The organism is Cupriavidus sp. OTU4054, from assembly GCF_038440175.1.
GTDB lineage: Bacteria > Pseudomonadota > Gammaproteobacteria > Burkholderiales > Burkholderiaceae > Cupriavidus > Cupriavidus pauculus_D.
Map to the genome: position 1 here is coordinate 1 of NZ_JASATF010000011.1, position 56,634 is coordinate 56,634.

Sequence of the window (56,634 nt, forward strand, 5' to 3'; positions counted from 1 at the left end):
CATCGGCCGGCCGGGCGCAGGTCTGCTGCCGGTGCGCGGCCACTCGAACGTGCAGGGCAACCGCACGGTCGGCATCGAGGAGCAGCCGACGGAGGCGTTCCTCGACCGCCTGGAGAAGGCGTTCAATTTCCAGCCGCCGCGCAAGCATGGCTATGACGTGGTGAACACGATCTCGGCGATGCTCGAGGGCAAGGTGAAGGTCTTTGTCGGCCTTGGCGGCAATTTTGCGGCCGCCACGCCGGACACGCCACGCACGCAGCAGGCGCTGCGCCAGTGCGACCTGACCGTGCATATCGCGACCAAGCTCAACCGCAGCCACCTGATCCACGGCCGTGACGCGCTGATCCTGCCGACGCTTGGCCGCACCGAGATCGATATGCAGAACGGCGTGCCGCAGGGCGTCACCGTGGAAGACTCGGTCTGCATGGTGCACGTGTCGTACGGCATGAACAAGCCCGCGTCCCCGGACCTGATGTCGGAGACCGCGATCATCGCCAACATGGCTGCCGCCACGCTCGGCAATCGCAAGATCGACTGGCTGTGGTACGCGCAGGATTACGCGCGCATCCGCAATGCGATCGAGAAGGTGCTGCCGGGGTTCGAGGACTACAACGCGCGCATCGCCGTGCCGGGCGGCTTCCACCTGACGCCGCCGGCGCGGGACCGCATCTGGGATACGCCGTCGGGCAAGGCGGAGTTCATCGTGCATCCGATCGTCAAGGACACGCCGATCCGCCAGGCGCGCGCCGCGCATGGGGACAAGCTGCTCGTGATGATGACCACGCGCTCCCATGACCAGTACAACACGACGATCTATGGCCTGAACGACCGTTATCGCGGTGTCTTCGGCCTGCGCCGCGTGGTGTTCATCAACCCGTCCGACATGGAACGCCTGGGCTTCAAGGCCGGGCAGCACGTCGATATCACGAGCGTGTGGGCAGATGGCGTGACGCGGCACGTCGAGGACTTCCGCCTCGTGCCCTACGACATTCCGGCCGGTTGCATCGGTACGTACTATCCGGAGACCAACCCGCTGGTGCCGCTCGAGAGCACGGGCGACGGTTGCGGCACGCCGACGTCGAAGTCCGTGCCCGTGTTGCTGACGGCCGCCGCGGCCTGAACTCCTTTAACCCAATGGGAGGCAGCATCGAGCTTCACGCGCTAATAGCGGGCTTTCGTGGGAGCCGCGTCACTGCCCCCAGTATGCCGAGCTTCACTGCCATCCCAAGTCCACGTTCCTAAAGGGCGCGTGCCGCGCCGAAGAACACGTGGAGCGTGCGGCCCACCTGGATATAGTGCGATCGCCATCAAGAAGGAATGCTCTCTCGCGCGCATTGTCCGCGGGGGCTAAGCACTACGGACTTAGGCTCTTCTTCGCGGTATGCCCAATTGCCTCGTGCTGTTTGTGCCCGAGTACACGGCCCCCTGCTGAATTCACAGACGCGCTGGCGGCGTGGAACCCCCGCACATTCTTGCCGGCCGACGTTGATGTGAGCGGCTAGCATTCCTCGCTTGAGCAGCTCCAACGGCCCTCGCGTGCGGCTAGGCTTGTCGCTGATCCGCGGCATGCGCGAAGAGTCCGCGCGGCGCATCGAGACATGCCGTGCCGTCCGCCACTTCGACAGCGTGTCGGATCTCGCGCGTCGGGCATCGCTGGACCGGCACGACATGCAAGTCCTCGCCGCCGGCGACGCCCTTCGGACGCTGGCGGGAAATCGCCGGCAGGCCCTGTGGCAGGCGTCCGCCGCGGTGCCGGACAAGGATTTGCTCAAAGTCGCCGATCTACCTGAGGAAGAGTCAGCGCTGGCCCGGCCTAGCGAAGGCGAAACGATCCTCGGAGACTATCGCTCAATGGGGCTGACGTTGCATCGGCATCCCCTCGCCCTCCTGCGTCGGCAGCTGGCCAGCAAGCGGTTCGAGACCGCTGCCACGCTGGCAGGCTATGCGAACCGGCAGCTCGCCCGCGGCGCGGGAATTGTCACTGTGCGCCAACGACCGGGGACCGCCAAAGGCGTCTTGTTCCTGACGATCGAGGATGAGACCGGCAACGTGAACGTCATCGTATGGCCCTCGGTGCTCGAGAAATTCCGCAAGGAGATCCTCAACGCTTCGCTGCTCGGCATCTATGGCCAGTGGCAGGCCGACGGCAATGTGAAGCACCTCGTTGCGCAGCATGCCGTGGACCTCAGTCTGTTGCTCGGGCGTCTCGACACCACGAGTCGCAACTTCTGCTAGCGAGCCTCACAGGGTCCGTGAGTGGTGAATTGTCGAAAAAATCCCGACATTGCCACCGAAGGAAAACCCTCATTTTTCGATGGTTTTTCAACCATAGCCAATGTTTCACCCACGATTTTGGCGATATCGGCACAAGCAGGTAAAGTGCGCCTATTCCAACCACCAACGCGAAAACATGGATCCGCTTATTCTGAACCTTGAAAGCCTTTTTTCCACCGAGCCATTCCGTGGATTGCTCGACGGGCGATACGCCGCTGTGCATATTCACCGCCGCGAGAGCGGCAATCGAGTTGACGCGCGACCCATGAACACGAGATTCCTAGAGCCGCTCCCGGAGTTCGACGCCGACTCGTACGCGGCGCTCGTGAGGAACGTTACTGGGCCTGACGGCCAGATCGACGTATCTGTGAATGACATCAAATTCATGATCACGGAGACCAATCCTGACGCCGGTACCCAGTATGTCATCACCAGGCATGACAGGATGCCCAAAGCCGACTTCACTTGCCGGGCGTGGCTTACTGTCCCGGTATGATCTAGTCATACGACTCGAGGAGCCGCGGCATGTGCAACAACTACATCCCCGTTCAGGCGCAGCTACTGCGCGACGTCTACGGCGTAGAACCGCCGGCGGCGGCATATCGCCCCGAGACCTGGCCCGATTACATGGCTCCGATCGTGCGACACATGGCCGACGGCCAGCGGCAGGCGGTACTAGGCAATTTCGGCATGATGCCCAAGTCTCGCATTCCACAAGGTGTCCGCCCCTATGACACGACGAATGCGCGTTCCGAGACTGTCGGCGAAAAGAGGACGTTCTCGGGTGCATGGAAAAGCGGCCAGACCGCGTTGGTGCCCGCGACGGCGCTGTTCGAACCCAACTACGAGTCAGGACCGAAATCCGTTCGGTACCGGATCTGGGTGCGTGATCAGGAGACCTTCGCTATCGCCGGGCTATGGCGCGATTGGCCGGACGGTTCGACATCCTGGACGATGCTAACGGTGAACGCTGACAGGCACCCCGTTATGGGCAGGATGCATGCTCCAAACAAGGAGAAGCGTTCCGTCGTGATTCTCCACCGAGACCAGTGGGACGATTGGTTGCATTGCCGCGACCCTGAGATCGCCCGCACTTTTCTCAATCTCTATCCGGCGGACCAGATGGACGCGGAGCCCGCGCCGCGGGCCACGCGAAAACTTGCTTCTGACAGCATGCCGAGCGACCTGTTCGACCAGGGATCCTGAAATGGCATACGAGATTCGCGCGTGGAGCGAAATACAGGCTGACTTCACCGACACTTTACTCCTTGGGAACGGCGCGAGCATCGCTGTTCACGGCGGCTTTAAATATCAGAACCTCTACGACGAGGCCGTTAAAGAGAATGTGCTCGGCGACGCCGCCGCCGTTTTCAAAGCATTCGGAAAAGAGGAGTCCGATTTCGAACTAGTCCTGCGAAGGCTGTGGTACACCCGACAGGTGAACGAAGCGCTGATGGCACCAGCGGAGTCCGTCCAGATGGCAGTCGAAGCCTATACGAAGGTTCGCAGCGCCTTGATCAGAATCGTACAAAAGACGCATGTCACTTACGACGCTGCCACTCCGCATTTTGATCCTATCGCCCGATTCGTCCGACGCTTTCGTACTGTACTGTCTCTCAACTATGACTTGGTTTTGTACTGGGCATTGATGTATGGACAGAGGGAAGATCTCATCAAGTTTGCAGATTGCTTTCATTATGATCGTGCTCACAATCTTTCCTTGAATCCGTCCTTCTCCGAATACCGAGCCAACGAATCCACCCTGTGCTTCTATCCACACGGCAATCTCGCCTTGGCTCGTTCGACCGATGACGCCGAGATCAAGCTCGCGGCTGGAGCAGGCGATAAATTGCTAGAGAAGATTGTCAAGGCATGGGAAAGCGGAACGAGATCTCCCCTGTTCGTCTGCGAAGGTACACGTGAGCACAAGCAGCGTGCGATCTTCGCGTCAACGTACCTAGGGCAGATCTACGCCCGTGCTTTCAGCGAGATCCGCTCAACCGTGGTCATCTATGGCTGGAGCATGGGCGAAAACGACCAGCACATTGTTGATCAAGTGCTTCTACAGAAGCCAGCGGCAATCGCTATTTCTGTCCGAGCGAAGAGTGTTGCTACGATCAAGCGTGCTGTCGATCTGTTCGAGGGCAAGGTTCAACGACTCGAGTTCTTCGACGCGGAGAGCCCCGGCGCCTGGAACAACTCTGATGGGAGCAAGGAGAGGGAGGAAGAACAGGAGATGAAGCGCCTGCAAGAGGTGCTCGCGAAGCTCAAGGAACGGCGCCGATCAAGTTAGAGCGCTGTGGGTGATACTTCAGGCACCACCCGCAATGCGAACATATGCCTCGAATTGGCATTGTGGTTAGAGGATGCTATGCGCCCTGAGCCAAAAATACTGAAGCCCCGTCCCCACAGTACCCATGATTGTCAAGGCAGCCCCCGCGTGAATTAGGTACCGCGCCGTCCGGAACTTGGCAATAGATAGCCAAACATCTCGGCAGCACTCGTAAGCACAGTACGCTTCAAACCCGCCCATTCCGCCTACCTGCTTCGTATCAACTCTACTGTCGCCCAGCATCGCCTCATGTGCGTCTACGCGGTGTTTGAGAAGCGGAAGCAAGTTTGAGAAGAGCGGTAGATCGAAGAAATCCTCGAGTACCGTCGGTAACATCGGCTGAACGGTGCAGGTACCTACGTTGAGAGGCAAACATGGATTGCTCAGCGTGAACCTCAAGGTGGTTTCCTTTCCGGCTGGCCGCAAGTCACACCGTGGCAGGAATGGCCAGCGAATCCATGGCGAATCATTCTTCAGAACCGAGCGATGCAGGATGTCCAAATTCGTCCGAATTCTCTCAAGCAGATCGCGCTCCCATACACCGCCGAGTGAGGCAACGGCAGATCCGAAAGTCGCAAGGATGGCGCCTGTGGACAACAGCGCAATGACGCCGGACGAAGCACCGTTTGCATGGAGCAGCCAGAAGGTAAGTGCCCCGCTGCTGGTGTAAAGAGCGACGCAGGCGATGTAATGCACCCGCAACGGCATCGAGACGTCGACAGGTGATTGTTTCTCTGCGGGTCGGTCTTCTGCTGTCATTGAGCGTTTTCTCAACCTATCCGCGCGACGCCGGCCTGACACGTCGGTTGACTTTCTGCTCTGCCACGCGCTCAAGCAACTCGGGTGGCACGTCGAATTCATCCAGATCATCGACATCCGGACACCACATCTTGTCGGCGTGCTCCAGGCAATCGAGCAGCGCATTCTCGGGTGTGAGTGCGGGCAGCCCATAGATCGGCTCGCCCCACGGAGAGAACTTCCGATACCACCGCATTGGCCGTTTGAACAGCTCTACGCCTTCCATGGAAGGGTGGCTACCATCATTCAGGACAGCGATCGCCAAGGCCTGAGGGATCTGCGTGATCCACCCGTGGCGGTGCAGCACGTTCGGACCAATCACCACCGCCGACGGATAGGCCATCTTGACGGCGAGCGCTCGATTTTCTTCCCAATTCGGATGGCTCACCAGGTTGTAGTACAGCCCAAGGCGCTGCCCCGCGGCTTTCACCATACCCTGATCCTTCCATCGTGCGACTGTCGCCTTCACTGCATCGTGATCCCGGTCGAGCAACCTGGAGATGTCGCGAAGCGAGAAGACCGCCGGCATGGTCCCCAGTGTTTTGAATGAGTTCACGGTTTCTCCCGAATCGCGCCGGGTTTGTCGCCCTCGGCAGGAGCGTTTCCGATCAGGATCTCAACAGCGTGCGAACAGTGTCGCTTGGTGACGTCCACCATCTCCTGAACCGTTTGCGGCCACATCGCACTCCACATCGCCGGAGCGATCCAAGGCTTCAACCCCAGCTCCATTTCGGCCATCATCTCTTCATTGGACGTGCTCACCAGGTGCTGCAAACCCGCAATTGCGTCGAAGGCCGTCTGATCATAAAGTGCTGCGGTGTTCTCCATTGCCAAGAGGAACTCAGGCACGTCACCAAATTCTTTGTCTGCATTGATCTGCTCAACCGCTTCGGCAGAGGGATCCCGCAATTGCGTCGTCAGATACCAGACGTCGAACACATCCCTCGGCTTCAGCCGGCCACGGTGCGCGATTGCATTCAGCTTGTCGTAGAAGATCTGTCTGGGCGTGGCAACGTTAAAGATCGGGCGAACCGTCGTGTAGAGCGTTGGACCACCTTTCGGCGCGAGCGCGCGTTGCACTCCCTCGTAGTTAGCCGCCTTATCGGGCGGGACCTGCCAGAATTCCGTCTTCACCTTCACTTTTCCCACCGTGTTCGGCAGGGCGATCCCGATCTGGAACATGGCGAGCTGTTTCCCCTTGCCGCTCTTATCGAGAAGGTCAACCGTCGCACCAGGGTAGAACGGGGTGATCGCGTGCTGCACCTGGCGAGCGACAAGCTGCATTGCCTCGGACAGTTGCTCAGGCCCGACGTCGCCGGCGATAAAGTCGAGGTCCTCGGAGAATCGAGGGGATGCCCACGCAAGAGCCAAGGACGTTCCCCCCTGAAATGTGAGCGCTCGCCGGTCAAAGTCGATGCTTTGCGACAGTGCATTCAAGGTCAGAAAATGCGCCAGGCTGGCGAGGTCGCGCTCCGTGTGGGCATCAAGGGCTTTGCGAGTAGGAGTCATTGAAACGTATCTTTATGAGCACATTCCGCATGTTGTTTGGGAAGGCGTCGCAACCATCACTCTACATTATATAACAAATAAGATACGGAATACCGTATCTTATTTGACGGTTCTACGTAGTACCACCTTCCGAAGCCACCCTTTGTGCATTCAAAAGTACTGTAGTGGTGACTTTTGGAAGGTGTGCAATCTTCGTTACGCTTCCGCCGCGGCTGGGGTGTGGACGGTCTCCTCAGCCAACACACGCTCAACTACCTTCATTGCCACAGTTGCAACGATGCCATCATCGTCAGCCTGCTCGTCCGCACGCATGTTTCTGCGCGCTGTATCGATGGCACGACGGGCGGTTCCCGAAGGGTACGCCTTGGTCAGCTCACCGAGTGCGCGCCAGGAATCACCGCCCAAGGCTTCAACGACAGCGCGCCGTACACCGACGTCGAGCGCCGAAGAATTGAATGCCCATCGCTCAAGGCTGGAAGCGCTGTTGTAGAGGAGCTGCGAAACGTCGCCGCGCTCGGCCGTCTTGAACAGGCCAAAAATCGGCGCCCCTTTGTCAGTCGGGCCCAGACATTCGTTGGTGACGATCCGACGCTCGGACTCGCTTAGGCCAAAGACCGCGGCCAGTTCATGCGAGGCCTCTTCCGATCCCACGCCCAGAATGAAGAAATTGGTGGCGTTCTCGCGAAGCTGTTTGGGGAAGTCCGGAAGAAGCTGGGACGACAGCAGCGGAACTACGTTGTACTTGCGGCCGACTCGGAAATCCGAAACAACGAGCTCCATCACAGCTTCTCTTCCCGAGGCCATGTGGAACTCGTCGTACTCAAGAAACTTCAACGTCTCCCACAATCGTTTGACCCTTCGCGCCTGATGGGCCTTGTAGCGATCCGGCATCAACGGCTCCACCTCTTCCCATTTGAGGAAGTAGTTCTTGGCGCCGAGCTGGCGTGCAAACAGAATCATCATCTCCGCTCGGCGCTTTGCTTCCTCGGAAACTGTAGAAGCGACCACTTCTTCGAGATCGATGGCCACAATCCGCGCATCACCTAAATCGAAGCGGGTCGTGGTCGAGAGCAAGGCGTACTCTCGAGTTGCTGTGGATATCGACCGTGTGAATACGTCGGTAATCAACTCCCCGGACTTAGCCGGCGTGTTGGCGTACAGATCCTGAACCGATTTCATCCGGGCTGCTTGGACGAGCGAATCGAGCGTCGGGACAGCAAACCGCTGAGCAATGGTGGCTGCGTGAACATCGCCCATGTCAAAGAGCTTGTCGACAACCTCCCAAACTCGCGGCCGACGACTGTCGTCGATAGATAGACCAGAAGCGGCGACACGCTCCGAAATGTCGGTATCGAGCGCATGCTGCCAACGCTTCGCGTTGACGCTGGTGCGGTCGCCGTCGGCGTAGGCCGCATCAATAACCGCGCCCACGTACCGGCTGCCCTCTTCGCCGAGCCCCGGGCAGATGGCCAAAACCATCGCAATCTGGAAATCGCGCTCGCGCTCCGTGGGGCGGTCCGCACCAAGCTGCGTGTCGAACATGTTGATCGCGAAATCCGGCGTATTCCGCAAACGGATGGATACCGCCTGATGTCGTTTACTAGGAGGCAGCATCGCGCGCAGCGTATCCACTAGGGTAGATGACGACATGCCGTTATCGATGATCGTCATGTAAGGCAGTTCGGACAGACCAGGTGAGAAGGCGAGACCAGCATTGAGGACATTCATCAGGAACGACTTCCCTCTGCCTGGAGGCGCGAAGATCAGCGTTCCCCAGAACGCCTGGATAGGCGTACCAAACCCAACTGGATACGGTTTGCCCTCACGGGTGCGCAGCAGGAGTTGCCCTTCAGTCCACGGCGAGGCCGGGCGGAACACCGGCAGCATTCGCGAAAAGGTTCCAATGGGGCCGGGAAGAAACGGCGCTGGATTTCCGCGGCCGAGACCAGGCGCAGCGGCCACGTGAAGCGATGCAGGATCCCCCGACTCGTTGCTCGCAGTGGAGCCGCCCCAGGCCTGAATATCCATCTTGACCTTGGCCAGCTGATCACAGGTGGCCTCCTTGCTACGCGACCACGTCGAGCAGACCACACGAATCGCAGCGATGTACGCGCCGCGATCGCGCATCGCTTTCAGCGAGTTCCACGAGTCGCGAAGTGCTCGATTGTGGGTTCCAAACCCGCCAAAGAATCCCGCAAATTGCTGGTCTAGCTTCCTGACCTCCAACCCGTTGGGACTGACTTCGAAGGAGATGGCGACCGGGAAATCCTTTCCGATACGCTCCATCAGCGTAGCGAAGCTTGGGGCGGGGTCATCGTGAGGGCACACGTCCATCTTGATCGCGCCGTACCAGTAGCCTGCACGGCGGCAGAGCTCGAAGTCGTCAAAGACCTCCGTTGTTGCCTCCGTGAAGAGCTGGCGCGCCAACGGCAACGGCATGGCATGTGCAATGTCGCCCTTCCGCTGGAGCGCGGACGCAGTGGGCGCCCGAAAGCCGAAGAGGTCCGGCTTCCAACTGCCGGGCAGATCGCTCCCGTTGACGTAGCGCCCGAGCGCCGCTCCCGCTTCTGCGCAGTCAAGCTTGTCAATCATGAGCCCGAGGCCCGCTTCTTGATTCTCGAAATTGTGCTGCAAACTTTTAAGCATGGCTTCATGGCGGGCCTCGAGCAGCCCCGCGACCGGCACGATGGTCTGTGAGAACTCGCCATTGCCACCATCCACTGCCTTGACCTTTGCCGCGATACCGACCTGATCAGTCGCCGCGGCCGTCGCACGCTCAGCTTCCTTCGGCGCGAGGCCGCCACGCAGGGTCAATGCCGCCATGAGGACGGTTTCGTCGCTTGCAACGGTGCTGAGCAGCTGAATTCGTTGTTGAAACCATTCCTGGGCACGCGCGCCAGCCCCAAGGCGTGCAGCCGTGTTGATCGACGAGTTCAGAGCCTCAGTGATCACTCTCTTCGTGCCCTGAGGCGCGGAGAGGTAGCCAACTGAAACGCTGTGCTGACGGCCCGTTCCATCGCCAAGAATAGTGCGCAGTTGGTGGCCAAGGCGCTCCGCCAGCTTGTCAAAATCATCTGGGCCGATATGGCGCTTGGCACCACGGATGCTGAAGTAGGTAACCAGGTCGCCCGTCGAGGTGATGAAGGTATGAGGTCCAACAGGGCTGATCAGCGACACCCTGGATTGGATGTCCCCCCCAAGGAAAAATCCTGAAAGGTAGTAGAGCGAGCGCTCCAGCGCACCCTTGTTGACGAACGCTAGTGCCATGACAGACAGGATGATCAGCGCGATGACAACGTATGTAGAGATCATGACTAAGTCGGTAGAGAATATGTTTCAAGCGCCCGATTCGCGCACTCGCGCGGTCGCTGGCGGCGAGGAATCGATGGTCTTCGTAATGAGTGGTCCGGCCTGCCCCGCCGCAACATCGGCTTGAAGCAGTCTCCCGAACAAGTCCATCAGGTTGCGGGTCACCTGGTGCCGCAGTTCCCCCACCGCATACTGTTGGTACAGCATAGTGGCCCGCACCGCGGCTTCCCTTGCTCCGCCCACTGCAAGCTCATCGAGCTCCATGACCAGGGGCAGACCGCCCGAACCAAGCAATTGAAGGAATGCCGCATCCGGACCCTGAAACGGGTCGAAGAACTCACGGAGGCGATCCGACTTATCGAGTTGAGGGTGCATATCAGCCTTCAAGTCAAAGATCCCCCGCACCACCGTCCACGGGCTCGCTATCGGCAATATCGGCTACGCCAATCCCGGCCGCCATGGACTCCACCGCGGGATACATAAAGCCTTCCACCTGCTTAAACTTGTCGAGTTCGTTGAGTTGGTCGCTACTCACGCGCAAGCGGATTTCCCCATCCCCATAGCTCTGAACACGAAAGCCGGCGGCGTGCGCCCGACACGCGACGCTGAACATCATTGCGCGGTCATACGCGCGTAGCCAAGCGCCGGCCGCCGAGGCGAGACGCCCGCTCCTACTCTGGTAGCACTCGATCGAAAAAACAGCGTCAAGGTGTGCCTTGCCGACTAACCCGGCCGCGTACGACATTGTCAGCGGAGACCTGACAGCAAGCGGAACTGGCATCTGTAATGCCGTTGCCAGCGAGGCGTACCCATTCACGTTGACCAACGTCGTGTGGGCGCGGAGCTGGCAAAGCCCGGCCAGCCACTCGAGTTCAGCACCACACGCCCACAATCGAAGGGGCTGCCGGCGATTGCCGGTGCGGCCGAACGCGGCAAGCGCTGCGAGATCTGAGTTGGCTTCGCTCCAATCGATGGCAATGCCTGCGATCACCGGTAGGCCATCGATAAACTGACCCGGCTCGGCTTCGGTCCAGTCAGTCCCTGCAGGCACCCTTTGGGCCAGAAGCTGTCTTGCATACGCGAGACGATTGAAACGCAGAACGACGGAGATCACAGCGTCATGCCGCTCAAACGTCCAGTTCGGAACCGACCGGTCCTGGGATGCGTGCCCAAACCGGCTTGCCATCGGATCCTTCGATCCCTTCTCCGATCCCTCGTGCTGCATCGTCGCGGAGATCTCTTCAGCGAGCGTCTCGCCAGAGAAATCCAGCGCTCCGCCAGCGAGGTCCCAGCCGTACGATTTCGCGGCTACGGTCATAGCCCGCGACATGATCGTCGCGATAGCTACTGCATCTTGCGCAGCCAACGAGTAGCCGCGCGCATAGGCCAGGCCGAGGTCATATGCAATGTCGGACAGGCGCGCCCCAAAGTAGTCTGTAGCCCGTAATCCAGGATGAAGCCGGGATATCTCCCGGTCGAGGACGTTCGCCACCCAAAGCATGTCTGTGCGCAGGTCATTCACCGAGCGAAACCTCTGCGGCAGAGTGTCGGAGAGATAAGCGGTACCGGCGCCACGTTCCTGTGGATCATCGAAAACCACCAGACCGCAGCCAATCGTCGGCTGGGCTGAAATTCGACGTGTCAGCGGCAAAGCAGTCTCGAGAGCGCTCATTGATCGGACTCCCCGCCTGTGGAGATGTGCGCCTCAAGCTTGACCAGCGTCCGCGACGAAAGCTCAGTCCAGTTTGCCACTGGGAGCCCACTCTGTTCGCTTTGGAGCTTGCTCCCGATCGCGGTAAGCAGATGTTCGTGAAAGGCGAGGCGCAAGTCGCCAACCGCTTCGCCACGGTGGGCGTACTCGGCATCGGAAAGCGCGAGCATCGCCGCGTGAAAATCCTTTGGAGACGCAGTCCCCCAGCTCGCCTTTGCAAAGACCGTAGCCTCATTGACCAACTGCAGAATCTTCACCGCGTCTTCTCGCTCTGCAGGTTCATTGAGCGCACACGCGATCGCACGAAATAGATGGTTGAGATCCTTGCCTGAGATGCCGCCCTCGGCAGTTGTTGGCACGCGCATCACCCGCGTTTGATGTGCCACCTTTTCGCCCTGCGAGCGTGCCGCCGGCGTGCGCTCCCCGAGGTGATGATATGGGTGACAGAGCGCGCATACGCCGCGCAGATTGCCAGCGCTAGCGTCCTGGTGATCTCCGTTGAGATGAAATGCCTCAGTCGTAGATTTGCTGCGGAACCCACAGATTGAACAGGTGAAGTTTGCTGCCGCGATCGCGCTGTCCTCTGCAGTTGCGATTGCAGCCTCAGGGCTCTTAGCGCCTACCGATTTGAAGCGGCGCTTGATTCCGACAAGTAGAGCGTTCACGCGCTCCTCCGTACACGAATGAGAGAGGTCGATGGTGCCGGGTGCCATACACCCTGCCCGGCCAGGTTGGGAGGGGTCGGACTCGATATTGGGGTATCGAGCCCCCAGGTAGGCTCTGGAAACTCAGTCGTTAGAAGCTCTGTTGGCGCCCAATGTCGCTCGAGCTACCACCCGTGGTCTCGACCAGCATCGTGATCATGAACCAGACGCACACCAGTCCAGTACCGCCGCCCAGCGCGTAAGCGATGTGCGCCATTTTGACGTTCTCCCGGTCATTGCTGCGGTCGCGAATCAGCTTCAGGCCGTAGATGATCGAGCCGACGCCTGCAACCAGTGATCCATACGTCATCGTCGTGATCGCCGCCTTGGCCAATGCGTCCAAGTTCGAAAGCATCCCGACGATGCCACCCGCCGCGTAGGCGGCCTTGGACACGTTCACGGTCATCAGCGCTACCGTAGCTCGCGCCATCACGCTTTTCCATCGGGACCAGGTGTCACCCAGTCGGATCGGTCTTTTCTTCATCAATTGCATGTTGTTCCCCTTGTACTCACCAAAGTTTTCCGCCCGAAGCGGACTTTCCCACCCAATACTCGAAACGACAAACTACTGCCGCTTCGAATTAACCTCCAAACCAGCCTGCGGCCAGGCCGCCGATGTTAATCAGAGCGGCTCCCCCAAAGACATGCCAGAATCCGCGCCAGCCGAGATCACGCCCGCCTGCCGCCTGGCCTTCGCTCAAAGAGTTCCAAAGCAGCAATCCGCGGAACACTGCTACCCACCCCAGAGCCGCCATCCAATACACCGCAACGCTCACCACGAACATCAAGGTCTCGTTCCCTGAGACCTGACTCGGCATATAGGAGAGTGCCTCTCGAGGATCCGAAATGCCCGTGCCAAAAAGCAGTTCAACCGTATTGCCGGCGACTGTCGATAGCTGCGCCAGTAAAGCTGCGATGAAGAAGTTGATCGCGACCGGCCCCATCGTGGCCTGCCCTTGTCGTTCGCCCTTACTCGCGGCGGCAAGCTTTCGAAGGCCGCTGAAGGCAATCCAGACGGCTGCGAGCACGCAGCCGCCAGCAGTAAGCAACGAGATGAGCGCCTTCGAGAACTCGATCGACGCTTCAAGGAATGCTTGCCAATTCATCTTCTATGGAGCTCGGCTACTTCACGTTGATCTTGCCGCCGTCTGCGAGGAAGACCGTCGTCCCCACGAGACGTGAAACCTTCACCCCATCAATCTCCGAACCAACGGTCACCACAACGAGGCCCTTTCCGTTCGTCACCCACGCCTTCTCAGCCTTGCCCGTTGCCGGATAGGTCGCCACGGTGTGGTAGGCACTCCAGTTCGATGTGCGCTCCGGCTCGGCTCCGACTGCGCCGGCGGCACCAGGCTTACCGCGAACTACATCCATGTCGTAGGCCAGTTTTTGTTTTGCTCTGCCAACATGCACCACATTTTGAGAACGCGACACTTCAGCATGACGATCAGCACCTGCCGCGGCTTGCCCCTTGGACTCCAGGGCCGCCACGCGCTCGGCAAGCGCCGCGAGCTGCCCCTTGAGTTCCACGTTTGCTGCCTCCTGCGCGGAGCTCTTCGCCTTGAGGTCACGCAAGGCCGTTGAGTCTGTGGGCATCGGCGCGACCGTGTCGCTCTGGGTCGCGACAGGAACTGCAGTCGGCGCTTGCGCAATAGATCCTGCGGGCGAGGGACTCAGGTCCGATTTCGGCGACATCAGATCAGCGGACGGCTGGACATCCGGCTGTGGCGCCGCGGGTTGGGCCGCGATAGGAGCGGCCGACGGCTGCTTCTGCGTCGCCTGAGCTGCGGACGACGACTTGATCATCGGTTCGGTCGGATAGTCTTCAGCTCCCCCCTTCGACCGGCTATTTTTTACAGCGAGGCCGGTGCCGACAACACCCACCAGGGCAACCGCGATTCCCGCGATCAGCAGATTCGCTTTACGCTTGCTCTTCGCCTTCTCGGCATCGGTGTTGGCCGTATTCACGGCATTTGCTTTCACGCCGGCTTCAGGACCGGACGTGGGCTGGGTGGCTTCTGCAGCAGGCGCGTCCCAGTCCGTGCTGGTATCCCAATCGTGGGCGACCGCCGCGGCAGCGCCGGCTTGTTCGGTGTGGGCGCCATCGTGCTCCGGCAGCGGATCTTCCCAGCCGGTATGTCCCATCGTCGTGTCAGTCGACATTCAATCTCTCCACATTCCTTCAGTTTCTGATGAACCTGCGGCCGCCTGGCCGAGACCAATCAATTCGTTGCCGCTACCGGTTGGCGGAACAACACGCCGATAGGCGTCCGAGCATCCAATGTTCCGCGGTTCGGGCGATTCGCATAGCGTTGGGTTTCTCGATCGGCTAGCTGCATGCTTTTCTCGATCCCCTTGCCAATACCTTGGTCCAATGCCTGACTGGACGTCGGTGACGGCTGTTGAACCACCGCATTGCCATTGACTGTCGTGCCACCCACCACCACAGTCCCCGGCACATAAGACGTCCCGGTAGTACCTCTCGCGGAGAAGTAAGTGGAGGCCCCGGCAAGGCCCGCCACGAGGACAGGCATCACAAACCTCGAGAACGGCCGATGATCGATATCGGCGTTCAAAGCATCCGAGGCCGTCTGCTCGTTCAGCAGGACAGCGTCGACCTTGTAGGATTTTCCCTTCCAGTTCATAGTGGTCATGTGAGCACTGACGTCCTCACCGCCGGCCGACAAGACCGCTTCACCGGTCAAAAATGCACCATCAAGTTTACCACCAACAATATACGCCGAAATATATTTGGTCTTGTCAGTGTCGACGGGCGATGCCAGTTGCCCGGGGAACATCTCAAGCCCAGCAACGATCTGTGTGAGTTTGGCTGCGGTCGCCGCAGCGGTCGCAGGGCCACCATCAGTCGTGGGGGCCGCGGGCGTCGTTGCTTCGACCCCGGCAATGGCCACCGCCACACCCTTGGCTGGTGCCATGGAACTGATAATGGTGGCCAGTTGGCGCTCCAAACCCTTCTGGATATGCTGATCGATCTCGGTCTGGCGAGTGTCGCCAGCTACCCCAGGGCTGGTCTGCCCCGTCAACTGCGCCGGCCGCGCACCATATTGCTGGTAGGGCGTAACACCTGGTCCCTGCCCCTGCTGTGATAGATCTGGGCTCTTTGCCGCGAGCGACTGTTTCGGGCCAAGGTCAGCAGTGTCCCCGAGGTACATCCGACCTTCGCGGCGTGCTGCTTGTGCCTCATCTTGCTGAACGTAAGCAATCCGTTGCTTCATCGCCGGGCTCAGTTCTTCCACATCCCGATTGCGATTCGCTCCGGCGGGCGCGGCCATTGGACGCAAGTCGGCTGTTGACTCCGGCTTTTGCTTCGCCTTATTGGCTACCAACGCGACGGCCGTCACAAGGACAATGCCCCCAGCGATCGCACCCCCGATGATCAGCAGGTTTCGCTTCGCCCCCGCAGCCAGCGGGCGCCGAGTAGATTCTTTCGCTTCGCTCATTCTCTCGCACTCATTTTCATCACACTGGTCGGGTCACCACCGGCACCGCCCGGAGTCAGCCCCTTGATATGGACTGGTCGGATCAAGCCGTCCACCGACACACGAAGTACCGGAACTGCCGGCAGTTCGTACACGGTCGTGCCATCCGAAGAGGGGAGTACCTGATAGGGGCCAGGGGATGCAACCATGGCCTGTGTGCGCAGGATCAGTCGACCGCTAGCGTCCTGCCACGCCATGGCAAGGGGAAGATCTTGGACTTCCAGCCGACGGGCGCCCTCCGGCGTCTGACCGAAGAGATAGTTCTCGAGGCCACGCTCCGTAATGCCGACTCGACCGAGGCCGCCCGGCAGGCGCGCCGGCGCGTCCGGCGACCGGCCAGGCACGATCAGGTCGGCCCGGTAGTCGATCTCACTCTGACTCGGCACCACGGTGAAGGTGACGGGTGTAGCTAGACCTTTGAGGAGTACGGTCACCGAACCCGACGCGTGGTCCGAATTGCTTTCAACAGTCACCACGTGCGGTCCCAACTGAGTAACCGTCATCGCCTGATCGTAAAAATTGCGGGCCTTTTCGATTGGCCACGGATTTCCTGCTGAGTCGAGGAAACTGACCGACGCGCCTTGGCCTCGAAAGATGCGAACCACAGGAGGGGTGGCGCCCGGGGAAAGATCAACCGGAAAGCGGGACGCCACCGGCTTGGCCGTGTTTTTAGCAGGTGCCGAAGCAGCACCGGTGCGCTTATAGAGCTCTTCGATGAGCGCCCTAGTCGTCCTCGCATCCATCGGGGCGGTCTGATCCAGTGCTTCCTTCTTGAGGTCAAGCTTCGGCGAAGGGAGAGCTTGAGCGCTCACGACGTTGGAGCCCGAATTTGTTGTCCCTTGGGAGTCCTTTCGAGCACCACCGTCCGGCTGACTGCCAGAGGTCCCCGCTGCCGTCGCGGATGCAACCCCTCCAGCGAGCTGGGCCTGGCTAGTTTGTGCACCAGCGGTGGCGGCCATAAGCCCGAGCCCCAATACCGCCGCGGCACAAAGCCTGTGGAACGGCATACCGAGGTCCTTGCGCGGGCCATCCATCAGGTGTCCCAAACCATGCATATTCGTCATCGTTTGATCCTGCGAGGCTTCACGCAAAGAGCGCACCCCCACTGTCCTGGATTCGCATGCGCATCAGTACCCACGCCGTGACAACGCCAAGAGCGAATTGTGTGGGAGCTGTTTCCATAGCATCGATCAGCCACGAACGCGGGCCCGTCTGGACGCCGATTGCGATCTTTTCGAGATACTCGCCGTGCTGGTTATCAAGCTGGTCGAAGTAAGTTGCGCTTTGGGTTGCCGCATGTCGGCCAACCTCTAATAGAGGTTCGGTGAGATCTGGGCTGATCTCTAGTTGAACGTATTCCCTCGTGATGGCCGGCATGCGTTTGATCATCGGCTTACCTTCGCCGGTGTGAAACAACAGCATCCCGTGCGCGAGCCCCACAGCCAGTTCGGACGGAGCCGCTACTTGCACCCTCTCTAGGTCCCGCTGCGTGCGGGCTACTCTGATCTGAAGCCCGCCGACGGCACGCAACCAACCCACATGGGCACTATCAGTGAACGAACTCCGCAAGCGATCTATGGCTGCGGAGTCCCCAACTTCGTTCCGTAGCCGTTCGATATCGGCCTCGACATAGTCGATGTCCCGTTCAAAACCTTTTTCCAGCAGCCGCAACTTTATTCTCCAAGATTCTGTTCTTCTTCGCAGCGCTCGCTACCAGATCGGCCCTGCCTTGTTGTCTCCTACCCAGCCTCATCGGCCTCATCGCTTCTGATACGGTGCGAGCTGCATCGAATCGATCGCGACTGCTCGGGTGTTCTCTTCAAGGGGTACGCGCACCACGCGCACCGTGGCCAGGCGCTGTAGCGGCGTGAATGAACCTGATTGACCGTTGTAATAGAGGGTGACCGGCACCTGCACATCCCAAGTCACGCGGCCACCAGATTTGTAAGGGCCTCGTGCGACGGTTGCGGGCTCAGTCGTGGACGCCATCACGAGCCGGCGCTCGCGCAGATCCTTGAGGTATGTATCAATCGCTGAAGCAAAGGCCTTGCCGCCGGACTCCGTGTAACACGGCATTGCGTCATTAAAGGTGCGCCTGTAGTTCACGAAATCGTGTGAGAACGAGCGACGAATGCACTCATCGACCGTCGACAGCATCCGCGGCTCGGTGACGAATGCTTCTTCCAGTGGTGCCGTCTTGATGACCGCACCGGTATCACTGATCGCTACAACGTCAGTACGGCCATTGACCAGCCGGATGAGTAGCGCGCCATCGATTAGTAGAAGCATCAGAACGATCGCCACCAAGGTGATGACCACCATCAGCAGCTTGCCAATGTATAGGCGATCGTCATTGCCATTGTCGTCCGGCCGCCCGATGACGACAGCGAGTGCTGATTCTGCGGCGGCCATCGCAGGATTTCTGCGGGGTACGGTATGTGTAGGTTGCATCGTTTCGAAGACGTCACTTCACCTTGCCCGCGTTCTTCTCGGCCCAAGCGCGATTCATCTCGCGAATGTGACCGCCATAGACGGGCCTAGCCCCGGGGTTCTCGCAGGACAGCATGTCCAGCGGCACAACCCAGCCAATTCCTGAGAGCCCTACCAGGCGCGAGCACTGGGAGGCAACGGAAATTAGCAGGACGGTGTGCGCGAAAAGAAGAACTACGACCAGGACGAGCGAGACATGGATGGCACGCATGAGAACGGGGGCGAGCCATCGCTGGGCCTGCGCCCGAGAAAGGTTTTCTTCGGCGTTCATTGCTGATAGGTTGCCGACGAAACAGCCACGCTGGCCGCTCCCGCTTGCATAAAACCAGTCAGCCCTTGGATCGGATATGGTGCGATCGACCTGATCGGTACGCCGGAGTGCGCTGCCTCGACGTGATTGTCGCAGGCGATGGGTGAGAAAACTTGTGAACGATTCCGGAGAGTAGCGCTGCACGGACCGCGCCGCTTCTCTGCCTCGGCAGCCTGGTCCAGCGCATGCCGAGAGGATGCCGCATGGGCACACTGACAAGTTCGACAACTCATCTCGTCCTCCCCCAAGAAGACCCGTTCGTTCAGTTGCTTCTTGATGAGAAGCACGGATTGCGTGGGTTGAAATCAAATTTATATATTTGGTATCACACCACTAGATCGCAATATATCATCGGCTCAGCGCAAGTGCAACCTTAGGCACGAGACGAAAGATTCTTCCGATTCTCATCAAGACACGGGCCCTACGTTCGTGTGCGCGTGGTCGCGCTCCAGGTAACATCAGACTCTGCCGCCGCAGTTGCCGGCGTCCAGACCCGTGCCCCCCCTGCTCTAGAAGGCCGCTAGGGATAGCGATGGAGAGCGAGCCGAATCGGATTGTCGGCAAAGCCGCCGAAGTGGCGGTCGGAACGGCGATCACGTTGCGCACGTCAAACGCCACGCAAAATCGCAGACAACAGGCCCCCTCAGATGCATGGTCGGCACTGTCCGCGGCGTCATTCGCTCGACGCTCGCCGTCCCTGATCGGCCCAACATGGTCGTCAACGAAGACGAAGAGCCTGACCTCGATCAATTGGAGGGCAGCCCCAATCCAGGGCTAGTGTCTCTGACGCTATCGGCAACCTCGCCACAGACTTTAACGTTTTGAAATACAGAATATATCAAATTTGATATCGATTCCCGGCTCGAGTGGCTCCATTCTCAGGATTCACTCGCGGGATGGTCGCGACCGCACACCTGCCCCGGGTCTAGTTACTGCGGACGGCGCTGTGCGTATCTCTTGAGAGATCTATCGCCCGACCGCGACCCGTGGCCTGCGTCAAGACCGAAGGCCCCTCCCAACCTCGAGGGGCTTGCGGGCGCATCTCTAGCAATCTATTCTGCAATTTGGAGAAGGTTTCACTGACCCGAATCAAGTTTCGATTTAGGCTGAGCATTCGAAATAAAATAGGATAGAATGGTGCCTACCCCTTTTGGAGGGGGTCAAGATTTTGGGGCTCCGTCCGTGGAGATTCAAGCCCTCCGCCTAGCTAGCCTCGGAAATTGAGCCCGACCAGGTTCAAATGTTCGACAGGCGATAGTTTCCGGGTGCGAACGGCCCCCCATCGGGCGACGAAGATCAGCCATTCTCAGGAAGCCAATGTCTCAAAAGAAGGCAGAAGCCAAGCGCGACGAGCGCCACTTATCGCGCATTCAACGTTTGCTGCGCGAATATCGGTCTAACGAGAAGTTGTTTCGCCCGCTAACAAAGCAAGAGGTCGCAGAGCGAATCGGCAACCTTCCTCAGCTGGCGGCCCTGGAGAACGCAGAGCGACGCATGCATCTCGACGACTTTGGGACGTTGGGGCTGCAGCGCCTCACCACCCAGACCGTCCTTTACATGCTGGGTTTGACACCCAATCAGAGCATCAGCTATCAAGAGTCCGAGCAAGCGACTATTGAGATGGAAATGTTGCTCTATTGCTACGAGGCCAAACCCAGGCACATGTCGCTCGCCCTTCAGGGTTGGCACATGGACGATTTTATCGCCTACATCTACCGCGATTTTCTCCTCTTGGCCGGCGTGGCCAGCACTCTTGCTGAGTCGACCATGCACGCGAAGGAGTACTTGCGCGCGGCCAGTCGGCCTACGCTCGATGACAAGGCGGGCCGAATTCGCGTGGGCATTGCATCGCGAGTGACGGCGATGTTCGGACGGCATCAGACGAGCTTCTATCGATGGATGGCTCCGGAATCCGGGCTGCGAGAGCAGCGCAATCTGATCGCAAAACTCCTTGAGCCCGATGATGAGTCGGGCTACACCTCGGGGCGTCTCGCCCACTACAAGCAGGTGCGCGAGGACCTGTACGAGCTTTCCCGATTCTGTTGGGAGGCACGCGGCGTGAACCTTGACGAGAAAGCCCTCCCGCCCGAGGACCCGGCGTTCCTCGAGCAACGTCCCGTTCGTCGGGCAGCAACAAAGCCTCGGCAGCGAAACGGAAAGCTCGCCGCTTGAACGATCTGATCTAACCGTTACATCCAAGGCCAACACATGGATACGAACGAAACCCGCAGTGCTCAAGCCGAGCGCGCCGCGGCGCTTGCCGCCGCGACGATCGGAGCCGCTCGAGGCGCCGGCGCAAAGGAAGATGCTCCCCACCTCGCCAGATTCGGGTGTCTGCGTTTGGTGATGACCAGTTTTACACCGGAAGCAAAGAAGATCCGTAGCGTCTCGTTGAAGCACGCTACCGTTCCTCTGCTCGATGACCAGGTTGAGGTCGATGAGAGCGACCCGACGTCTGGTGCAGCGCGTTTTCGCGCCCCGAAGATCCTCACCGCAGTGCCGGCAAAGAATCGCCTAAACATCCAGCTTGACGCCAATCTTTACGCCAGCGCTCGGCAGTTGGCTTTGCATGTCGTCCACTTTCAGTACCGGATCATGGATGTTGCAGAGGGGCAAGAGAAGGAAGGCCATATCCGGGCCGACAGGGTTTCCAAGCGCGGCGGCATTCCGCTGGATAGCGATACCCGCATCAGCACTTGGGACATCATGCGCAGCTGGGCTCGGATAAAGCCTCTCGACCTCGAGCAGCTTCGCGTGCTCGAGCTTGGCGATGCCCCAAAAGACATCCTCGCGTACCTTCACCCCCACCTCGTCAAGTGGCTCGACGATGCGGGATATGACGGCCCCGCGGTAGTCGCTGAGTACAAGGGCTGGGGCGGGAGATACTGCAACCTCCTGGTGCGCGACTATCCTTTCATCGCTCACAGGATCTTTAAATTGATTCCCGCGATGAGGGTTCTCACACACTCGGCTCGCCTGTTCGATTCCAAGATTGAACGAAGCGTCTGTTCATTCCGCTACGACCCAGAGCTGATTGAGTCGCCCTTTGTTCTCGATACTCCGCAGATCTCGGTGGATGTTTGAGATAGAAGATTCCGCCTTGCTACCTGTTCGGGCCCTCCTCGCGAGGGCCTTTTCGTTGGCGAACTCGTTTCGACGCAGATCCCGACACCTCTGGACACCCCACTAAAGTGTGTCGCAGATTGACTAAAGAATTCCTTGCATTGGCCGTTCTACTCGTACACCCTCTCGTGCGCGCCGGTTTCTATATTTCGAATTAGCGTGGTACTCAGAAAAGATTTGCACGGGTCCCCGCCGGATCGGTAGTCTGACTGTACTGGCCCAACAACAAGGAAGAACCATGAAGCAGAAGGTCCTCGCAGTAGCAGCAATGACGACACTCCTCGCAGCTTGCGGTGGCGGCGGTGGTGAAGGTGCCACGTCCGGCGGCTCGACGCCGCCGACTACTCCGCCGGCGACCGTCCCGGAAGCGCCCTCGTCGGTTGCGCCGGCAACCAGCGTGCCCGCGCCCACTTATGGAAGCACGGACGTCCGCCTGACGACTTTCACCGACCTGAACACCTACCGCGTGGCAATGGGTGTCGGCGCGCTGCGTCAAGACGACACCCTCGATCGTGCCGCAGATAATCACTTGACCTACATGAAGGCCAACTCCGTGATTACGCACACCGAGACGACCGGCCTGCAGGGCTACACCGGCGCAACCCCTTACGACCAGGTTGTGGCCGCTGGTGGCGCTAAGGAGCAGTACGTTGGTCAAACCGCCAGCGGCTCATTGAGCTGCCTGTCGAGCTTCCGCAACTCCGTCTATCACCTGATGGGCATCACGAGCAACCAAGAGAATATCGGCTTGGCCATGCGTGACGGCTTCTGCGTGATGAACTTCAACGTGGTTACGGGCGCAAAGGGTAGCGGTTATGGCCTGCCGCAGTGGGGCGGCCAGCAGATGGCCCCCAGCGCAGTTGCATACTCGCCGATCGACGGCGAGACCGTGTTTGGAGGCTTCACGCCAGCTGCTGAATCGCCGAACCCGGCGCCCGACCTCACGACGGCCGGACACCCGATCATGTTCCGCGTCCCTGCACCGAACACCTCGGACGTGCTGACGGTGACTAGCTTCACCCTGACAGGTCCGGGTGGCTCCTCGATCCCCGTCCGCGTACTGGTACCCGCAAATGCGAAGGCCGGCTCGATGGCGGGCGCGGTTCAGGATAGCAACCTGTATCCCGGTGTGGCCTTCATGCTGCCGACGGCGCAACTCGCGGCCGGTACCTATACCGCGACCTTCGTCGGCGCCCGCAACGGGACAGTCATCAACAAGTCGTGGAGCTTCACGGCGTTCTAAAGCTCGCTCGATATCCGGAACAGAATAGCCCGCAAACGCGGGCTATCTTCATTGGCGACGGTGTTCAACGCGCCTAGTCACTTGCGCGAGACATCCCTCGCTTAGAGCGGCATCCACTGCGATCGCGCGTCTTCATGGTCACATCACCGCCGTTTGGCAAAGCGCATAATTAATCGCAGCCGGATTGCCATTGTTCGCGTTAGGTAAGGTCTGGCCCGCGAAAGGTGCTCCCGCACCAGGATTCGCGAAGAGGTTAATACCCGTCGCATTCGATATCGTGTTCTTCGTATCGCTGCTATCCGATGCAATGAGGCAACCAGCATTGACAAACGGTGTCATGAATGCGCGCAAGTCAGTGGCACTGGTGGTTATCGGGTTCGAAGCTGAGAGTGGACCGATGTCGAACCCCCAAGGCAGTATCGTATTGTCCTCCACTTGCCAGAGGAAGGCCCATTGGTTGCCCGCGCTCGTTGTAGTCCTCTTGATCATGGTTAAGGAGTGACAGCCGTTCCCGTTGCATCGAATCGTAGTATTTTCGACAGAGTAAATATACGTATACGATGCGGCGGGCGGCGGCGGCGGCGGGGGAGGTACATAAAAATCGCATGTAGGCAGTCCATTGCCACCCATCATCCAGATCCGACCTCCCGTACAGTCTGCGACTGTCATCGCCGGCGCAGGGTATGCCGACAGAGAGGTAGCCGCAAACCCGGAGATGCTCGTCACGGAAAAAGCCGCCGCTAGCGAGACGGCTATGACAGTGGCCGCTTTGAAGACTCTCATTTTTTTCTCCAGCCTTATTCTCGAGACTAGTACGCACATCCGGTAGTCACCGTGCCTACAAGCTGCCCGCCAATGGCACCCACGTCGTTACCGCTGTACCACGTCGCCGGCGAAACTGCACTCGCCTGCGCCGCCCAATAGCTTCCCCCATCGTTCAACCAGAAATAAACACCTTCGATAGGCGGCATTACGCTGCCGGTGATGTTCACCATCTGCTGCTTGGGGGTGTATAGCGCCCAAGCTGTTCCGCCTGGACAGCTATCTTTTCCGATGGCCATACCGTCCGTGACGTTGTCAATTTTTCTGTTCATCGTCAGGCTTCCGAACGCATTGCGGAGAAGCCGGAAGACGCCACCACGGCAGATGTATGCAACGTTATTCGCGTCACTCATTACCTGGTCCGGAACGGAGCAAGGGGCGCCATCGTAGATACCATCCAGCGCGTTCCCGACGGCCAGCCATCGCAAGTTGTAGCAAACCACGAGACCGGCTCGTGTCGACTGATTACGTCGCACGGAACCAGTCTGAACGGCAGTACACCCGGATCCCGGTGTCGCCAATGCCATATGCAGGTTGTCGCCGTTTACCACGGCATCTTGGGTAGTCAGCTTCTCTGAGACGGTTGCCCGCGCGGTATTGGTGTCCTGTGCCTGAATTGTCGCGGCTGTAACCGTCGCGGCGTTATTAATGTTCTGATTGTTCATGTCGATCGCAGTGTTCATGCGATTCAACTCGGGCCTACCGGGAACGGCGTTCCGCCACAAGTAGTCGCCATTCCCGTCACCGTCTGACGAGAAAAGTGCTGTTGCAATGTGCCCTGCACCGGGTGTTAATCCAAAGTCGCTGGCGAGCACGCTCCACTGATCGTCTGGCGCCTTGATCAGGTTCGGGTTGCTCGAGGCAATGTAACCACCGACGCCCTTTTGCATCCGCGCGATGTGGAGCGCGTTCTTGGGGCTGATTGTAGTGCCGCCCGTTGTAACGACCATCGCCTGAAGCTGATTGGAGGTCGCGCTTGGTCGCCGCACAGCAATGTTGTAGCTTTGGCCATAAGGCGTAATCGGACTCAGCTCTGACGGGATGTAGTTCCCGGCCGCCTGAATCGTCGCGAACGGAATCGCCAGCGGCGCGGTTCCGCTCAGCGAGGCCGTTATCGTGCCGATGTTGTCATCCAGGTATTTCCGCGCACCCTTCGCCACTCGAAGTTGCTGTTCAGCCGCGTTTCTGTTGACAAGCTCATCCGTGTACTCAGCGAACATCGGCCACATCAAGCCGAACACAGTAACGATGACCGTGAGTACGACCATCAATTCGACGAGGGTGAAGCCGCTCGTGCGGCGTCGCATTACAAATTTGGTTGAATTCATCATGCGGTCATGCCTGATGAGCGCCGCCGCGGCGGGCCTGGTGATCAATCTCGTTGTCCAGCGTCTGGAGCTTGTTTTCGCGGATCTTGCTGCGGATTGCTAAGCCGTCTTCCCCGATGCAGGACAGCGCGCGCACGGATAGCTGCCGCCCGCCATCCGGGAGCAGCACCATGTTCTGCCAGATCACCATGGCCACCCCCATTGCCAGCATGTAGCGCATCCCTTCGCTATTTGAGGTCGAGTCCCCGGAGCCTGCCAAAATGGCGAGCTTCTCGATGGCCTGCGGCGCCGACCCGGCGTGGATCGTCCCAAACGTGAGTTGTCCGCTAGCAGAGGCCCGGACAACCTCGGCGGCGGCAGCTCCGTCACGGATCTCACCAACCACGACCATGTCCGCCTGCATACGCAGCGCGCGAAGTAGCGGCTCGCGATATCCGCCCGTAAGACGACTGGCGGGGAACTGGAACATGTACCCGTCGCCATGCGAGCCTGCCAGCTGCTGTTCGATCGGATCCTCGACGGTTACCGCGACCCCTCCCGACCGATGCAGCCGCTGCACGACCGTACTGAACATCGATGTCGACTTGCCCACTCCAGGTTCGCCGGCGAACAGAACGAGCCCTTTCAGCTTGTCCGACAGCAAGCTAACGGCGGCATGGCGCGGCAGCCCAAGTTCACGAAACGGCTTGAGCGTGCGTTCAAACTGACGAAGCACGAAGAGCACGTCCCCTGAATGGTCTTCCTGGGCGGTTACGCGGTACAACCTGTTGTCTTCTACCAAGCTGAACTCAGGGATGCGTGACTCTCCATATGCCGTCCGGCAGCGAGCCAGCATGCCATCGAGCTGGTCTTTGATACCGGCCGGAGCGACATCTACGCCGCGGGCGGATCCACCGAGGTTCTTCAGCAACGCCACCTTCGGATGCAAGTACAGATCGAGGAAAGTCAGATCCCCAAGCCTCATGTCACTCATTCCGGTCAAGACAGAAGGCTGGCTCGCCCTTTCCAGGTGCGAGCCAGCGACGTGATTGTTCAGATGTCTGCTGACGACCAAATGAGCGTCGTGCGAGGTGCATTTCCACAAAGCGTCGTGGCCGTGGCCGTGTTGACCGTCGCGAGGTCGATGGTCGCCGCACCGCCGACACCGATCGAACGGGGGATAGCCTTCTTCACGCCCGTAACCAGCTTTCGGCATTCCGCATTCGGGATATTTGACGAAGCAATCGTGACGGTCCCACCGCTGTCGATAGTCGACAGCGTGTACGTGCCACCGAATGTGTTCATCAGATTGCCGGCCGACAGCGTGATGTTCGCCGGAACGTTGCCCTGGTCCTGCAATGCCTGCACCAGAGCGGCCGATGCTGGGTAGCCCTGCGATGAGCGGATGTCACGCAGTGCTGCGAATAAATTCTGGATGTTGGTCGACTCCTCCAGCGATGAGCCCTTAGTCATCGCCGTACCGCTCAGGCTACCTGAGAGCGCGTAGATCATCACCGCGATGGTGATGACAACCATCAGCTCGATCAGAGTGAAACCGGCCTGGCCACTGCGTGCACGGGCGATCGTGCCACCTTTGAACCTCTTTTGCATTGCAATCCTCTCTTTGGTGCGCACTCCGCGAATGCGAGCGCTAGTTGATGTGTGAAGATTATATCTTTTGTTTTGGCTACATACTCCGTATTTTACCCAAGTGTTCCCATAGAAATTTGAATTAAGCTGAAGATGCCAACCACCATGATCATGAGCAGGCCGCCAGCGAACAAAATGCCGACTGCTAGCAAGTAGCGGCCGATCATTTTTATCGCAGCAAGCGATCGCTTCATCCACGCATCTGCGAACAACGCCATGCTGTCTTCGAAGCCGTCGACATCTGAAACTGCACGCAGAATATGAATCGCGCGGGGGTCTGGAAACTCGTAGCCAGCTGCATGCATGGCTTCCCCCAAAGTCTTCCCCTGATTGATGCCGTGGAGGATGGCTCGAATTCTAGTGCGAAGCCATGGCCCCCCTTCATCGGAGAGCAGCAACAGCGCTTCAGATATCTGGATCCCGGCCTTCAGCATTACTGACATGTTCACGAGGAAACCGGAACCGTGAAGCGCGCGATAGAAAGACCACGGCGGGATCCTGTCGAGATAGACTCTAACGTCGGACTTGCTCAAGTTGGGGATTGTCCAAGCGATTACTGCCACGATGATCGGGAGCGCGAACACACACGCCCAATAGTCATTCACCATGCCCGATACTTGGTTCAGGAATCTGGCTGCGCCATCCCATCGGTCGGGAGGCGTAAGCTTCGATAGCTTAGGCACGACCACCGTCGAGATCATGTAAAGCATCCCGAAGGCCGACCCGATCACCACCATTGGATAGCTCACCGCGGCGAGAATCGTTCCGATCATCTCGCCTTTGACAGCCAGCATTTTGGCCACAACGGCAAGTTGGTCTTCGAGGTTGCCCGACTCGTCACCAGCCTTCACCAGGGCCACCTCCTGGGGAGAGCCCCAGTGCTCCAACGCTTCACCCAGCGATCGGCCCTCTCGAATTGAGTGCATCACGTCCGCCAGCATCATCGCTGCAGGCCGCCGCGGGCGGCGCCCCTCATTGGATTCGATGATGTAGAGCCGGTCCAGCGCAGTGAGAATCTGCAACCCCATACGCAGCATCAGGGACATCTGGTTGTAGAAGTCAATCCGCGCATCAACACCAATCAACTTTCGAGCTCGCCAGCGCTGCAGGTTTTCCAGCAACTCCATTGCCCTATCAAACACTTCTGCTCCTTACACCGCGCGCAGGCGGCCATTGTTTGCCGCGCTACCGCCGATCACGCCAATCATACGAAGGTCATCGTCGAGCGGCATTACGTCCGCCTCACCATCTCGAGGATCGACATCGCCGGAATTAATCCGCCTAATCAGGGCCTGGCACTTTGTCAGCCCGTTCATCTCGGTTACCCAGTATTTGCGAGCAGCAATCTTGCCGTGGTCGCGATAGATGTCCATGAACGCTCCGTTCGGCACAACCGTTTCAGCGATCATGACGCGATCGGTAGCCCCCTTTCGGCAGGCCGGGCAACCCGGCCCGCGCAGCCGGATTTCCGCTGGGTCGCAATATCGCTCGATGCGCTCTACCAGATCGACTGGCAGCTCGTGTTTGTGGTCGGCATACTTTTTCGCGCACCCCTTGCACACGAGCTTCGTCAGCGACTGGTTCACGAACCCAGTTGTAAGCATCGGGTCCAGGACCATGCTTCGGTCCAGCCCTAGGTCGATCAAGCGCTGCGGGACCGATGTAGCGTCATTCGTGTGTGATGTCGTCCAGACCATGTGACCGGTCATTGCAGCGCGATAGGCTGCGATGGCCGACGCTCGATCCCGGATTTCCCCAATCATCAGAACATCCGGGTCTTTACGCAGCAAGTCGGAGATGCCGGTCGCCCAGGCCTGCGAAATTTGTTGTTCCGTAGAACCTTCGGCATTCAGGGGTGTAGCCAACATCCCAAGCACGCCATACTCAGGTGGATCTTCAATCGAAATTGCTCTGATGCCAGTCGCCCGACCCCGGCCATTCCCGAGGCTTGAAGACCCTGCCGTTCTCTGCCGGCCTTCCTCGAGCGTCGCGGACATGATCACCGAGAGCGTAAGCGACTTGCCGGCCCCAGTCGGCCCTGTCACCAGATTGATGCCGTATCGGGACCGACGCATCGTCTTGAGGTCTTCAATCTGCTCAGGCAGAAACCCGAGCGCCTCGACTGACTTGGCGACGCGGTGGCTGCTGTACAGAAGACGGATGACCATCATCATCCCTCGGTCTGTTGGGCGGGTACTGACCCGGCCACCAAAGATGCCCATCTGCTTCACGTAGTCAGAACTGAGGCGAGCATCCTGACTGCGAGAAGGCTTGAACGACTCGTCGGCGACGTCGCACATCGACTGATAAATCGACGACATCAGGTCCCGAACGTGTTGGGTAGACAGCTGGTAGAACTCGTACAAGTCACCGTCGAGTCGGAACTCGATAGTCCCCCCCTCGTCTCCGTAGACGAGATGAATATCCGAAGCCTTCTCGGCCACGGCCTGCTTCACATATCCAATCACCTCGGACTGCCGGTCAGACGTCTGAAGCTCTTGACCACCAGTAGACGCAGTCCCGCCGTCTCCCGATAGCTCGGAGTACAGGAGTTTCAATTCCGGGAAGCCAACCTCCCGAGGACGAATCGAGCCGACTCCCTGCGCCCGCACTAGCTGCTGATAGCTCATGACGTGCGGATCTAGCAGCTTGCCCGTGAGGACGTGTAGCCAGCCGTCACTGGTCAGACACAACAGCTCCCGAACATCCTTCTTCGCCGGATACTGCCCGTGTTCCGCAGACCACGCTACGACCCCCTGCTTACGCGCATGGACGATTCTGGCCTGCACCCGGTCTGTCCCTCTGTCCATCGTTGGGGCCCTTTATTGCGCCTTCATTTGGGCGCCTGGCGCCATCGACGACATGCCGTTCCCGTATAGCGGTGGTTGGCTTGCCGTGACCGGAATCATTGTGGGCGGCGCCATCTGCGCATTCGCGACATTCATTAGTGGAACAGCTACAGGCGCAGGCGAAGCGGCCGGTGCAGCTGAGCCCATGGAGCCGCCGGCGGAGAGTTGCAGTCGCGTCTTAGTCTTACCGCAACGTGCACCAACACTGATCTCGGGCTGGTCCATCACAGACTCCACGTGGCAGGCTGAACCGCGAAGTCGGTCACCCACACCTCGCTCCTCCTCTTGCCCGTCCGGGTACTTCACGATTGCGAACAGCTTTCCGGAATCCCCAGTGATGCGCGTGACAACAGGCATGCCGGCCTCGCGCCGTACGGTGGCGGTCGTGGCGAGCATCTTTGCCCGCTGCGCACTACCCTGCAGAGCCTCCAGCTCCTGCTTCTTCTTCGCCAGCGTGAGTTGGGCATCGATCAACTGGGTTTGCTGCGAAATGCTCGACCAAACGGCGAGCGTGCGTTGCTGCGCGACCACTTCCGCCGGGTCTTCTTGCGCAGCGGCCGCGGACTGGCCGCAAGCTACGGCCACGGCGAAAGCTACGACTGACAGCAGACTATTTTTTTGCATACATCACTCCATTGATCGTCCATTGCAAACCGGCTTGCTGACCGCTGCCCGGCGATCCGCTCCCACCAGTTGAGAGATTGACCTCCGAGATCACCAACCCCGGGCCAAGTAACGGTTCCATGACCTGGTCGATCGGAAACGAGCTCGTCACCGAGAACGAGTACTCTGCCCACCAAGGGTCGGGCACCTGGGCTCGCGCCTCCCCGATCAGCTTTACCAACGTCGGCGCGGGTGGCTTCTTGGGCGGATCGCCCTTCTTCGTAAGCTGAGGGAGCGTCATCACATTCAGCCGATGGAAATGCGAATTCCAGCGCAGTTCCGCCTGCTCTGACGACAGGAGTGTCACCTCGCCTCGAGCCGGAATGGCCTCATCGGTCGTAGACGGGCCGCTTGCCGTGCCAACCTCGGGCGTGGCGCTGACAATGGGAAAGCTCTTCCGCGCTACAGCCAGAAACGTGTCCTCGCTCGCACCGGGTGTACGGCCATAGGTAACCCTTAAGCGGTCGCCGTTGCATGAGACGCTCTGAAAGCGCCACCCTTCGATGACTTGTGGGACGCGGCTCTCAGCAAGGATCGAATCCATGCATCGACTGAGCACCTTCTTGGCTTCCGGCTCATTAGGCCACTGCGGAACGGGAGCCATCGCCGCAACCTGTTCGATGGCTGCCTTGCGCTCCTTCTCAAGAATCGCCGTCTCACGTGCAGCGGCAACGGCTGCCTGCCGATCGTCTTCCTCCTGGCGGGCTACCTTCACCTGATGCTGGATTAGCGAGCCAATCAGCGCGATCGCCGCGGTCCCGCCATACAGCAGCAACTCGCGCCTACCAAAATCAGGCCCGCTGGATCGAATCGGATAGGACTTCCCGCGGGCCGAACGCGACGTCTTGAGGGCTTCCGGGCTCAGTACAGAGTCCAGACTCAGTGGCTCAGCGCTTGCAAGAAAGGACTTCGGTGCGATCACCCTTGCCCACTGCAAGGCGAGGAGTTCCGAGAAACGTGCCCGAACGTCTTCCTCGCTGCCGATCATGTCGGCGTCTGGCCTGATCGCGCCGTTGTGAACGCCGCCCATTACAAACGTGGCCTCGGTTACCCTGAATACGGCAAGCCAAGAGGCGCCAAGCTGGTCGGCCAGAGTCGGCACCAGCGCCTGCGCTTTGCGTATCGGTCGCGCACCTGGCGCGGTAACCACGTAGCCGATCTGTGTCATCGCGCCCTCTCGGATGACGAACTGGCGCAACCGATACTGCTTCGTAAAGGCTTTCACCTCCCGCATGAAGCCTTTTGGCTTGGATGCAGATTGCCAGAGCAGGCCAACGGCGTAAGGCGTGCCACCGATCACGATGACGTCCGTGGTGGCAGCCAGACTCGCCGCGCGCGCCCCTCTCTTAACTGTCGCCATGTCCGCCCTTTACTCGACCATCACAGGGGTCACAAGGAAGACCATGACGTCTTTTGACGTCTTGCGGCTTTGGTTGCCACCCAGCAACCAGAATCGAGCATCGCCAGTTCCACTCCTGCTCGTGTCATCGCCCATCTGCTCGAAGCCGGACAGCACCCATGTCTGGCCAGCTTTCAGCTTCACCTTCTGGCTAAGAATTCGGTTGTCTAAGTCTGGGGCTTCGATCTTGGCCGAACCCGCCTCGATGCTACGCAGTTGGAGGATGGAATTCAGATTGACGTCATATCGGAGCAGCATCTCTTGACCATCCAGCAGCAATGGCAGCAACGACATGTTGTAGCCGGTCGTAAAGTTGCCCGGGACGAGCGAGATTTGATTGCCGACATTCGATACCGCGGTGCTCGATGAGCTGGCGATATAGGTCGAGTTGCGGCCCACCTGCAGCGGCGCTACTTGCAGGTTCAAAGTCATGACCGAGGTTGTCGTCACTGTCGAAACGCGGCCTTGAGTCGACAGCGCGTCGACCATTGCCTTCGTGCCGGCCCACGGGCTTGTCGGGCTTACGATGCCGACAGAAGCTGAGCCACCGCCTGTCGGAGCGGCGAATGCCGACTTGAAGTTGATGCCATAGCTGTTGAGGGCTGCGTACACGGCGTCCCAGTTCAGCCCAACACTGTCTTCGTCCTTCAGCGTGACCATGAAAGCCTGGACGCTAAGAATCACTTGGCGCGTGAGGCGCTTGTTCTCCGCCTTCACGTAAGACTGAACCCGAGCAATGCCGTCGGCGCGATCGGTCACTGTGACCGCCATCGTCGCAGTGTTGAGCTTGGCGCTGCCGAGGCCTGGCGTTACGAGCGCATCCAGCGTCGACTGAATCTCCTTGGCCATATCGGACTTCAGATCGAGCTTCGTAGATTGCCGGCTGCCGGCCGAGTCGAACTGATTCGACGCCTGGGTGCTGCCACCGGTGGTCGCGGCGCCGTTGGACTTTCCGGACTGCACGGTAGTGTTCAGGTCGATATTCCCCGGCAACACATCGAGATTGAACACCTGCGTGTCCACGTAGTAAATCGAGATGCCGGACTCATCGAGCTTATAGCCCAAGCCAACCTTCGATGTCACCAGGTCAAGCAGGCCGCGCAGCGGGCGCTGGTGCCACTGAATGCCCGAGATCACGCCGCCTTGGCCAAATGCACTCGAAGTCGCTGCGCCGCCATTGGTCAGCGCGATTGCATTGCCACCGCCGTTGAGATTCGGCGTGGGTAGCGCGGTACCGGCTTGCCCGCTCGCCCGCGCCGCCGGCGCCCCCGCTGGTCGCACCCCGTTCAGTTGCTGCAACGCCTCTGGAGTAACCCTGACAGAGACTTTGCAGCGCTTAGCCACATCGTCGGCGAACTCACTGATCGTGGTGGGCGCAATCGATGTGAAGCTGACAATGCAGTCCAAGGGGCTTACCTCGCCCTTGCCACCAGGAACACCCATCGGGATTGGCGTTGGGTCGATATACAAGCCCGAGCCTTCGCGAATCGTCGTGTACTGGGACTTGGCCGGCTTCGTCGCCCGCATGCTCGAGACTAGGGTCGAAGCCTGTTCGGCCATCTCCTTACCCTTGTCCATACCTTCGCTCACGCGCTGGAGCGCGCAGCCGTTTGCAAGCAGAACTGTCACCAAGGCCGTGGCGCCAACGCGCAACGCGCGGCCCTTGGGGGTCAGCTGCCCATTCCTGTAGAGCTTCATGCTGTAGGCCTCAGTTGCGCTTGTCCGCAATTTCGAGAATCTGCTGACCACCGTCTCGGTGGATTACCGGCTCGATCGGGCGCTTGATCCGCCCGTACGGTGCCAACGTCCGATCGACGGCCTCGAGAAAGTCCCCGTTCCACTCCATATCAGGGGCCGGATAATCGTTCGACGCGGTCCAGCGTAGCTTCCACTGCCCATTGCGCTCGGCCCACTCCTTGATGACCTGCTTCAAGGTCATTCCCTTGTCGGACTGAGATACCCAGCGTTCGATCGGAGCCGGATTGAATGTCGGTTGGGGGGCCGGCACAGCGGCAGGGATCGCAGCACCAGTTGCCGCCTGGTAGCCAGCCTGCAGCGGGAGGCTCGGAGTGAGGGCCTGACCAGGTGCCCCTAGCTGTTCGGCAAGACCCATTGGGGCGACGCGCATGGGCTCGATGCTGACTACATTGCCCTTCACCCGGACCACCACGCCGGCACGCTCCGCGACCGCCCGTAGCGCAGCACTACGCGCCAAACCCTGCGGAATGGCAACCGGAGTTTGGAGAAGACTGGAGTCGCCCTCGAGCCGAATCGGGCCCACAATCGGCACGAACTGCGCGATCAGCGAGTCGGCAAGCGGCATCGGGCCGAAGGGTCCGGGATACGGTGCGTACCAGTCAGAACCAGAGAAATCGCCCTGCAAGGCATCTGGACCGCGGCGAACTCCGGCACCGGGTACCGCCATAGCGATGGGAGGTTGGGGAAAGGTGACTACCGGCGCCGGCTGCGCTGGCTGAACGGGTTGACGTTCGTCGATGAAGCCAAACGCGGAGCTCGTGACAACCGCCCCGGCGATCAATGCCCCCAAACGAATCCCGGTACTGCGACGCTGCATGCCTTTACTCAATTCGAATTCTCCGCGGCCGCCCTTGCAGCCTTTCTCAAATTTCATTTTAACAGGTCACTTCGCATTATTTATGGATTGGTCTTAAGATTTGCGGGAGAACTCTTCGCCCGGATCTTGCAGGCGCGAGAACCGGCGCACGTGCCAGATCGGCCGAGCCGTGACCCGCTCACCTCTCAGCTTCGAGCGCGCCCGGCGCGCCATCCAACTCATCGTGTATCCCTTACGCTGAAGCCACCAGACGCCGACGGTCATAATCACGGCCAGACTGATCGTCCAGAGCCTAAGGTGGACCATGGCCAGCAGCATCGGGAAGCTGCAGTACGCTGGGATGCTAGTGAACGGTAGCCCTGTGCTTTCCGCTGATTTCACCCAATCCGCAATCTTCATGCTGCCTCCAGAATCGGCTGCTGGTTGGCGGCCACCTGCGTTGCGTGGCTATGCTCTTCGAGGAAGATCGTCGCTTCACGAATCGTCATGTTTGTCACCTCCCGGAAGGTCTGGAAATCCAGAATTCCTTCTGCGACCAGCGGCAAGGCCTGGTAGTCGAACGAAGTCTTCCGCTCGTCCAAAAACTTTCTGGTAATCGCCCCCCACCGCTCGAACGGTTGCCCCTCAAGCGCCCGCTTAACTTCTCTGTCAATCGTCAACCAGGAGCGCACGGCAATACGCTTTCCATCAGTCGTACGAGGCAACTTTTGCGCGATCGTCAGCTTCAACGTGTCGAGCAGCTTATTTGCCGCTGCTGGTTGAGCGTCTTCCGGAAAGAAGCTCACCATTCGCGCGAATACTTCTGCTGGTGTATCAACGTGCACGGTCGAGTAGACTGCGTGGCCGGTCAGAGCCATTTCGAAGCAAGCGTTGATGGATTCGCGGTCTCGTGATTCCCCCATTACAACGACATCGCCCTTTCGTCGCATCGCATTGCGCCCGGCATCCCCAAAGGATTTGAGGTTACGGCCGATTTGCACCTGCGATGGCTGCGGGGTTTGTCCGTAGCCGAAGGACAGTGGGAATTCAACCGGATCCTCGAACGTGAGAATCTTGACGGGCGAGTCGGGGGTCTCGAGCCTGCGGCGATTCGCGGATGCAAGCAGCGTCGACTTCCCTGATCCCGTGGTGCCGACGATCAATACCAATCCATAGCGCGGGAAGAGATTGTCAGTGATGTCCTGTGGCAGCTTGAGATCATCATAGTGAGGCGGCGCTTCGGGGATCACCCGCATCGTGATAGAGATACCTCTCGCAATTCGACCAATACGAGCGCCGGTCGCGTTCATCCGGTAGCGGAAGACGCGGTCAAAGTCGCCCGGAGTTGCTTGGATTTCGACCTCGTCGTCAATTGCCTTGCCATCGGCCAACTGCGAGACGCCAGAGCCATCATAGAGAAAGTCCAATGCGCGCTCGACCTCGGTACTCTCGAGCATGCGAGTAGTGGCCTTCACCTGCTTGCCATAGACTTCTACCCAGCCGTAGTCTCCAGACTGAATCAGGATGTCCGATGCAACCGCGGTGGCAACGCGCAGAAACTCGTGAAACTCATCTCGAGTGAAATTGACACTCAGAGGAAACGGAAGCATAGATTCACTCATTGGGCTCAACTCCCCTTTGATTCTTGCCAGAGTGGCGCGTGGTATCCGGAGCGACTAGCCGACGGAGATGGCACCGGTATCACCGCCGGCGCCGGTACCGGTGCCGGCGGGGTATAGGCGACACGCTGATAGACCTGTTGCCCGTAGCTTTGCTGCTGGTCCTGCGGTTGGTAAAGAGGTTGCTGTACCTGAGGCTGGTAGACAAGCTGCTGGACCGGCGGCTGATACATGGCCTGCGAGGCCGGTTGGGCATACGCCTGTGGCTGGACCGCTTGCGGGTAGCTCGGGGCTCCGTTTCGAGAGCCCTGAGCGGCCATGGGCGGGACAGGTGCAGACATCGCGGCGTAGCCGTTCAGCTGCCCGACGATGGAGGTCGCCTGATTGCCATACATGGCGGCGCCCGCTGACTGGGCCGCCTGCAGAGCCTGAAGCGCCTTCATCGAAGCAAGGCGCGCGTCTTCTGCCCGCTGGGCGAGCTGCGCGGCCTGCTCAGCTAGCGCCCGCATCTCTTCGACGGAGGACGTATATGGCGCCGAGCGCTGCAGACTTCCGATCTGAGCGACTGATGCCGGGCTTGGCATCGTTGGCGTCATTACCTGAATCGGGCTTGGCGACACCGGGGCAGCCATACGACGTTGCGGCGCTGTCGCGGGCTGGGTCACGGGCGCCTGGGAAGCGGGCATCTGCTGGATCAGCCGCCTCAGCTCGTCTTGCGCTTGAGCTGGTTGGATGGTCGGCTGTGCTGGCGGCTCCGGCGGCCGGCGCATCGCTCGCTCGGCGCGCTCGGTTGCCGCACGAGTCTCGGCGGCGGGCGTCGCCATAAGGGGTACCCAACGTTCCGACTTCGTCACGAAGTCACTGTTGACGGTAATTCGGAACAGCGTATCGCCCACGACGATGGTGTTCGGATCGTCCTTGTTGACGATGTCCTGGGTGCGCGCGATCTCCGGCAGGCTAACCATTCCACGTTGGTACAGATCGTAGAACGTCCGCATGCCGAGATAGACCTGCTTGAGGTTTGCGAGGTTGTTGTCGAAGATCTCCTGTGCCTGGCGGCGACCATCTTCGAAAGCGGCCTTTACCTGCTGGTCCCAGTACTTCCGCTCCTCGGCATCGCGGGGCAGGAGCTGCTCGTTCGTCGGTAGTGCTGGCATGTCGTCCGCGGTCGGCAAACCCATAAGGAGCCAGTCGCGCCAGCTTGGGGAGCCACTCTGGAATCGGGCCGGCTCCGCGATCTTGTACACCGCGCCAGCCACGCGCATGGCGTTCTTTGAGACTGTTCTGGCATTCTCGGTCTTGACGATCACCGGCGGTAAGACGCCTTGTCCCATCACCAAATCGCCAAATCGGAAACTGCGATCCAGGTCTGCCTGCCTCCGGTCGATGACGCGCCCAATCTCCCGTGCACGCTCGATCATGCCTGTCTGCGTGCCTATCGCCTGCGCAGTTGCACGAAGAGCCGCCGTACGAACCGGTGAAAGCAGAACCAACTGATCGCCCTTGTTGGGATTCAGCAGCCTCTGCAGGTTTTCCGAGCCAGACTGGGCATGTGCAACGCTACCGGCCATGACTTCGCAGGCCAGCCCGGCGAGCACCGCCATCAGCTTGAGTTTCATGTGTACCCTTTCCTTGCGTAGCGGAGAAAGAGACGGAGCAGTAGCCCGTCTTTTTTTCGTATTGTAATGCTGCTACGCATTATAAGACGGCCCCTGTTGCTTAGCGGTATCGGATTTCGATCACGTTATTCCCTAGGACGACATTCGCGCGCTGACCGAACTGCTTGTCAACATCGCGCAACAATTCTTCGAAGGTCATCCCCTGAGCATCGACAAACACAAAAAGCGGAACGCGGGGGTTCGGGCCGGTGACCCTGAAATCCATGTTGCGGGAACGCGCCAGGACACCGAGGAGTTGAGCGGCATCGCCCTGGAAGGAGCCGGACATAAATTTGCCGCCCAGCGCTGCCGGCTGAGGACTAGCATCAGCAGCGACGCTCCAGCCCGGCAGATCCTTCACCTGCGAGATTGCGCTATCGATCTGGGCACTGATTGCCTTCTCGGCATCGGTCGTCCCGGCATTTCCCGCGGCGCCAGCGCAGCCCGCCAAGGCAATCACCAAGGCAATGGAGCCTGCGAGAACAAGGTTGCGCACCCGAACTTCTTCTACATTGATCATCACTTCTCTTCCACTATCGTTGAAAACCGTGTCCGGAAAGTTAGAGGGGCCACCTACCAGGGACATTGGTTACTGTTTTCAGTCCAATCCGCGTCGAGCTTTCGTTCCCATTGGCATGAAGGGCAGCTCTCGTGCGGGGCGGCCATCTGGGATCCGCACCGCGGACACGTGCCCGCCGGCGTACACTCCGTGCAGATGCCCACAAGCAGCTCAGTGCTCGGGTCAGGTTCGCCCGGGTCACCGTAGCAGATTCGGCAGTGGTTCTGCCACTTGGCCAACCACCCAGATCGAGCAGCGTCGACATACGGCTGCCACAGGTCTTCCTCCTCCTCGCAAGGTCCAAGCGCCAAGAGAGCCATTCAGATCTCCGTGGCTTCGCCGGCGGTCACAGTAGGAATCGCACTCACTGCCCCTTGCCCTACCTGCCCGCCTTGTTCCAGGACCAGCAGCGCTTCCTTTAGCTCCGGCGAAACAGCAACAACGAGGCTTGTGGTTGGCGCTACAGCGGTCAGGCATGGGAGCTTCAGGCGCAGCCAAATCGCGAGATCGCCCATCGCATTGCGAACTGCGAGTTCGCCCTGACCAAGGTCGTACCGGTCTGCCTGAGCAATTTCCATCAAGGTTTTCATCTGCTGTCCTCTGGTTTGCATCAGCCCATCAAGGCTGAGGCCTTGGAACGTCCGCTGCGCCGCGGAGCTGTCTCGGCGGCGGCCGGATTTTGGGAAAATGCGTATCGCGGAACAGTGGGAGGCGCAATTTGTTCCTGCTGCGTCTGTGTCGGCCCCGTCAGCGGCTGCAACGGCCGCGGCTCCGGAGTTGTTGCCGGCGAGCTCGCCTGTGTCTGACTACGAGCCGTTTGCGTGACCCTCGTGGACGCAACAGGATCGACAGTACCCAGCGCAGGCGCAACGACCGGTCTCGCTCCATCGGCAAGCATCCCGGCCGCTACCGCCTGGGCCAGACGGTTGTCTTCAATTGCTCGAATAGCCAGATCCGCCTTCGCGCCGAGCTTCAGGAGCCGGATCACCTCGCTACTCCGGCCACCGCGCCGGCTGGCGCCGACGGCCTCGAGACATGCCAGCTCGGGATGGTCTTCCGTGCTGATAGTGAAGTTCAGGCGAATTTCTGCCACGGCGATCACCGTTGAGTCAGGCTGGCGTAGGCGGCCTTGTACATCCCGCGCGCGTTGGCAAACTCCGGCTCCTCGGGGATCCAGATGCCCTCCCCCGGTACCCCCGGAAACACTTGGGCGCGGCGGCTACCGAGCAAGCGAGCGCCACCGCCGACGAACAGCGTGCGGCCGAACATGCTCGCGTCCTTGAGGCGCTTCGAAACCTCGTGCCCTACCTGCACAGCGAAGTCATCCAGCGCCTCTCCCACCAGCTGGCTGACATCGTGCTTCTTACCCCAGAGCATGTAGGAGCCGGTTTCGATGGCCCGCTTTCGGTAAGCGAACGGAACTTCCTCCTTCAGTTGGAATTGCTCGCGCAACCGGCGATCGAGCTGGTCGTAAAGATAGAGAGCGCCAACTTCGGCCGTCCCGGACTTCTCCGAATAGAGTCCCCCGCCGCCTTCTCGCACCACGGCGATATCCGTGGTCTTGCCGCCGACGTCCACAACCGCGACCGGATAGTCTTCGGAAATCTCACCGAATTCCGGATCTTCGTTGCCATCGAAGTCCAGCAGCGCGTCAAGGAACGCCGCCACAGCTTCCGAGATTACTGCGTGCTCGACCACGGTCGCCAGGGCCGGGAGCCCATCCGAACCTACCGGACGAGCCAACGGCCGCAGCAGGCTGCTCTTTTTGGCTTCGATGAGGTCGATGTTCTTGCTACCGTGGAGATAGAACCGATCGACCGGCAATCCGGTAACGATAGAGACCTGCTGGCCGGAGACTCCTGCCTCGACCAACGCGTGCGCGACCAGTGCTCGATTCACACTCGACGTCGGATAGTCCCCCGACCGCGTGTCGACTGCCGGCGCGGCGACGTCATTGGCAGTGATGGTGACGAATTCACCGTCGGCGGTTTCATAGACGTTGCCAGCGACCTGGCCGTCGTTGAACTGCGCCGTAAGCAGTTTTCCTGCCCAGGCACGTGCCGGCATGACAAACGACCGGCCGGGCCCGGCGACGACCTTGATACCAAAGTGACCGTCATCGACCCCAACCGGCAGGATGCCGCCGGCTACGTTATTGAATTGGTTGCTCGCCATATGTTCCTCGATCCTAGTGGTGGGTCGCGGCAGCTCCACTGAGCCCAGCCCGTCAGTTGCTGTCACGTGTCGCTGGCGCCCGTTTGCCGCGCCATGAGCCATTCAAGCGCCCCGTATCGCTTCCAAGCGCATACAAGCGCGCAAAGAATACGGGTGCGATTCTGCCTCTATTTATTTTGTGGTGTCAATTCACTTCGCAATATACTGTGATTCCATTGTGCCCCTGCACCTGCCGATAACACCGTGTATGGAACTCCTTCATTCTGCAAGCCCCGCCGCTTACGCCTACTTCGACCGTATCGAAGCCGTTGGCCAGAATCAGGCTGACATCATGTTTGACACTGCAGCGGCAAATGCCCGCATTCGGCTGCCTGCCGTGAGTGCAAGGCGGCCGGCGGAGCCGGACATGAGGTTCGGGCGGGCGCCTGCCCGGCCGTCGGTCGACTGGGGCGACCTGACGATTACTACCTTCTCCCTCGTCCTCGCAGCGGCAATGTCCGGCGCGATCGCGTTCAGCTTTCCGACCAACTCGTATGCCGCGGCGATCAGCATCTCGGCAATCGTTGGTTGCGGCCTGGCCTCCGTCTGGCCAAACCGCGCAGTCGAAACCGAGCTCGAGGGCTGAATGTATATGCCCCATTTCGCTTACTTCGCTCCGGTCACTGGTCTAACGTTCGTAGTGGAGCCGACAGACGAGCTCCGCCAACCGTCGGTATTTACCCAAACCCCGGTTGCCGCAATCGGCCTTCATCAGGCGGACGGCAACCCGGTCGGATCCGTAACCGTGCTCTTCGGAGATAGTGAGGACGAGAACTGGGTGCCGATATCCGGCCCGATTCTGTGCCCTCGGGAGGTAATGGAGGCTTGGGAACGGGGGGCGGCCCCCGACATGACGATACTGCTGTCCGACGGGCTCCCGGGGAGAGCTCTAGTCGAGCGCCGGGTAACGATACCGCCAGAAATGGTGCTCCACCTCCGCACGGCCATCGTTACGCTCGGCGGGGAGATTGAGCCGGACGCCGCTCTTGCGGAGCATTGCTCGCACGTGTCCGATGAAAGGCGGCTAGCCGCCGGACAGCTTTGGATGCTTGAGGTAGATGAGCGCCAGACCACTGCAAAATAGGGCGATCTGGATCTCGTTGCTCCTTGCAGTTGGTCCAATTCCCATGGCGCCCACCAGCGCGCTACCGATCAGCAACGCTGCAAACAACGAGATCACGCCGCCTTGCTGAAGAAGTTTTGCACGCATGTCTTCTCCCTATTGGTCCACCACTTGGTTGCAGTCAATCCCGGCGGAACCTGCACGGTCGTCTTTCCAGACAGCACGGCCATGTTCACCGCGTGTGTAGCGAGAAGAATATAGTCCTCAAGCGCGACGCCCAACTGCTCCGCGCAGGCCCGAGCATTTTCTAGGTCTGCGACGTGCATGCTGATGTTCACCTTCTCTTTCTGACTCTGTTGCATCCTTATGCTCCGCCTCATTGGCGCTGATAATCCTGTCTGAGAGACTCCCCAGCGAGCGCAGGTTCAGGCACCGGACCGAAGATGAAACGCGCTGCCCCAGAATGCACTTGATCTCGTTCCGCTTGGGCGGCCTTCTGATCGATCGAATCGCTATCGGTTCTCTGCGCCTCGCGCATCAGAGCTTCGCGAACGTCCGTCAGGATCTTGCCCAGGAGGTTCTCACCTCGCCAAAGCCTACGATCTTTGATCCGCGGGTCCGTTGCCCCAAGCCCTACCCCCCACACTCTGTCATAGGGACTGGCTTCCACGAGCTCGGTTCCGGCGGTCGCCAGCAAGGCATCGCGAATGGAGGGGTTTTGGGAGAACTTCGCGAGGACTCCTGTTCTCACGATGCTCTCCCTGTTCTCAATCCAGGTTGCATCATCGAAGCCGGATACCTTCCGCCCAAGTGCCTTCTGTCGAGCAGGATCGGAGCTCGAGAGCACTGCCACGGCAGCTCCTTCATCGCCGAAAAGCTTCGCCTTCCGATACATCATGTACTGCTCCACGCAGTTGAACATTGTGCCGTCCACCACGAAGGCTGCCTTGTACCAATTGCTGAACACACTGGTTCCCTGAAAGAACGGTGTGTATTCGCTCGTATCTTCCTCGCTGGCCGGCTTCGCTTCGCCGCGACTCGCAGGCAACCGTTCAAGCGGCTGCTGTCGAGCGCCGAAGCTGAATCGACTGGACCCGCCGATCATGGATTGAGGGCGCCGGCCCCAGCGCGTCTGGAGCGCCGCGATATCGCGTTCCAGCCAGCGGCCCGCCCTGCCGAGTTCGATCAACGCTTCGATGTCCGGAGCTTGGTTCATCTCACCTAGATCTCGCGCAGATCGCACGACAAATGCAGTGCCATCCTGCACGACGTAGGTGCCAGCCGGCGATTGCAGGACGAAGCAATGTCGGGCCGCAAGGTCCTTTACCCATTCCGTCTGCGCCGCGGTCAGATAGCCCGTCCGCTTCCAAATGGCGGTGACTTGGCGAACGAACCTGCCTTCGGCATTTGTCAGACGCAATGCATCACTGGCATGACCGAGCGCAGCTAGTGATGCGGCCATCCTCGCATCGCGCTCAGCTTGTTCAGTCTCCTGCCGCTCCCGCTCTCGGCCGGCCTCGCGAATCTTCGCCGGATCGAGGAGCGCCTGAAAATCAAGGTTCACCTGCAGCTCCTTATGCACTCGGACGAGTGCCAAAACCGAAGCGCGCGCCCCTGATCTGTTCTGTTGCTACCGCCCCGCCTTCGGCATCGCACTGCGCATCCGTGATCGTGCCGACGGATTCGAGCCGCTCGGCGGGCGGCGCCGGTTCGACGGTGCGACTGTAATTGGGACACGACGGCTCCGCCAGGTATGCGAGTCGATCCGACTCTGGCAAACCCAGCTTCAGGCGACGGTGCTCGTAGAGAGCCCAAATCCCGGTCTCCTCGGCCTGGATGGCCGGCATTCCATTTGCGAGCAGGCGCTCGACGGTGTCGACCACGAAATCACCTTCCGCAGCTGTCCACTTTGCGTCGAGCGCAGAGCCCGGTGCAGGATCCGGCGCAGCCACCGGTGGAAGTGCAAGGAATCCCGCATTCTCGTCTGCTAGTCGCAGCTCCGGGCGGCCTGCCGAATTGCGAGCCAGGATGCTGTTACTCCAAAGACCAAGAACACGGTGCCGCGGCTCCATCTGCTGACGCACTCTCTGCGCCGCAAGCCGACGGACGGTGTCCTCGGGGAGCACCACCCAGAACTCGCGCTCAACTTGATCGTTCGGCTTATCGGAACGGGATTCCGCGGCGATCTGCACCGTCGCGTAGAGAACCCGGTCCGTGGCGCCGCCGAGCTCGCGCCTGAACGCCGATAAGTCGGGCCGGTCGACCTCCACCGTACCCATCTCTTTGTGGAACCCACCGGTACCGACCTTGACGCTTCGATAGCCCTGCTCCGCATGCGATCGATGCCGAACCTCGATGAGCAACGCTCGATCGATGTCGATCCAAGGGGTGACACTGCCGCCATGCGTCTCGGCAGACTGATGCCACGCGGCAATTACCAATGCCGAGCCGCCATTCGCTGTTCGAATCTCGACAACCGCGTTGTCACGGCCCGCCTGCCGGCTCGCCCTCACCCACACTGCGCGCGAATAGGCGGTGCCAACAGGAAGATCTGCCGGAAATCCATTGAACGCGCTGGAGGGAATGCCGCATGGCTCGTTGTCGCCATCCTTGCTGCCGGAGTTCTGATCGGCGCGGGTGGGAGCTGCGACGCTTCCGCGCCCAGCTACTCGAGCCGCGAATCGGGTCGAGCGCGACGCAGGCGAATAGACCTCTGCCTCTGAGTAATCGACCCCGTCCGATTCAAAGAAGGGCGGCATCTCATAGGCCTCGAGGTCGTCGCTCATATTCGCTGAGTAACCCTGCTCGCTCCCCGGTAGTTCCTCGCGCTCCTGCGAGCCAGCCGCATGGCCGTGTACCGAAGTACGATCGCTTGCCGGAACATTCTCGGCGTTACAGATAATCGCGGGCGGCCGAGCGCTGAAGCTAAAGCTCGGACGCGCCTCGTCTTGCTGGGCATCTGACTCGATCACGGGTGCCGGTGTAGCAGGTTGCGCGTCCGCCGGCGTATGCGGTTCGGGCTGAGCAACCTTCGACGCTGGGCCAAATCGGAATCCCACTCGAGCGGCGCTGCTGACTGGCCTAGCTGCGTCGGCTTGGGAGGGTGAAGGGCTGGCGTCCGCGGCGCCTCCTGTATCCGGCTGTCGACGACGTTGCACTCGCGTACCCGTTTCTGCGGAATCGTGCGTACCCATTTCTGCGAGCCCGGCATCACCGAGCAGCTCAGGCGACAGCTCGCCAGGCATCGACCGCAGATCCTTCCGAATCTTCATCAACCGCTCTTTGGCTTCCGCGCTCATATGCTGTCTTTCGTTTTACAGTGCTACGCCGCATTATATAGTGTTATACTACGTTCCGTAGTCCCATCCCGAGCCCCGCATGACCCCGGGCCTTCTTCCCTGAGGCGCTTTCGAGCGCCTTCTTTTTTTCCCTCTCGCCCCCTCTTAGATTCCCCAGCCGTCGCGCGAGCGCTCCCGGACTCGGCTGATCACGTCTTCAGCTGCTTGGCTCGCACCGTGGCCCGCCCAGTCGCCCTCGTTCGGAGCCTGGTCAGCTCGATAAATTTGATCTGCAGTGACGTTGATGTTGTTGGCGAACATTGCACGCAGCGTCGGGTTGCTGCAAACGGCCGCGGCGATCTGAGCCGCTTCTTCCGGGTTTCGGGCCATAACTCGCATGGTTGCACCAACGTCGGCATAGGCTTCGGTAGCGCCGCCGGCATCGAGAGCCGGGACCGGATTCGGAAAACCGACGTTTGCTTGGAAGACTTCCTCGGACCAGCCCTCCGTAACCGCTTCTGCCGCTGCCGATACCGAGAAATGCTCGTCGGTCGGAAGCTCCAGGAATCGATAGATCGTTTCATCGCTGTCGTCCAGTTCGGGATCACTATCGGGATGCTCGCTTTCCCGCCAGATATCGACACGGACGTTCTTGAGAGCGAGATCGACCTCGAACGGCTGGCAGCCAAACCCTTCGAGAGCTCGGCGGATACCTTCGGCCGCGATCTCGCCCTCGCTGGCCAGCGCCTGCGCCATCACTGTCGGGGAGCTTGCGATCGCCTGAATCTGATCGGCCACAGCTGGCGTCACGCGGTCGGTGAGCTGTGCCACTTCGTTGCCTGGAATCGGCCGCCGGGCTGCGAAGTTGCCCGCTCGAGCATAAGCCTGCTGCCAGCGGTCGCCCAGGCTCTGGGTCAACATCGCCTTGACGGAATTGATCACGGCGTCGTCGGCCTCGATAACCGTGACGTCGTCAGGCTGTACTGCGACGCCGTTGCGCATCAGCGAGAAGAAATAGGATGCGGGGACCAGGGTCGAATCAATGTGGAATTTGCCATTGGTGTCCATCGCGCCAAACGTGCCGGCGAGAATCTGGTTGGCCTGGGGGTGCATTCCGCCGGCATTCTGCAAAATCGTGAGAGTCGTCATCAAATCTTCCTTAGGCAGACATCTGTGGGTGATACGGTGGATGGGGGCGGCTGACCGCACGCTTCCCGTGAGATCAGAAGCGAGGTGGGGTCAGGTGGATAAATGCATTGTTTGCGACTTCAATGGTCTCGCGGCGGACCCTCTCGACCTCGGCGCCGAGGCGTTGACGGGCTGCGGCCGCGACTCTCATGTCCGCCTCGTCACGCCGCTGCCGATGTGCTGGTAGATCAGCGAGCCAGGCGAGTGTCTCGCTGTTCAACTGACAGCACTTCAATGCTCGAGTGAGGGCAACATAGAGCAGGTTGATTTCTTGGTCGGTCCCGTCTTCGCGCATCATCAGTTGACCATCGTCCCGACCAAACTCGGCCAGCGTCGCTTCAGCCTTTTCAAGAACAGTGAAATCGTCGGCGATCTTCACTTGGTCCCATTCCAGCCCTTTGGCCTTATGGCCAGTCGCCACAACCAGATCGGCGAACTTGTCCGTCTTCTCTTCGTTCTGGATCAGTTCAGCGACAAGTTGCGGAATTTCATCGCGGTATTCGTCCACCAGCTCGACGAGGATCTTCACCTCCGGATCCTTTGTCTCCTTGCCGTATTCTTCGAACTCCTGCCAACTGGCAAAATGGTCTCGGATGAATGGTTCTCGAATGTCGGTACGCTGACTCGAGCGAAGGCGCCACGCGTCCTCAAGAATGTGCACCTTGTATCCCTCAATACCTCCGACCCAGTGCACCCCGCGGCCACGCCGCGCAACCGTTTGCTTGATGAGCTCGGCATTGGTTCGAGATAGCAGCGTATATGGCGCGCCTTCGCGCCACGGAGCATCGGTCCCCAAACCCTCGATCGGATTGATCTCTCCCTTGAGCTCGGCAAGAAGCACGTTTGCGGTGTATGCAGTTTGGGGGCCGAAGCGCCAGGATTGGGTGAGCGGCAGTACAGTCGCGCCGGCCGGCAAACCCTCCATGGCATTGGTAGCGCCGCGGAACGCATAGATCGATTGATGGCGATCGCCGAGGTAGAGCAACTTCGTGCCGAACTCGCGCTGCAGTTCTACAAGTTGCGCCGTAACCGGGTTAGCGTCCTGAGCTTCGTCGAATACCAGCAATTGAAACCCAAGATTGGGTTTGCTCTGCACGAACATCTTCAGGTAGGCGTCGTGCGGAATCGTGATCTGACCAGCCTTGTCCTTCATGGCTTCCCACACGCGCCCGGCGTACCGGACACACTGCTCGACCGTGTAGTCCTGCGCGTTCAGCACCTTGCGGGCATCATCCGCATGGGCGGCGCTGGGTTCGATGTCGCGACTGGCGAAGAAGCTGGTGAGGATGCGCTGGGTAATGGCCGCCTCGCGGTAACGGACATTGAGGCCAATTGAGGCCATGTCCTTCCGGACAGTCGCCGGCTTCCAGATGTTCTCAACACGCGAGCGCTGATTCTGCGTGAGCGCCGAGTATGCCACCGCATGCGTGGTCATCGACGTGACATGGCGAGGAAACTTCCCCTGCGCGGCCTTCGCATTTGCCCGATTGAAGGCCAGGTACAGAGTGCGCAGATGCGGCCGGGCCACGGTATAGCCGACCGCAGTGGTGGTCTTGCCTGAACCCGCTTTGGCCTCCGCAACAACAATGTCGGCTTCCGCGCGAATTATTGCCCATTGCTGGTCGGTGTACTCGCGAACAGCTTGCGTGATCGGGCGAACCGTCGCTCCGAAGCTAAAGCCCGCGGCGGGGTGTTCGGCATGGGCCGGAGCGGTCGCACGTGGCGCGGTTGGGGCGCCAAACGATGCGGTCGACCGAGTTTGTGGCGATGCTTGCGGGGAGGACAGCGATGATTGACTCGGCGCCGCGGCCAGGCGTGACGGGCCGAAGCTGAATCGCGATGGGGTAGCAGTCGCTCCCGGCCGCTCCGGTGGCTGCGTATCTGCCTCAGGAGCGAGCCTTGGCTCTTGATCTATGTGGTCGCGACCCGCAGGGGCCGCAGCTGCTTGGGCAGGCGCTGCGGAGGTGGATGGTCTGGCGAAAAAGTTGAACGAGCGCGGGCTCGCCGGTGGTGATGGGCGTCGCTGCTCCCCTTCAGTGGTCGACGATGGCGATTTGACGGCGGGGAGAACGAACGGCATAGGATTGACTCCGGCTGGCAAAGGTCTCAGCAGACCTCGGCGGATGCACCGCAGATCGGTGCTAATTTCTTTCGTTTTGCCATGGTACTCGTAATTATGATGATTGCTCAAGCTACCCAAAAATAGTGGTATTCAATGGCTTCGAACGACTTTTGCGGCGCTCATTCTGATATGAGCGGCCATAGGCCTCGGGTCAGAGGGGACAGCCCCACCCCATTGCGGGGTAAGAATTCATTCAAAGTTTTTGACGATGCGACATGTACTCGTGTCGTGCGATAACCAACATGGCCCGATCTCGATCGAATTGCCACGTCGCGCGCGCGGCCCGCTCCACCCCCAAGCCATGCCCCAAAAGAACCGACATTGGCGGGATCTCGGACGGCTCGTCGAGAGACACGGTCGCGTGCCCTCTATTCAGGCACCTTGGCCCTGCTGATCTTCCCCCGCACCCATGCCGCACCGCCAAGCTTTTCCAGCTTGTCCTTCTGTGCGCGCGTCAGGCGGATAGACACCACCTGAGCTGCTTCGCCGTCCGGGAGAGGCTTGCGCCCCTGGCCACGGCCGGCGCCGCCCCTATTCTCCACCGCCTTCCTGCCCGCCATCATCGCCTCCCAGCGATTCGAATCAGTCCATTCAACATCAACAACCCAGCGTGAATCTGCGCGTCGGCCCTAGGGTGCTGGCCCATCATATGACGGCCGAATGTACTATCGCGCGGCTCTCACCTCTGCTGCATGCAAACCTGAGGCTCGGTAAATTAGGCGCTACGATAGATGTTGAAGAGCGTACGAAAGAAGCGGTCGAATGAGGCAGCACGCGGATCGCGCCGTACCGACGCTCGCATGTAGAGATGCGGATAGGTCGCCTTCTCGCGCCACGACTTGTTATGCCACCTAGAACCCCAAACCTCGCCGACAACGGTCACGTGACTGGCTGAACGTACCAGTGGAATCTGCGCATAGCACCACAGTTGGCCCCAGATGTTCGGCCACAGGTTCGACGGGATTTCCAAAGTCGAGTTCTTGACTTCCACTATGACCACTTCGCCGGTGGACGTGTTCTGATAGAGAAGATCCGGCGAAGCTCGTAATGGCACACCACCGACGCTAAGATCCTCGACGCCGAACCATGATGTCGCATTGTCCGGCGCATGCAACCCGTTGTGGGCAAGCCGCCATCCGGCCCACCTTCTCCCTACCAGCTCGTCATCGAACACTGTGAGCGTCCGACGCCTGTAAGCCTCCGTCCGCTGTGCCTTCTCTATTTTCCAGTCTCTTAAGAGCTCTGAGACAAGGAAACCCTCCAATTCGATCCCGCGCTCCAAATGTTCTTTGTCGCCATAGGCGTCCGAATAGAGCGAATACAACCACTGGGAGAAAGCGGAAGCGGTAGGTTCTGGCTCGGATGGGTGATTGGCGTCAGCGCGTTTGAGGAATTGGACAGGGTTCAGCTTGAACGGCTTTGGCGCCGGGTAGCGTCCGTCCAACAGATCGCTCTTCGCCGACGGAACGAACCCCTTCGGCGTTGTCCATTGATCCGCGATCTGCATCGGCGTAAAGATCGCAGAAATGCGCTTCTGCAGCATCTCCTGCGCCGTCAACTCGTCATGCTCGTCCGAAAAAACAATGCGTTCGGCCGCCCCATAGCCGTCCCAGCTTTCCTTTGCTGAGGCTTCCGCGCCAAATAGCGCGGTGAGATCTAACGCCATCGCCTACATCTCCAGAGCCCTCGCCAACTGCAAGCTTACTACTTCCATAACTGACTATTGATGCTGGCGCCCACACGCGTGACCTTCTGCCGGGCCGCTATTTGGAAGCTTCCGAGTGCGGCTCTTCAAAGGCGTCGGGCCAGAACGTCATCATACTGGCGCCAGCGACCCAGTCCTTCAGATCCGTGATCTCGATCGCTCCCTTGAAATTCGTATGCACCCGGTCACCAACAATGAGTGCACACGCATTCTCATGATCCCAATAACGGCCAACCTTGCTCACTCGAGTGATCGCACGGGCCTGCGGCGATGGATCACTCCCGCACGGCCCCTTGGCAGGATACATATACTCGACACCAAAATATCTCGTCATATCCTTGCGCGCGTGAGTCGGTCTTTCTGTCCGCCACTGCGGCACTTCTTCGTCTGCGATAGCAGCCGTCGCTGCCATACCGAGTACCAGAACCAAAACCAGGCGTTTCACAATTAAATCCCACGTATCTAGGCTTAACCCAACACTGCCGGAAAACATCAAAGCCCGACGGGCAGGGGTGAATCTCGATTTCATCGGCTCGGCAAGTATAAGCCCCATTGGCATACGAGGCGTCGGAACGCTCGCGCGAGGCTTAGGGCAGCAATAGGCCGCAGGACTTGACTTGGGGCCCGTTCCGCGGTTCAAGATTACCGGTCGCGCTGCATGCCACATCTCAAATCCCAAGTACCACGATCTGGAGCACGATGCCTAGTCCCACTTCGGGGAATATCCGACCGCTGGAATATACGGGAAATATCGTGCCAGGTTGTTCAGCTGCAAAATCCCGCGCAGCGAACCGGATTAATTTGTAACAGAGCTAAGGTTACCAGTTCCTCGATGCTGTTACGTGCAATGGGCGGGGATCGACCCCTTACCCGACAGTTTGAGGACTAGAGACATGAACAGCAGTATCATCACACAAGACCTGGTCGCCCAGGCAAAAGCCATCGTTATCGATGAACAGAATCCGTCGGTTTCCCTCCTTCAGCGTCGTTTGCACATTGGGTTTGGTCGAGCGGAGGGGTTGATGGCAGCTTTAGAAGCATTCGACGTGGTTACGCCGCAGTACGACGGGCTCCGCCGGCTGTCTTCGCACTATGAGACGCCGAAAACAGCAAGGCGAGCCGCCTATGTTCGAAAAGTGTTCGAAACTAGCCGATTTTTCTGGGAGATGTGGGAAGAAGGCTCGTTGGGAGACACGCGCGCTATTGAATTTCACAAGCCGGCGAAATTGTCGAATACGTCGGTCCGAGACCTAGTGCTTGGCGACTTCTACAAAAAACGAGGGCTTTCGCTGTACGAGGCTGCCGCAGAGCTGGCGAAGTGGCTGGAACTGAAGGATACGGTACCTTCATTCGTTGCGGCCGTGGAGGCCGACCTGGCTATCCTCTGTGCTAACGCGGCTAGGCCTTTCCAAGCCGTCGTCGACGTCGAGACCGTCATTCAACGTTCATTCGTTCGGGTGGTGCGGTACCTGCAGCAAACGCGTCTCGCCAGAGAGGGCGCGCACTCCCGGTGCTTCGAATACTACCTAGCAGCAGAACATGTGCCGACAGGTTATGGAAAGAACGGGGGCGAGCACCCGGAGCATGTCGTGCCATGCGCCTTCCTGCGGGACCGGTGCATCGCCAGACTTGCGCAAGGCGCCTCAGTTGAAGAGGTAGCGCAGGAGATACGGCCATTTTTGGCCATCGTTATGATTACCGAAGCAGAATGCGCAAATCTCGATAACGGTCCCACCTGCGGCGGCTTGGGGTTGAAAGACACTATGCCAGCGAATTGGGACTTCGAGACGGGGGACATTTTCGCGCGGCTTCACGTGGCAGGCATTACATTCGACCCGCCCCCCACGACGCCCGCGGCTGCCTGCGCCGTCTAAGCGCCTATGCGCGGCAATCGAATCGAATTCCGGCTACGCCTCCCGAGGGGCGCTCATGCGGCCTGGCGGTCCTCACTTGACGCGGGCGTTGGCCTTAGGCAGCGCGGGCTGGTGCAATAAGCCACTCCACACAAACATTCCGCAAAGGCTCTACGGGCGATTCTGCTACAGCGCTACCTCATAGCGGCTACACGTTGATGACGGAGATAGGAACGCGCACGTGCACCGACTCGCCGCTCTGTTCCGCCTGCGCCCGCTTTCCTCCGTCCGTGATCCATTTAGGTAGCGTTGACAGTTCGAGGGCGATCTCCACCCCGTCGTCCGAATAGCGGCCGCTGGCAAGCCCAGCGATAAACGCCTCCCTGAGGTGGTCTGGGACATAAATGTTCAAAACCGTCCGGTCCCCGCTATCGCGGACGTAGATTTCAATTCCGTCGCTCATTTCTCTATGCTCGCCTTTTCGAATACTCTGGAGGAGCCGCGCTATACGTTGCAACTCAAGAGTGCCACAACTGTCGGTTCACCTGTTGTTGCAATCTCCCCCTAGATGGCACCGCCACAGGACAATCTGCGAGCGGAGCACCCTGTGACGGGTTGGTTAGGACGTGAACGAGTTTCCGAAGGCGGGTCGATTAGGCGGGCATTTCCGGCACGAACCACCAAGGTTGCTTCGGGGGCGCGCGATAGGGCGGTTGCCACCGGCTCGTGATTTTAGGCGTTTGTGAGCAAGTTCGGGAGGACTGCGCCGCGGTGAGGTGTGGTTGCCGAGGCATCGAGGACGAAACCGCAGTATGCCCGGCCGCCCGCGATGATCGCCGGGTGATCGTATCCGTCCTTGCCGCTCGTGCCGGCTTCGAGAACGAACATCCCTTCGTCCCAGAACTGCCATCCAGTCTCGCGCATTGCATTGCACATCGCCTCAGCCGTGAAAAACTCCACGGTCAAGGTGTGCTTCCATTCGAAGTGTTCCACGCCCTCCAGCGTCAGCGTGATCCCCGCTGCTTCACCCGCCCATTCCTCCATCTGCGCTTCGGTTGCGCCCTCCGGGTACGGAAAGGGATAGCCATTGGTAAGGATCAGTTTCATGCTTTGTCTTCTTCATCGGGTTGATACACGCGGAGCGTCAGCCCGCATTGCTCAGTGCGAGCACAATGCTCGTCGCTGTAGTTCTCGTCGCGCTCGTCCAGCTTCATGCCGTGCCAGATCGTGCGAGCTCCGCAGTCCGGGCAGGTGGTAGGCTGGTCACCAGCGATGACGTTCAGATGCAGGCGCGGCGGCAGGCTGGGATCTTGATTTAGGAACTCGCTGCGGCGCGCAACAGCGGCCATGGCCTCCGCGCGTTCGATACCATCGCCTACGAAGTGCTCCACCAGTTCCGCGTCCGTCGAGGCTTCGTCATTGCTCAGAATTGCCTCAGCCCATTTGCGTTTGTCGATGCTCACCATGCTTTCTCTGCTCGCCTCCGATGCTCAAGCCATATCGCGAACGAAGTCAGCGGCGGCGGTGACACCCATCGTGTCGATCCACCCTTGAACCTCGTCACGATTCTTCTCGATGTACGCCAGGCACTGGCGCTCCTTCCGCTCGCTGATGACTTCCAGCTCACGGAGAGCCGCAAGCTCGCGTGTGATCATGCTCGTGTCGTTTGCCATGATTGAGTCCTTATTGTTTCGCAGCGACTGCGATCGCGTCGCGTGCAATGCGGCCAGTGAGTGGGATGTTACGAAAGCCCATGCGGGTATTCATGGTGCTGTAGCAGGCCGACTTAGGCTGGCCGTCTTCGCCGTAGTAGATGGTGACCACGTAGCCGCGCACGTGGGCGATTTTGTAGGTAGCGAGCATGTCCAATTACCTTAGATGCCGGCACCGAACTTGACGATGACCTCGATCAGATCACCGTGCACGCTACGGAGTACGGCCATACCACCAGCGGGAATGCGTTGAATCGTCATAAGGGATTCAGCGGCGCGATTGCGATCCACGCCACGCGCCACGAGGACTTCCAGCGCATCAGCAGCCGTGACCGCCACGTGCGGAGCGTTGTTCGTGTTGCGGCAGGATTCATGGCCGATGAAGAAGCGCGCACCTTGCTTGGTCTGCACAGTCATTGGCGTCGTGGCTGCCAATGCTTCGCGGGCTTCAGCGATAGCTGCGTTGTTCTCGTGCATGAAGGCCACGGGCACGTATGCCGAGCCTTTGTCCCAATCCCCGTGAAGGTTGACCAGTTTGGTGAGTGCCGTACGCAGCTGGGTGACGTGCTCGGATTGCGCGGCTGCCGCGCGACGCTCGACTGCTACGGCCGCGCGGTTGATGTCCTCGGCGATCGCTTCATCCCACGCGGCCAGAAACTCGCGCACGATGCTCGGGCCTTGTCCGATCGGTACGAAGGTATCTGCATAGCCCTCGTACGTGCCAGTCTCCGAGCCCCAGCAGAGACGACCGTAGGTCCAGTCAATGTACTGGACGACGACCGTTTCGCGATCCTCACCGGGATTAGTGCAGCAGCGGATGATGATGGCTGCGCCGTACAATCGATCGTTCCAGACCCACTGACCTTCGGTGAAGGTTGCCTGCATTGTTACCCCCCTGCTCGCTGCGTTTTCCGATGATTTAATGTATTACATCAATCAAAAACCACGCAAATATTTGTGTATTACACAAAACAAACATCGAGGTCAGAATATTGCTGCGCGGCCCCGTTCGCCCCGGGGAAATCCCATAAGCGCGCACCAGCAGCACCGTCAGCCCTGAGCAATCTACGTGCGAGCTTTGGATCATCCCGACTAGCGGGGAGGCGACTCTACGGAACGCGGCTGTCGGGGGGGGCGCGACGATCAAGCGTTCGGGGCCGAGAGGGTGTTGGCAGCTTGCAGCACGATCAGCTGCAGAGGTGGCGAGGGATGTTTTTGGACGGCGGGGACTATCGGCGAGAGCTCGCTTCAAGTCATGGCAGGCAATTGGAGGCGCGTAGCACTCAACTCCCGCACCAACTAGGGTTTGTCAGCTTTATCTGACCCAACTGCACGCCCCTCGACCAGCGAGTCTCTCGCCAGCCGTGCCGAAATGGACCGTCAATATATGTTGTGTAAAATCGGAGACCTTCATTGGGTCGGGGAACGACGGGTGACGCCCCGCTGTTCCCGGGTCGCGCGTTACTTCGAAACGTCGCCGACCAAGTGCGGAACCTCCATGGTCAACCCATGGCGAACCTCGGAGACCAGGACACGAAGATTGGACGGCCACATCTCGATACCACCACGCTCGTTCACTTTTGCGACGCCTTCTTTGCCGCACACTTCCCCCACCTTGACGGTGATTTTGCCGAGACTATCCCGCGAGACGTCTGCGGCGTACGCCATGCAGACCGATCCGTCGCTCTTCTGAATGGTCGGGAGCGATACCTCCACGCTGTCGCCCACAGTCAGCCGCCGGATCGATAGAACCTGCTCCGGCACGTCAGCGACCGCGGCCGTCGCCATAACGACGGCACCTACTGTTGCTGCTCCAACAATAATCTTCTTCACAGTCTTACTCCAGTCGGCTGCCGGCCGATACGGGGCACCTCGTGCCATACTGCAACGTAAGAAACGTGGACTCGCCTCGATTAACATTCCGCGGCGAGGACGCACAAAGCTCATTGCACCTTGTGGCCGGCGCGCTCACAAGCTAGGACTAGTGCGTTGTGCACCAGGATCGGCATTGCTTCGCGCGTCTTCGAATTCGCAGTGGCCACGTCAACGACGTCGGTTACCTGCGTCAGGGTTACTCCGTTCAAGCACGCGGCGAACATCGGCTTTGTCTGGTCGAAGAGAACGCGATCGGCGTCAAGTACGCCTGCCACATAGGTCTCCCGCTGCTGCCGTGGAAGCTCCTGATACTTTTCGGGGGAGAATACTTGGCGGATATTCACCTGTGCGAATGAGGGCTGGCCCGCGGCGACGGTCAGCAGCCCACAAAGGGCGAGTTTCAAGCGGCTTTGTGCGTTGGTCATTCTGTTTCTCCAGGAGTTGGATTTTCTGTGTCTCGTACTGGTGAGACGGCACGCGCAACAGGACTCAATAAAGCTCTGCGCAGCCACGTATTATCGGCGCTCAGTTAGGGTTTCTTGACTCCAGCAGCGTCCTCGACGAACCGTTGGAACCAAGCATCAGCATCCCGGCTAGGCGTGCTCTCTATTGATGCGGGGGATCATTCGAACCCGCCGTAGAGCTTGAGCGGGCTGACGCTAAAATGGTCGTGGTGCGCGTAGTCTTCACCAGCCGGATGGCGGGCTTCCCACCGACGCTGCCTGGCGTTGTACTCGTCCCACGCTCTATCGTTCTCCGGAGAGTCTTCAATCACATTAGGTGGCGTCGGACGCGTGTCGGAGTAAGATCGGCACTTTTCCGCAAACGCTTTCGCCGCCGCGTCGGTGGTGAATGCCCGCAAAACGTCAGCGCCGTCATAGTCGGCGTCCGCCGTCACCATATGGACTTTGCGCGATTTCATTCGACCCATGCCACATCCGCGGATCTCGGCCGCGCGGCCTCGGGTTTGCGCAATACCTCATCCAGCGAGAAGCCGCTGAACTCGCAGCGGCCCTTTCCCCATTGCCCACCGTCCCAACGATGGCGTGAACCAACGCGCGCTCCCGTCTTAGGGCTGCGCCCGCCCTTTACACTGCAGGGAATCACATATGGCCGGCTCACTTGGCACCTCCCGAAGCATTGGCTGCCTGAGCGCTTAGGGTCTCGGTGACAATGCTCCATTTCCTCTGTGGTTGCCGGCATTCGAGTGTCGTCGCGCTGCGTAAGACGCGGATACCTCG

Annotated in this window: 58 protein-coding genes and 1 pseudogene (1 of these 59 only partly in view); 10 read left to right on the forward strand and 49 right to left on the reverse strand. The window is 59.7% G+C overall.

The annotated features are described in order from the left end of the window. The 5 genes and pseudogenes from AAHB16_RS14550 to AAHB16_RS14570 form a co-directional block, all read left to right on the forward strand. On the forward strand, positions 1-1,120 hold a 1,120-nt coding region (locus AAHB16_RS14550; RefSeq protein ID WP_342051205.1), incomplete at its 5' end, for a molybdopterin dinucleotide binding domain-containing protein. 410 nt (positions 1,121-1,530) lie between these two features. Further along, positions 1,531-2,235 (forward strand): annotated as a pseudogene (locus tag AAHB16_RS14555) (helix-hairpin-helix domain-containing protein); the annotation flags it as partial. A 175-nt stretch (positions 2,236-2,410) separates the two neighbouring features. Further along, entirely contained in the window at positions 2,411-2,770 is a 360-nt protein-coding gene (locus tag AAHB16_RS14560) for a hypothetical protein (protein ID WP_342051207.1), read from the forward strand. Positions 2,771-2,799: 29 nt separating this feature from the next. Further along, positions 2,800-3,480 carry an SOS response-associated peptidase gene (locus tag AAHB16_RS14565; protein ID WP_342051208.1) on the forward strand — a complete coding sequence of 227 codons (681 nt, stop codon included), beginning with the start codon at positions 2,800-2,802 and terminating at the stop codon, positions 3,478-3,480. 1 nt (position 3,481) lies between these two features. After that, positions 3,482-4,567, forward strand: a complete 1,086-nt coding sequence (locus tag AAHB16_RS14570; RefSeq protein WP_342051209.1) for a DUF4917 family protein — start codon at positions 3,482-3,484, stop codon at positions 4,565-4,567. Between the two features lie 66 nt (positions 4,568-4,633). Here AAHB16_RS14570 and AAHB16_RS14575 read toward each other — a convergent pair whose 3' ends face one another. From AAHB16_RS14575 to AAHB16_RS14645, 15 genes are all read right to left on the reverse strand, one after another. Beyond that, entirely contained in the window at positions 4,634-5,365 is a 732-nt protein-coding gene (locus AAHB16_RS14575) for a hypothetical protein (RefSeq protein WP_342051210.1), read from the reverse strand. 16 nt (positions 5,366-5,381) lie between these two features. Then, positions 5,382-5,960: a hypothetical protein gene (locus tag AAHB16_RS14580; RefSeq protein ID WP_342051211.1), complete on the reverse strand. Its 579-nt coding sequence runs from the start codon at positions 5,958-5,960 to the stop codon at positions 5,382-5,384. Next, positions 5,957-6,913 (reverse strand): nucleotidyl transferase AbiEii/AbiGii toxin family protein, encoded by a 957-nt coding sequence (locus AAHB16_RS14585; RefSeq protein ID WP_342051212.1) that lies wholly within the window; start codon positions 6,911-6,913, stop codon positions 5,957-5,959. The genes AAHB16_RS14580 and AAHB16_RS14585 overlap by 4 nt, the downstream gene beginning before the upstream one ends. A gap of 195 nt (positions 6,914-7,108) precedes the next feature. Then, positions 7,109-10,225 (reverse strand): hypothetical protein, encoded by a 3,117-nt coding sequence (locus AAHB16_RS14590; protein ID WP_342051213.1) that lies wholly within the window; start codon positions 10,223-10,225, stop codon positions 7,109-7,111. A 24-nt stretch (positions 10,226-10,249) separates the two neighbouring features. Beyond that, on the reverse strand, positions 10,250-10,609 hold the full coding sequence (locus AAHB16_RS14595) for a hypothetical protein (RefSeq protein WP_342051214.1): 360 nt from the start codon (positions 10,607-10,609) through the stop codon (positions 10,250-10,252). Between the two features lies 1 nt (position 10,610). Beyond that, positions 10,611-11,894, reverse strand: coding sequence for a hypothetical protein (locus AAHB16_RS14600; protein WP_342051215.1), 1,284 nt, complete (start codon positions 11,892-11,894; stop codon positions 10,611-10,613). Further along, entirely contained in the window at positions 11,891-12,598 is a 708-nt protein-coding gene (locus tag AAHB16_RS14605; protein ID WP_342051216.1) for a hypothetical protein, read from the reverse strand. Before AAHB16_RS14605 ends, AAHB16_RS14600 begins: the two co-directional genes overlap by 4 nt. Before the next feature lie 130 nt (positions 12,599-12,728). After that, on the reverse strand, positions 12,729-13,130 hold the full coding sequence (locus tag AAHB16_RS14610; RefSeq protein WP_342051217.1) for a DUF6750 family protein: 402 nt from the start codon (positions 13,128-13,130) through the stop codon (positions 12,729-12,731). 88 nt (positions 13,131-13,218) lie between these two features. Continuing rightward, positions 13,219-13,743, reverse strand: coding sequence for a hypothetical protein (locus AAHB16_RS14615; RefSeq protein WP_342051218.1), 525 nt, complete (start codon positions 13,741-13,743; stop codon positions 13,219-13,221). A gap of 16 nt (positions 13,744-13,759) precedes the next feature. Then, positions 13,760-14,800: a hypothetical protein gene (locus AAHB16_RS14620; protein ID WP_342051219.1), complete on the reverse strand. Its 1,041-nt coding sequence runs from the start codon at positions 14,798-14,800 to the stop codon at positions 13,760-13,762. A 59-nt stretch (positions 14,801-14,859) separates the two neighbouring features. Next, positions 14,860-16,098, reverse strand: coding sequence for a hypothetical protein (locus tag AAHB16_RS14625; RefSeq protein ID WP_342051220.1), 1,239 nt, complete (start codon positions 16,096-16,098; stop codon positions 14,860-14,862). Further along, entirely contained in the window at positions 16,095-17,201 is a 1,107-nt protein-coding gene (locus tag AAHB16_RS14630) for a DotH/IcmK family type IV secretion protein (RefSeq protein WP_342051221.1), read from the reverse strand. Before AAHB16_RS14630 ends, AAHB16_RS14625 begins: the two co-directional genes overlap by 4 nt. Positions 17,202-17,220: 19 nt before the next feature. After that, positions 17,221-17,808, reverse strand: coding sequence for a hypothetical protein (locus AAHB16_RS14635; RefSeq protein WP_342051222.1), 588 nt, complete (start codon positions 17,806-17,808; stop codon positions 17,221-17,223). Between the two features lie 87 nt (positions 17,809-17,895). Next, a complete protein-coding gene (locus tag AAHB16_RS14640) occupies positions 17,896-18,549 on the reverse strand; it encodes a DotI/IcmL family type IV secretion protein (RefSeq protein ID WP_342051223.1) in 654 nt (217 codons plus the stop codon). Positions 18,550-18,601: 52 nt separating this feature from the next. Then, positions 18,602-19,081: a hypothetical protein gene (locus tag AAHB16_RS14645; protein WP_342051224.1), complete on the reverse strand. Its 480-nt coding sequence runs from the start codon at positions 19,079-19,081 to the stop codon at positions 18,602-18,604. Positions 19,082-20,254: 1,173 nt separating this feature from the next. On the opposite strand from AAHB16_RS14645, the gene AAHB16_RS14650 reads away from it, so the two are divergent. The 3 genes from AAHB16_RS14650 (at position 20,255) to AAHB16_RS14660 (ending at position 23,303) form a co-directional block, all read left to right on the forward strand. Next, positions 20,255-21,109, forward strand: a complete 855-nt coding sequence (locus AAHB16_RS14650) for a hypothetical protein (protein ID WP_342051225.1) — start codon at positions 20,255-20,257, stop codon at positions 21,107-21,109. A 36-nt stretch (positions 21,110-21,145) separates the two neighbouring features. Beyond that, a complete protein-coding gene (locus AAHB16_RS14655; protein ID WP_342051226.1) occupies positions 21,146-22,021 on the forward strand; it encodes a hypothetical protein in 876 nt (291 codons plus the stop codon). A 277-nt stretch (positions 22,022-22,298) separates the two neighbouring features. Beyond that, positions 22,299-23,303, forward strand: coding sequence for a CAP domain-containing protein (locus tag AAHB16_RS14660; protein WP_342051227.1), 1,005 nt, complete (start codon positions 22,299-22,301; stop codon positions 23,301-23,303). 809 nt (positions 23,304-24,112) lie between these two features. On the opposite strand, the gene pilV is transcribed toward AAHB16_RS14660, so the two are convergent. From pilV to parM, 16 genes are all read right to left on the reverse strand, one after another. Beyond that, positions 24,113-25,456, reverse strand: a complete 1,344-nt coding sequence (gene pilV / locus AAHB16_RS14665) for a shufflon system plasmid conjugative transfer pilus tip adhesin PilV (RefSeq protein WP_342051228.1) — start codon at positions 25,454-25,456, stop codon at positions 24,113-24,115. A gap of 4 nt (positions 25,457-25,460) precedes the next feature. Further along, the gene (locus AAHB16_RS14670) at positions 25,461-26,417 is read right to left on the reverse strand and encodes an ATPase, T2SS/T4P/T4SS family (RefSeq protein WP_342051229.1); all 957 of its coding nucleotides are present in this window, start codon (positions 26,415-26,417) and stop codon (positions 25,461-25,463) included. A 68-nt stretch (positions 26,418-26,485) separates the two neighbouring features. Then, entirely contained in the window at positions 26,486-27,043 is a 558-nt protein-coding gene (locus tag AAHB16_RS14675) for a type 4 pilus major pilin (protein WP_342051230.1), read from the reverse strand. Positions 27,044-27,135: 92 nt separating this feature from the next. After that, complete coding sequence (locus tag AAHB16_RS14680) at positions 27,136-28,209, reverse strand: type II secretion system F family protein (RefSeq protein WP_342051231.1); 1,074 nt, start codon at positions 28,207-28,209, stop codon at positions 27,136-27,138. A 24-nt stretch (positions 28,210-28,233) separates the two neighbouring features. Next, on the reverse strand, positions 28,234-29,871 hold the full coding sequence (locus AAHB16_RS14685; protein ID WP_342051232.1) for a GspE/PulE family protein: 1,638 nt from the start codon (positions 29,869-29,871) through the stop codon (positions 28,234-28,236). A 33-nt stretch (positions 29,872-29,904) separates the two neighbouring features. Then, complete coding sequence (gene pilP / locus AAHB16_RS14690; RefSeq protein WP_342051233.1) at positions 29,905-30,555, reverse strand: type IV pilus biogenesis protein PilP; 651 nt, start codon at positions 30,553-30,555, stop codon at positions 29,905-29,907. Further along, positions 30,542-31,954, reverse strand: coding sequence for a type 4b pilus protein PilO2 (pilO2, locus tag AAHB16_RS14695; protein ID WP_342051234.1), 1,413 nt, complete (start codon positions 31,952-31,954; stop codon positions 30,542-30,544). The genes pilP and pilO2 overlap by 14 nt, the downstream gene beginning before the upstream one ends. A 9-nt stretch (positions 31,955-31,963) precedes the next feature. Continuing rightward, positions 31,964-33,691 (reverse strand): PilN family type IVB pilus formation outer membrane protein, encoded by a 1,728-nt coding sequence (gene pilN / locus AAHB16_RS14700; protein WP_342051235.1) that lies wholly within the window; start codon positions 33,689-33,691, stop codon positions 31,964-31,966. A gap of 10 nt (positions 33,692-33,701) precedes the next feature. After that, the gene (locus AAHB16_RS14705) at positions 33,702-34,625 is read right to left on the reverse strand and encodes a TcpQ domain-containing protein (protein WP_342051236.1); all 924 of its coding nucleotides are present in this window, start codon (positions 34,623-34,625) and stop codon (positions 33,702-33,704) included. A 36-nt stretch (positions 34,626-34,661) separates the two neighbouring features. Beyond that, positions 34,662-34,967 carry an IcmT/TraK family protein gene (gene icmT, locus AAHB16_RS14710; RefSeq protein WP_342051237.1) on the reverse strand — a complete coding sequence of 102 codons (306 nt, stop codon included), beginning with the start codon at positions 34,965-34,967 and terminating at the stop codon, positions 34,662-34,664. After that, positions 34,964-36,169 carry an ATPase, T2SS/T4P/T4SS family gene (locus AAHB16_RS14715; RefSeq protein ID WP_342051238.1) on the reverse strand — a complete coding sequence of 402 codons (1,206 nt, stop codon included), beginning with the start codon at positions 36,167-36,169 and terminating at the stop codon, positions 34,964-34,966. Before AAHB16_RS14715 ends, icmT begins: the two co-directional genes overlap by 4 nt. Positions 36,170-36,174: 5 nt before the next feature. Beyond that, positions 36,175-37,785 (reverse strand): type IV secretory system conjugative DNA transfer family protein, encoded by a 1,611-nt coding sequence (locus AAHB16_RS14720; protein WP_342051239.1) that lies wholly within the window; start codon positions 37,783-37,785, stop codon positions 36,175-36,177. Positions 37,786-37,885: 100 nt separating this feature from the next. Further along, on the reverse strand, positions 37,886-38,344 hold the full coding sequence (locus AAHB16_RS14725; protein ID WP_342051240.1) for a DotD/TraH family lipoprotein: 459 nt from the start codon (positions 38,342-38,344) through the stop codon (positions 37,886-37,888). Positions 38,345-38,703: 359 nt separating this feature from the next. Beyond that, on the reverse strand, positions 38,704-38,973 hold the full coding sequence (locus tag AAHB16_RS14730; RefSeq protein ID WP_342051241.1) for a hypothetical protein: 270 nt from the start codon (positions 38,971-38,973) through the stop codon (positions 38,704-38,706). 20 nt (positions 38,974-38,993) lie between these two features. Next, complete coding sequence (locus AAHB16_RS14735) at positions 38,994-39,476, reverse strand: hypothetical protein (protein WP_342051242.1); 483 nt, start codon at positions 39,474-39,476, stop codon at positions 38,994-38,996. Between the two features lie 5 nt (positions 39,477-39,481). Continuing rightward, positions 39,482-40,558, reverse strand: a complete 1,077-nt coding sequence (parM, locus tag AAHB16_RS14740) for a ParM/StbA family protein (protein WP_342051243.1) — start codon at positions 40,556-40,558, stop codon at positions 39,482-39,484. A gap of 247 nt (positions 40,559-40,805) precedes the next feature. On the opposite strand from parM, the gene AAHB16_RS14745 reads away from it, so the two are divergent. Next, entirely contained in the window at positions 40,806-41,183 is a 378-nt protein-coding gene (locus AAHB16_RS14745; protein ID WP_342051244.1) for a hypothetical protein, read from the forward strand. Positions 41,184-41,621: 438 nt separating this feature from the next. On the opposite strand, the gene AAHB16_RS14750 is transcribed toward AAHB16_RS14745, so the two are convergent. The 8 genes from AAHB16_RS14750 to AAHB16_RS14785 form a co-directional block, all read right to left on the reverse strand. Then, the gene (locus AAHB16_RS14750; RefSeq protein ID WP_342051245.1) at positions 41,622-41,807 is read right to left on the reverse strand and encodes a hypothetical protein; all 186 of its coding nucleotides are present in this window, start codon (positions 41,805-41,807) and stop codon (positions 41,622-41,624) included. Next, positions 41,774-42,022, reverse strand: coding sequence for a hypothetical protein (locus AAHB16_RS14755; RefSeq protein ID WP_342051246.1), 249 nt, complete (start codon positions 42,020-42,022; stop codon positions 41,774-41,776). Before AAHB16_RS14755 ends, AAHB16_RS14750 begins: the two co-directional genes overlap by 34 nt. A 14-nt stretch (positions 42,023-42,036) precedes the next feature. Continuing rightward, complete coding sequence (locus AAHB16_RS14760; RefSeq protein ID WP_342051247.1) at positions 42,037-43,224, reverse strand: NADAR family protein; 1,188 nt, start codon at positions 43,222-43,224, stop codon at positions 42,037-42,039. A 10-nt stretch (positions 43,225-43,234) separates the two neighbouring features. Further along, complete coding sequence (locus AAHB16_RS14765) at positions 43,235-44,446, reverse strand: hypothetical protein (RefSeq protein WP_342051248.1); 1,212 nt, start codon at positions 44,444-44,446, stop codon at positions 43,235-43,237. A 657-nt stretch (positions 44,447-45,103) separates the two neighbouring features. Beyond that, the gene (locus tag AAHB16_RS14770) at positions 45,104-46,087 is read right to left on the reverse strand and encodes a hypothetical protein (RefSeq protein ID WP_342051249.1); all 984 of its coding nucleotides are present in this window, start codon (positions 46,085-46,087) and stop codon (positions 45,104-45,106) included. 73 nt (positions 46,088-46,160) lie between these two features. Continuing rightward, complete coding sequence (locus AAHB16_RS14775; protein WP_342051250.1) at positions 46,161-48,206, reverse strand: UvrD-helicase domain-containing protein; 2,046 nt, start codon at positions 48,204-48,206, stop codon at positions 46,161-46,163. A 757-nt stretch (positions 48,207-48,963) separates the two neighbouring features. Then, positions 48,964-49,914: a hypothetical protein gene (locus tag AAHB16_RS14780; protein WP_342051251.1), complete on the reverse strand. Its 951-nt coding sequence runs from the start codon at positions 49,912-49,914 to the stop codon at positions 48,964-48,966. A gap of 97 nt (positions 49,915-50,011) precedes the next feature. Next, a complete protein-coding gene (locus AAHB16_RS14785) occupies positions 50,012-50,482 on the reverse strand; it encodes a hypothetical protein (RefSeq protein WP_342051252.1) in 471 nt (156 codons plus the stop codon). A 364-nt stretch (positions 50,483-50,846) separates the two neighbouring features. Between AAHB16_RS14785 and AAHB16_RS14790 the strand changes: the two genes are divergently transcribed. Beyond that, entirely contained in the window at positions 50,847-51,827 is a 981-nt protein-coding gene (locus tag AAHB16_RS14790) for a DNA translocase FtsK (protein WP_342051253.1), read from the forward strand. 187 nt (positions 51,828-52,014) lie between these two features. On the opposite strand, the gene AAHB16_RS14795 is transcribed toward AAHB16_RS14790, so the two are convergent. From AAHB16_RS14795 to AAHB16_RS14840, 10 genes are all read right to left on the reverse strand, one after another. Then, positions 52,015-52,269, reverse strand: coding sequence for a hypothetical protein (locus tag AAHB16_RS14795; protein ID WP_342051254.1), 255 nt, complete (start codon positions 52,267-52,269; stop codon positions 52,015-52,017). A gap of 269 nt (positions 52,270-52,538) precedes the next feature. Beyond that, a complete protein-coding gene (locus tag AAHB16_RS14800) occupies positions 52,539-52,913 on the reverse strand; it encodes a hypothetical protein (RefSeq protein ID WP_342051255.1) in 375 nt (124 codons plus the stop codon). Continuing rightward, complete coding sequence (locus AAHB16_RS14805; RefSeq protein WP_342051256.1) at positions 52,910-53,272, reverse strand: hypothetical protein; 363 nt, start codon at positions 53,270-53,272, stop codon at positions 52,910-52,912. Before AAHB16_RS14805 ends, AAHB16_RS14800 begins: the two co-directional genes overlap by 4 nt. Positions 53,273-53,296: 24 nt before the next feature. After that, positions 53,297-53,479: a hypothetical protein gene (locus AAHB16_RS14810; RefSeq protein ID WP_342051257.1), complete on the reverse strand. Its 183-nt coding sequence runs from the start codon at positions 53,477-53,479 to the stop codon at positions 53,297-53,299. Between the two features lie 10 nt (positions 53,480-53,489). After that, positions 53,490-53,669 (reverse strand): hypothetical protein, encoded by a 180-nt coding sequence (locus AAHB16_RS14815; protein ID WP_342051258.1) that lies wholly within the window; start codon positions 53,667-53,669, stop codon positions 53,490-53,492. Positions 53,670-53,680: 11 nt separating this feature from the next. Then, positions 53,681-54,403 carry a hypothetical protein gene (locus AAHB16_RS14820; protein ID WP_342051259.1) on the reverse strand — a complete coding sequence of 241 codons (723 nt, stop codon included), beginning with the start codon at positions 54,401-54,403 and terminating at the stop codon, positions 53,681-53,683. Positions 54,404-54,979: 576 nt separating this feature from the next. Continuing rightward, a complete protein-coding gene (locus AAHB16_RS14825; protein WP_342051260.1) occupies positions 54,980-55,351 on the reverse strand; it encodes a hypothetical protein in 372 nt (123 codons plus the stop codon). Between the two features lie 110 nt (positions 55,352-55,461). Next, entirely contained in the window at positions 55,462-55,818 is a 357-nt protein-coding gene (locus AAHB16_RS14830; protein ID WP_342051261.1) for a hypothetical protein, read from the reverse strand. 197 nt (positions 55,819-56,015) lie between these two features. After that, positions 56,016-56,315, reverse strand: coding sequence for a hypothetical protein (locus tag AAHB16_RS14835; RefSeq protein ID WP_342051262.1), 300 nt, complete (start codon positions 56,313-56,315; stop codon positions 56,016-56,018). A gap of 196 nt (positions 56,316-56,511) precedes the next feature. Next, a protein-coding gene (locus tag AAHB16_RS14840; protein WP_342051263.1) for a hypothetical protein crosses the window boundary here: on the reverse strand, positions 56,512-56,634 show its 3' end. 273 nt of this gene lie beyond the right edge of the window; 123 of the gene's 396 nt are visible here — the last part of the coding sequence; its start codon lies beyond the right edge, outside the window — the gene reads right to left on this strand; the stop codon is at positions 56,512-56,514.

Coding starts and splice junctions, on each gene's coding strand:
- AAHB16_RS14815 (WP_342051258.1), bottom strand. CDS start 53,669: ATGCTCGCTACCTACAAAATCGCCCACGTGCGCGGCTACGTGGTCACC.
- AAHB16_RS14785 (WP_342051252.1), bottom strand. CDS start 50,482: ATGAAATCGAGATTCACCCCTGCCCGTCGGGCTTTGATGTTTTCCGGC.
- AAHB16_RS14755 (WP_342051246.1), bottom strand. CDS start 42,022: ATGCAACAGAGTCAGAAAGAGAAGGTGAACATCAGCATGCACGTCGCA.
- AAHB16_RS14765 (WP_342051248.1), bottom strand. CDS start 44,446: ATGAGCGACGACCTCGAGGCCTATGAGATGCCGCCCTTCTTTGAATCG.
- AAHB16_RS14565 (WP_342051208.1), top strand. CDS start 2,800: ATGTGCAACAACTACATCCCCGTTCAGGCGCAGCTACTGCGCGACGTC.
- AAHB16_RS14745 (WP_342051244.1), top strand. CDS start 40,806: ATGGAACTCCTTCATTCTGCAAGCCCCGCCGCTTACGCCTACTTCGAC.
- AAHB16_RS14805 (WP_342051256.1), bottom strand. CDS start 53,272: ATGGTGAGCATCGACAAACGCAAATGGGCTGAGGCAATTCTGAGCAAT.
- AAHB16_RS14610 (WP_342051217.1), bottom strand. CDS start 13,130: ATGCAATTGATGAAGAAAAGACCGATCCGACTGGGTGACACCTGGTCC.
- AAHB16_RS14620 (WP_342051219.1), bottom strand. CDS start 14,800: ATGTCGACTGACACGACGATGGGACATACCGGCTGGGAAGATCCGCTG.
- AAHB16_RS14830 (WP_342051261.1), bottom strand. CDS start 55,818: ATGACCAACGCACAAAGCCGCTTGAAACTCGCCCTTTGTGGGCTGCTG.
- AAHB16_RS14810 (WP_342051257.1), bottom strand. CDS start 53,479: ATGGCAAACGACACGAGCATGATCACACGCGAGCTTGCGGCTCTCCGT.
- pilN (WP_342051235.1), bottom strand. CDS start 33,691: ATGAAGCTCTACAGGAATGGGCAGCTGACCCCCAAGGGCCGCGCGTTG.
- pilP (WP_342051233.1), bottom strand. CDS start 30,555: ATGCAAAAAAATAGTCTGCTGTCAGTCGTAGCTTTCGCCGTGGCCGTA.
- AAHB16_RS14615 (WP_342051218.1), bottom strand. CDS start 13,743: ATGAATTGGCAAGCATTCCTTGAAGCGTCGATCGAGTTCTCGAAGGCG.
- AAHB16_RS14590 (WP_342051213.1), bottom strand. CDS start 10,225: ATGATCTCTACATACGTTGTCATCGCGCTGATCATCCTGTCTGTCATG.
- AAHB16_RS14780 (WP_342051251.1), bottom strand. CDS start 49,914: ATGGCGTTAGATCTCACCGCGCTATTTGGCGCGGAAGCCTCAGCAAAG.
- AAHB16_RS14790 (WP_342051253.1), top strand. CDS start 50,847: ATGAACAGCAGTATCATCACACAAGACCTGGTCGCCCAGGCAAAAGCC.
- icmT (WP_342051237.1), bottom strand. CDS start 34,967: ATGAAGATTGCGGATTGGGTGAAATCAGCGGAAAGCACAGGGCTACCG.
- AAHB16_RS14730 (WP_342051241.1), bottom strand. CDS start 38,973: ATGAAAACCTTGATGGAAATTGCTCAGGCAGACCGGTACGACCTTGGT.
- AAHB16_RS14775 (WP_342051250.1), bottom strand. CDS start 48,206: ATGCCGTTCGTTCTCCCCGCCGTCAAATCGCCATCGTCGACCACTGAA.
- AAHB16_RS14750 (WP_342051245.1), bottom strand. CDS start 41,807: ATGCGTGCAAAACTTCTTCAGCAAGGCGGCGTGATCTCGTTGTTTGCA.
- AAHB16_RS14655 (WP_342051226.1), top strand. CDS start 21,146: ATGGATACGAACGAAACCCGCAGTGCTCAAGCCGAGCGCGCCGCGGCG.
- AAHB16_RS14585 (WP_342051212.1), bottom strand. CDS start 6,913: ATGACTCCTACTCGCAAAGCCCTTGATGCCCACACGGAGCGCGACCTC.
- AAHB16_RS14560 (WP_342051207.1), top strand. CDS start 2,411: ATGGATCCGCTTATTCTGAACCTTGAAAGCCTTTTTTCCACCGAGCCA.
- AAHB16_RS14660 (WP_342051227.1), top strand. CDS start 22,299: ATGAAGCAGAAGGTCCTCGCAGTAGCAGCAATGACGACACTCCTCGCA.
- AAHB16_RS14625 (WP_342051220.1), bottom strand. CDS start 16,098: ATGAGCGAAGCGAAAGAATCTACTCGGCGCCCGCTGGCTGCGGGGGCG.
- AAHB16_RS14570 (WP_342051209.1), top strand. CDS start 3,482: ATGGCATACGAGATTCGCGCGTGGAGCGAAATACAGGCTGACTTCACC.
- AAHB16_RS14720 (WP_342051239.1), bottom strand. CDS start 37,785: ATGAAACTCAAGCTGATGGCGGTGCTCGCCGGGCTGGCCTGCGAAGTC.
- AAHB16_RS14800 (WP_342051255.1), bottom strand. CDS start 52,913: ATGAAACTGATCCTTACCAATGGCTATCCCTTTCCGTACCCGGAGGGC.
- AAHB16_RS14835 (WP_342051262.1), bottom strand. CDS start 56,315: ATGAAATCGCGCAAAGTCCATATGGTGACGGCGGACGCCGACTATGAC.
- AAHB16_RS14640 (WP_342051223.1), bottom strand. CDS start 18,549: ATGGCCGCCGCAGAATCAGCACTCGCTGTCGTCATCGGGCGGCCGGAC.
- AAHB16_RS14715 (WP_342051238.1), bottom strand. CDS start 36,169: ATGAGTGAATCTATGCTTCCGTTTCCTCTGAGTGTCAATTTCACTCGA.
- AAHB16_RS14770 (WP_342051249.1), bottom strand. CDS start 46,087: ATGACGACTCTCACGATTTTGCAGAATGCCGGCGGAATGCACCCCCAG.
- AAHB16_RS14670 (WP_342051229.1), bottom strand. CDS start 26,417: ATGAGGCTTGGGGATCTGACTTTCCTCGATCTGTACTTGCATCCGAAG.
- AAHB16_RS14575 (WP_342051210.1), bottom strand. CDS start 5,365: ATGACAGCAGAAGACCGACCCGCAGAGAAACAATCACCTGTCGACGTC.
- pilO2 (WP_342051234.1), bottom strand. CDS start 31,954: ATGGCGACAGTTAAGAGAGGGGCGCGCGCGGCGAGTCTGGCTGCCACC.
- AAHB16_RS14795 (WP_342051254.1), bottom strand. CDS start 52,269: ATGAGCGACGGAATTGAAATCTACGTCCGCGATAGCGGGGACCGGACG.
- parM (WP_342051243.1), bottom strand. CDS start 40,558: ATGGCGAGCAACCAATTCAATAACGTAGCCGGCGGCATCCTGCCGGTT.
- pilV (WP_342051228.1), bottom strand. CDS start 25,456: ATGATGAATTCAACCAAATTTGTAATGCGACGCCGCACGAGCGGCTTC.
- AAHB16_RS14650 (WP_342051225.1), top strand. CDS start 20,255: ATGTCTCAAAAGAAGGCAGAAGCCAAGCGCGACGAGCGCCACTTATCG.
- AAHB16_RS14705 (WP_342051236.1), bottom strand. CDS start 34,625: ATGAAATTTGAGAAAGGCTGCAAGGGCGGCCGCGGAGAATTCGAATTG.
- AAHB16_RS14675 (WP_342051230.1), bottom strand. CDS start 27,043: ATGCAAAAGAGGTTCAAAGGTGGCACGATCGCCCGTGCACGCAGTGGC.
- AAHB16_RS14680 (WP_342051231.1), bottom strand. CDS start 28,209: ATGGAGTTGCTGGAAAACCTGCAGCGCTGGCGAGCTCGAAAGTTGATT.
- AAHB16_RS14725 (WP_342051240.1), bottom strand. CDS start 38,344: ATGATCAATGTAGAAGAAGTTCGGGTGCGCAACCTTGTTCTCGCAGGC.
- AAHB16_RS14820 (WP_342051259.1), bottom strand. CDS start 54,403: ATGCAGGCAACCTTCACCGAAGGTCAGTGGGTCTGGAACGATCGATTG.
- AAHB16_RS14600 (WP_342051215.1), bottom strand. CDS start 11,894: ATGAGCGCTCTCGAGACTGCTTTGCCGCTGACACGTCGAATTTCAGCC.
- AAHB16_RS14630 (WP_342051221.1), bottom strand. CDS start 17,201: ATGACGAATATGCATGGTTTGGGACACCTGATGGATGGCCCGCGCAAG.